The 57,671-nt window shown below is 58.8% G+C and carries 44 protein-coding genes and 13 pseudogenes (1 of these 57 running past the window's edge); 36 read left to right on the forward strand and 21 right to left on the reverse strand.

Going from position 1 to position 57,671, the window contains the following annotated elements:
- The 6 genes and pseudogenes from B4968_RS23430 to B4968_RS05035 form a co-directional block, all read left to right on the forward strand.
- A pseudogene (locus tag B4968_RS23430) lies at positions 1-568 on the forward strand (hypothetical protein); the annotation flags it as partial.
- 306 nt (positions 569-874) lie between these two features.
- Entirely contained in the window at positions 875-1,606 is a 732-nt protein-coding gene (locus tag B4968_RS24080; RefSeq protein ID WP_241525578.1) for a cytochrome c family protein, read from the forward strand.
- On the forward strand, positions 1,522-2,727 hold the full coding sequence (locus B4968_RS05025) for a cytochrome c3 family protein (RefSeq protein ID WP_241525579.1): 1,206 nt from the start codon (positions 1,522-1,524) through the stop codon (positions 2,725-2,727). The genes B4968_RS24080 and B4968_RS05025 overlap by 85 nt, the downstream gene beginning before the upstream one ends.
- A gap of 402 nt (positions 2,728-3,129) precedes the next feature.
- A complete protein-coding gene (locus B4968_RS25575; RefSeq protein ID WP_338153209.1) occupies positions 3,130-3,867 on the forward strand; it encodes a sulfatase-like hydrolase/transferase in 738 nt (245 codons plus the stop codon).
- Between the two features lie 26 nt (positions 3,868-3,893).
- Positions 3,894-4,658 (forward strand): sulfatase-like hydrolase/transferase, encoded by a 765-nt coding sequence (locus B4968_RS25580; RefSeq protein WP_338153210.1) that lies wholly within the window; start codon positions 3,894-3,896, stop codon positions 4,656-4,658.
- Between the two features lie 256 nt (positions 4,659-4,914).
- A pseudogene (locus B4968_RS05035) lies at positions 4,915-6,476 on the forward strand (alkaline phosphatase family protein).
- Positions 6,477-6,561: 85 nt separating this feature from the next.
- Here B4968_RS05035 and B4968_RS05040 read toward each other — a convergent pair.
- From B4968_RS05040 to B4968_RS05065, 6 genes and pseudogenes are all read right to left on the reverse strand, one after another.
- Positions 6,562-8,226, reverse strand: coding sequence for an ATP-binding protein (locus tag B4968_RS05040; protein WP_241525580.1), 1,665 nt, complete (start codon positions 8,224-8,226; stop codon positions 6,562-6,564).
- Positions 8,227-8,758: 532 nt separating this feature from the next.
- Positions 8,759-9,640 (reverse strand): VOC family protein, encoded by an 882-nt coding sequence (locus tag B4968_RS05045; protein WP_083097142.1) that lies wholly within the window; start codon positions 9,638-9,640, stop codon positions 8,759-8,761.
- On the reverse strand, positions 9,637-10,398 hold the full coding sequence (locus B4968_RS05050) for a serine O-acetyltransferase (protein WP_083097144.1): 762 nt from the start codon (positions 10,396-10,398) through the stop codon (positions 9,637-9,639). Before B4968_RS05050 ends, B4968_RS05045 begins: the two co-directional genes overlap by 4 nt.
- A gap of 11 nt (positions 10,399-10,409) precedes the next feature.
- A pseudogene (locus tag B4968_RS05055) lies at positions 10,410-11,917 on the reverse strand (aldehyde dehydrogenase family protein).
- Position 11,918: 1 nt separating this feature from the next.
- On the reverse strand, positions 11,919-12,779 hold the full coding sequence (locus B4968_RS05060; protein WP_083097146.1) for an NAD(P)-dependent oxidoreductase: 861 nt from the start codon (positions 12,777-12,779) through the stop codon (positions 11,919-11,921).
- A 143-nt stretch (positions 12,780-12,922) separates the two neighbouring features.
- Positions 12,923-13,846, reverse strand: coding sequence for a LysR family transcriptional regulator (locus B4968_RS05065; protein WP_139792573.1), 924 nt, complete (start codon positions 13,844-13,846; stop codon positions 12,923-12,925).
- Between the two features lie 388 nt (positions 13,847-14,234).
- Here B4968_RS05065 and dusA point away from each other — a divergent pair, with 388 nt between their 5' ends.
- Positions 14,235-15,254, forward strand: a complete 1,020-nt coding sequence (gene dusA, locus B4968_RS05070) for a tRNA dihydrouridine(20/20a) synthase DusA (protein WP_083097150.1) — start codon at positions 14,235-14,237, stop codon at positions 15,252-15,254.
- Between the two features lie 77 nt (positions 15,255-15,331).
- On the opposite strand, the gene B4968_RS05075 is transcribed toward dusA, so the two are convergent.
- From B4968_RS05075 to ccmI, 3 genes are read right to left on the reverse strand one after another with little or no spacing between them, the layout of a single operon-like run.
- Positions 15,332-15,574, reverse strand: coding sequence for a DUF1289 domain-containing protein (locus B4968_RS05075; protein WP_083097152.1), 243 nt, complete (start codon positions 15,572-15,574; stop codon positions 15,332-15,334).
- Positions 15,567-16,040 carry a Holliday junction resolvase RuvX gene (ruvX, locus tag B4968_RS05080; RefSeq protein ID WP_083097154.1) on the reverse strand — a complete coding sequence of 158 codons (474 nt, stop codon included), beginning with the start codon at positions 16,038-16,040 and terminating at the stop codon, positions 15,567-15,569. The genes B4968_RS05075 and ruvX overlap by 8 nt, the downstream gene beginning before the upstream one ends.
- A complete protein-coding gene (ccmI, locus tag B4968_RS05085) occupies positions 16,037-17,296 on the reverse strand; it encodes a c-type cytochrome biogenesis protein CcmI (RefSeq protein ID WP_083097157.1) in 1,260 nt (419 codons plus the stop codon). The genes ruvX and ccmI overlap by 4 nt, the downstream gene beginning before the upstream one ends.
- A 226-nt stretch (positions 17,297-17,522) precedes the next feature.
- Between ccmI and B4968_RS05090 the strand changes: the two are divergent.
- Positions 17,523-18,769 (forward strand): annotated as a pseudogene (locus B4968_RS05090) (sarcosine oxidase subunit beta family protein).
- On the opposite strand, the gene B4968_RS22955 reads toward B4968_RS05090, so the two are convergent.
- Positions 18,763-19,059 (reverse strand): hypothetical protein, encoded by a 297-nt coding sequence (locus tag B4968_RS22955; protein WP_139792574.1) that lies wholly within the window; start codon positions 19,057-19,059, stop codon positions 18,763-18,765. The pseudogene B4968_RS05090 and the gene B4968_RS22955 sit on opposite strands and share 7 nt — an antisense overlap.
- 143 nt (positions 19,060-19,202) lie before the next feature.
- Between B4968_RS22955 and B4968_RS05100 the strand changes: the two genes are divergently transcribed.
- The 3 genes from B4968_RS05100 to B4968_RS05110 are packed head-to-tail and all read left to right on the forward strand — an operon-like array spanning position 19,203 to position 23,182.
- Positions 19,203-19,544 (forward strand): sarcosine oxidase subunit delta, encoded by a 342-nt coding sequence (locus tag B4968_RS05100; protein WP_083097163.1) that lies wholly within the window; start codon positions 19,203-19,205, stop codon positions 19,542-19,544.
- A 46-nt stretch (positions 19,545-19,590) separates the two neighbouring features.
- On the forward strand, positions 19,591-22,623 hold the full coding sequence (locus tag B4968_RS05105) for a sarcosine oxidase subunit alpha family protein (protein WP_083097165.1): 3,033 nt from the start codon (positions 19,591-19,593) through the stop codon (positions 22,621-22,623).
- Positions 22,616-23,182, forward strand: a complete 567-nt coding sequence (locus B4968_RS05110) for a sarcosine oxidase subunit gamma (RefSeq protein ID WP_083097167.1) — start codon at positions 22,616-22,618, stop codon at positions 23,180-23,182. Before B4968_RS05105 ends, B4968_RS05110 begins: the two co-directional genes overlap by 8 nt.
- A gap of 304 nt (positions 23,183-23,486) precedes the next feature.
- Here B4968_RS05110 and B4968_RS05115 read toward each other — a convergent pair whose 3' ends face one another.
- A complete protein-coding gene (locus B4968_RS05115; RefSeq protein ID WP_083097169.1) occupies positions 23,487-23,765 on the reverse strand; it encodes a hypothetical protein in 279 nt (92 codons plus the stop codon).
- Here B4968_RS05115 and B4968_RS05120 point away from each other — a divergent pair.
- Positions 23,764-24,060 carry a hypothetical protein gene (locus tag B4968_RS05120; protein ID WP_083097172.1) on the forward strand — a complete coding sequence of 99 codons (297 nt, stop codon included), beginning with the start codon at positions 23,764-23,766 and terminating at the stop codon, positions 24,058-24,060. The two genes, B4968_RS05115 and B4968_RS05120, sit on opposite strands and share 2 nt — an antisense overlap.
- 284 nt (positions 24,061-24,344) lie before the next feature.
- Positions 24,345-24,755, forward strand: coding sequence for a hypothetical protein (locus B4968_RS05125; protein ID WP_083097175.1), 411 nt, complete (start codon positions 24,345-24,347; stop codon positions 24,753-24,755).
- Positions 24,756-24,858: 103 nt separating this feature from the next.
- On the opposite strand, the gene B4968_RS05130 is transcribed toward B4968_RS05125, so the two are convergent.
- A complete protein-coding gene (locus tag B4968_RS05130) occupies positions 24,859-25,545 on the reverse strand; it encodes an FkbM family methyltransferase (protein ID WP_241525582.1) in 687 nt (228 codons plus the stop codon).
- 123 nt (positions 25,546-25,668) lie between these two features.
- Here B4968_RS05130 and B4968_RS05135 point away from each other — a divergent pair, with 123 nt between their 5' ends.
- The 3 genes from B4968_RS05135 to B4968_RS25585 all read left to right on the forward strand — a co-directional run bounded on the left by B4968_RS05135 (position 25,669) and on the right by B4968_RS25585 (position 27,351).
- Positions 25,669-26,271, forward strand: coding sequence for a superoxide dismutase (locus B4968_RS05135; protein WP_083097178.1), 603 nt, complete (start codon positions 25,669-25,671; stop codon positions 26,269-26,271).
- Positions 26,272-26,473: 202 nt separating this feature from the next.
- Positions 26,474-27,103 (forward strand): EamA family transporter RarD, encoded by a 630-nt coding sequence (gene rarD, locus B4968_RS05140; protein WP_338153211.1) that lies wholly within the window; start codon positions 26,474-26,476, stop codon positions 27,101-27,103.
- Positions 27,103-27,351, forward strand: a complete 249-nt coding sequence (locus B4968_RS25585; protein WP_338153212.1) for an EamA family transporter — start codon at positions 27,103-27,105, stop codon at positions 27,349-27,351. Before rarD ends, B4968_RS25585 begins: the two co-directional genes overlap by 1 nt.
- A gap of 7 nt (positions 27,352-27,358) precedes the next feature.
- Here B4968_RS25585 and B4968_RS05145 read toward each other — a convergent pair whose 3' ends face one another.
- Positions 27,359-27,910: an LOG family protein gene (locus B4968_RS05145; protein WP_083097180.1), complete on the reverse strand. Its 552-nt coding sequence runs from the start codon at positions 27,908-27,910 to the stop codon at positions 27,359-27,361.
- Between the two features lie 142 nt (positions 27,911-28,052).
- On the opposite strand from B4968_RS05145, the gene B4968_RS05150 reads away from it, so the two are divergent.
- The 6 genes from B4968_RS05150 (at position 28,053) to B4968_RS05170 (ending at position 33,289) form a co-directional block, all read left to right on the forward strand.
- Positions 28,053-29,021 (forward strand): hypothetical protein, encoded by a 969-nt coding sequence (locus tag B4968_RS05150; protein WP_083097183.1) that lies wholly within the window; start codon positions 28,053-28,055, stop codon positions 29,019-29,021.
- Positions 29,018-29,200 (forward strand): hypothetical protein, encoded by a 183-nt coding sequence (locus B4968_RS05155; RefSeq protein WP_083097185.1) that lies wholly within the window; start codon positions 29,018-29,020, stop codon positions 29,198-29,200. The genes B4968_RS05150 and B4968_RS05155 overlap by 4 nt, the downstream gene beginning before the upstream one ends.
- 19 nt (positions 29,201-29,219) lie before the next feature.
- Positions 29,220-29,924 carry a hypothetical protein gene (locus B4968_RS23435; protein WP_161492546.1) on the forward strand — a complete coding sequence of 235 codons (705 nt, stop codon included), beginning with the start codon at positions 29,220-29,222 and terminating at the stop codon, positions 29,922-29,924.
- On the forward strand, positions 29,888-30,199 hold the full coding sequence (locus B4968_RS05160) for a LysM peptidoglycan-binding domain-containing protein (RefSeq protein ID WP_161492547.1): 312 nt from the start codon (positions 29,888-29,890) through the stop codon (positions 30,197-30,199). The genes B4968_RS23435 and B4968_RS05160 overlap by 37 nt, the downstream gene beginning before the upstream one ends.
- 141 nt (positions 30,200-30,340) lie before the next feature.
- Complete coding sequence (locus tag B4968_RS05165) at positions 30,341-32,149, forward strand: ABCB family ABC transporter ATP-binding protein/permease (protein ID WP_083097190.1); 1,809 nt, start codon at positions 30,341-30,343, stop codon at positions 32,147-32,149.
- Between the two features lie 48 nt (positions 32,150-32,197).
- A complete protein-coding gene (locus B4968_RS05170; RefSeq protein ID WP_241525583.1) occupies positions 32,198-33,289 on the forward strand; it encodes an endonuclease/exonuclease/phosphatase family protein in 1,092 nt (363 codons plus the stop codon).
- Between the two features lie 212 nt (positions 33,290-33,501).
- On the opposite strand, the gene B4968_RS05175 is transcribed toward B4968_RS05170, so the two are convergent.
- Both B4968_RS05175 and B4968_RS05180 read right to left on the reverse strand, forming a co-directional pair.
- The gene (locus tag B4968_RS05175) at positions 33,502-37,311 is read right to left on the reverse strand and encodes an efflux RND transporter permease subunit (RefSeq protein ID WP_083097196.1); all 3,810 of its coding nucleotides are present in this window, start codon (positions 37,309-37,311) and stop codon (positions 33,502-33,504) included.
- A pseudogene (locus B4968_RS05180) lies at positions 37,308-38,580 on the reverse strand (efflux RND transporter periplasmic adaptor subunit). Before B4968_RS05180 ends, B4968_RS05175 begins: the two are co-directional and overlap by 4 nt.
- A 301-nt stretch (positions 38,581-38,881) precedes the next feature.
- Between B4968_RS05180 and B4968_RS05185 the strand changes: the two are divergent.
- From B4968_RS05185 to B4968_RS05205, 5 genes and pseudogenes are all read left to right on the forward strand, one after another.
- Positions 38,882-39,552, forward strand: a pseudogene (locus tag B4968_RS05185) (hypothetical protein).
- A gap of 77 nt (positions 39,553-39,629) precedes the next feature.
- A pseudogene (locus B4968_RS05190) lies at positions 39,630-40,952 on the forward strand (PQQ-like beta-propeller repeat protein).
- A 73-nt stretch (positions 40,953-41,025) separates the two neighbouring features.
- The gene (gene der, locus B4968_RS05195) at positions 41,026-42,495 is read left to right on the forward strand and encodes a ribosome biogenesis GTPase Der (protein WP_083097198.1); all 1,470 of its coding nucleotides are present in this window, start codon (positions 41,026-41,028) and stop codon (positions 42,493-42,495) included.
- 297 nt (positions 42,496-42,792) lie between these two features.
- Entirely contained in the window at positions 42,793-43,746 is a 954-nt protein-coding gene (locus B4968_RS05200) for a fatty acid desaturase (RefSeq protein WP_083097201.1), read from the forward strand.
- A 122-nt stretch (positions 43,747-43,868) separates the two neighbouring features.
- Entirely contained in the window at positions 43,869-44,513 is a 645-nt protein-coding gene (locus tag B4968_RS05205) for a helix-hairpin-helix domain-containing protein (RefSeq protein ID WP_241525584.1), read from the forward strand.
- A gap of 171 nt (positions 44,514-44,684) precedes the next feature.
- On the opposite strand, the pseudogene serS reads toward B4968_RS05205, so the two are convergent.
- The 3 genes and pseudogenes from serS to B4968_RS05220 all read right to left on the reverse strand — a co-directional run bounded on the left by serS (position 44,685) and on the right by B4968_RS05220 (position 46,982).
- A pseudogene (serS, locus tag B4968_RS05210) lies at positions 44,685-45,978 on the reverse strand (serine--tRNA ligase).
- 173 nt (positions 45,979-46,151) lie between these two features.
- Positions 46,152-46,658 (reverse strand): hypothetical protein, encoded by a 507-nt coding sequence (locus B4968_RS05215; protein WP_083097205.1) that lies wholly within the window; start codon positions 46,656-46,658, stop codon positions 46,152-46,154.
- 51 nt (positions 46,659-46,709) lie between these two features.
- A complete protein-coding gene (locus B4968_RS05220; RefSeq protein WP_139792576.1) occupies positions 46,710-46,982 on the reverse strand; it encodes a hypothetical protein in 273 nt (90 codons plus the stop codon).
- A 407-nt stretch (positions 46,983-47,389) separates the two neighbouring features.
- Here B4968_RS05220 and yajC point away from each other — a divergent pair, with 407 nt between their 5' ends.
- The 9 genes and pseudogenes from yajC to B4968_RS05265 all read left to right on the forward strand — a co-directional run bounded on the left by yajC (position 47,390) and on the right by B4968_RS05265 (position 53,746).
- Positions 47,390-47,668, forward strand: coding sequence for a preprotein translocase subunit YajC (gene yajC, locus B4968_RS05225; protein ID WP_083097253.1), 279 nt, complete (start codon positions 47,390-47,392; stop codon positions 47,666-47,668).
- A gap of 34 nt (positions 47,669-47,702) precedes the next feature.
- Positions 47,703-49,364, forward strand: a pseudogene (secD, locus tag B4968_RS05230) (protein translocase subunit SecD).
- A 2-nt stretch (positions 49,365-49,366) separates the two neighbouring features.
- Positions 49,367-50,334, forward strand: a pseudogene (gene secF / locus B4968_RS05235) (protein translocase subunit SecF).
- Positions 50,335-50,508: 174 nt separating this feature from the next.
- A complete protein-coding gene (locus tag B4968_RS05240; protein ID WP_083097256.1) occupies positions 50,509-50,862 on the forward strand; it encodes an Mth938-like domain-containing protein in 354 nt (117 codons plus the stop codon).
- A gap of 154 nt (positions 50,863-51,016) precedes the next feature.
- Positions 51,017-51,630, forward strand: a pseudogene (ccmA, locus tag B4968_RS05245) (heme ABC exporter ATP-binding protein CcmA).
- Positions 51,627-52,283 carry a heme exporter protein CcmB gene (gene ccmB, locus B4968_RS05250; protein WP_083097210.1) on the forward strand — a complete coding sequence of 219 codons (657 nt, stop codon included), beginning with the start codon at positions 51,627-51,629 and terminating at the stop codon, positions 52,281-52,283. Before ccmA ends, ccmB begins: the two are co-directional and overlap by 4 nt.
- Positions 52,284-52,322: 39 nt before the next feature.
- Positions 52,323-53,060, forward strand: coding sequence for a heme ABC transporter permease (locus tag B4968_RS05255; RefSeq protein ID WP_083097212.1), 738 nt, complete (start codon positions 52,323-52,325; stop codon positions 53,058-53,060).
- The gene (ccmD, locus tag B4968_RS05260) at positions 53,057-53,215 is read left to right on the forward strand and encodes a heme exporter protein CcmD (RefSeq protein WP_173907531.1); all 159 of its coding nucleotides are present in this window, start codon (positions 53,057-53,059) and stop codon (positions 53,213-53,215) included. Before B4968_RS05255 ends, ccmD begins: the two co-directional genes overlap by 4 nt.
- Positions 53,208-53,746 (forward strand): annotated as a pseudogene (locus tag B4968_RS05265) (DsbE family thiol:disulfide interchange protein). Before ccmD ends, B4968_RS05265 begins: the two are co-directional and overlap by 8 nt.
- 19 nt (positions 53,747-53,765) lie before the next feature.
- Here the strand turns inward: B4968_RS05265 and B4968_RS05270 are convergent.
- From B4968_RS05270 to acnA, 3 genes and pseudogenes are all read right to left on the reverse strand, one after another.
- Entirely contained in the window at positions 53,766-54,104 is a 339-nt protein-coding gene (locus B4968_RS05270; protein ID WP_083097261.1) for a DOPA 4,5-dioxygenase family protein, read from the reverse strand.
- A 116-nt stretch (positions 54,105-54,220) separates the two neighbouring features.
- A complete protein-coding gene (locus B4968_RS05275) occupies positions 54,221-54,922 on the reverse strand; it encodes an SDR family NAD(P)-dependent oxidoreductase (RefSeq protein ID WP_083097214.1) in 702 nt (233 codons plus the stop codon).
- Between the two features lie 90 nt (positions 54,923-55,012).
- Positions 55,013-57,671 (reverse strand): annotated as a pseudogene (acnA, locus tag B4968_RS25590) (aconitate hydratase AcnA); it runs 24 nt beyond the window's last position.

The raw sequence follows: 57,671 nt of genomic DNA on the forward strand, positions 1-57,671 counted from the left end.
CTATATCGCGCAGAGCGGCGGTAGAGCCGATTTTCCTCAGATCGCGCTGCGTTGGTATAACCTCGACACGGAAGAAGTGGAGGTGATCACCCTGGAGGGGCGCGTGGTGTCCGTCGCCATGCCGCCACAGCTCAGAACACCTATGGACCGAAAGGCCGCGGCGCGTGTGGCGGTGTTGCTGGCGCTTGCCGCGGGGCTTTTGTGGTTGGGAAAGCGCTGGCTCTGGCCTGTTGTCCACCCAAGGCTGCGTCGCATGCGGCTGGCCTATGATGTCTCGGCGCATGCAGCGCATCGTGCTGCTGTGAAATCCGCCCAGGCGCGCGATCTTACGGGTTTCATAAACGCCCTTGCAGCGCGAAATTCCCGTGGATATCCGCCCTCAACAGAGCTGCTGGAAGCGGTCGAGGCCTTGACGCGCGCACGCTATAGCGACGCGCAGGCTGGGCCGCAGAGCCCGCGCCAATGGCAGAAGGTTTGCCAGCGATTGAGCCAGGACAGGCCAGCTGTGTTCTATAAGAAGCCGCGCGCACAGGCCGATGGGCTTGCGCCTTTGAATCCCTTTTTGTGACCTATGGGACTGGCATCATGGCAATTTCGTCACTCAAGCGCAGCCTGTGGAGTTTGCGGTTGTCACGAAAGGCCTGGTCTTTTAGCTCGGTTGAACCGTTTGCCGACTATCGACCCGTTTGCCCAAGTGCGAAAGTAAATTGTGCGATGACGCCATGACCTCCCGTTTCAGGCCCGTTTTTGTCAGGCCCGTTCTTGCCGCCGTGGCTTCACTGCTGATCAGCGGCGGCGCGCTTAGCGCTCGGAGGATGGCGCCACGCCCGCCTATGTTGGCACCCAGGCCTGCGCCGAGTGCCATGTCGAGGCCATGGAAGCCTGGCAAACATCGCACCACGCCAAAGCCTGGACCGAGAGCAAACCGGAAAATGTGCTGGGCGACTTTAATGATGCGACGTTCACGCACAACGGTATCACCTCGCGGTTCTTTCGTGACGGCGAGACCTATATGATCGAAACCGATGGGCCCACTGGTCGCCTGACGCGCTATCCGGTACACAGCGTGGTCGGGATCGAACCCCTGCAGCAATACCTGCTGGAAACAGAAGAGGGCAAGCTGCAATCGTTTGATGTGGTTTGGGACACGCAAGAGGCGCGTTGGTATCACCTGTATCCGGATCAGGAGCTCTATGCAGGCGATGGGTTGCACTGGACCGGGCCCTATAAAAACTGGAACGCCCGCTGCGCCGAATGCCACGCCACGGATTTCGACAAGAACTATTCGCCTGTTGATCGCAGCTATGCCAGCACGCAGTCAGAGATCGGCGTCGGCTGTGAGGCCTGCCACGGCCCCGGCGAAGCGCATCTTTCTTGGGCTGAAAAGCTGGAGGTGACGCAATCGCCATGGACCGGATCGACAGGCGCTGGTCAGACAGGAACTGGTCTGACTAACACCGGCCTGACTGAAACGGGGCTGACAATTGATATTGGCGCAGGCGGCGAAACCTATATTCAGCAATGGCCAGCTGCCACGCCCGCCGCGAGCCTTTTGAGGACGGCAATCCGCTGCCAGGCACACCGTTTCATGAGGCCTACCGCCTGAGCACGCTGCGGCAGGGAAGCTATCACGCCGACGGACAAATTCTTGATGAGGTCTATGTTTACGGCTCGTTCTTGCAGTCCAAAATGTATGCCAAAGGTGTCAGCTGCAACAACTGCCATGAGCCGCACTCTGCCGAGTTGCGCGCTGAAGGCAACACTCTGTGCACACAGTGCCATTCAGAGGCCGGCAACCCCGCATTTCCCACGCTGTTACAGAAACCCTATGACGAGGCGTCGCACCATTTTCACGCAGAGGGCAGTGAGGGCGCTCAGTGCAAGAGCTGTCACATGATCGAGCGCGACTACATGGGGGTCGACGGCCGCCGCGATCACTCGTTTCGTATCCCGCGCCCTGATTTGAGTTTGGAAACAGGCAGCCCGAATGCCTGTACTGACTGCCACGCTGACCAGACGGCTGCCTGGGCTGCGGGTGCGATCCAAGGCTGGTATCCCGAGAGCGAAAACCGCGGGCCGCATTATGGCCAGGTCATCGCGGCGGGCCGCCGGGACCCTGGCAACACTGTTGGTCAGCTGGCTGATCTGGCCGAATACACAGCGCTGCCGGGGATTGTCCGCGCCACGGCGCTTGAGATGCTGACACGTACCGCCACGCCTGAGCTGGCCACACGGCTTGCGCCGATGTTGCAGGACCCCGACCCATTGGTGCGCGCGGCGGCCGCAGGTTTGCAACGGGGCGCACCTGACACCGAACGCCCGGCACGGCTCGCGCCGCTGCTTGATGATCCCGTAAAGACGGTTCGCATTGCTGCCGCGCGTGAGTTTCTGAGCCTTCGCATCGCGCGGATGCCCGACCGCATCACGCGCAACCTCAACAGGGCGATGCAGGACTGGCAGGGGTCATTGCTGGCCAAGGCCGATTTTCCGGAAACCCAGATCGTGATGGCGGGGGTTGGCCTGACCACGCGCAGGATGGGGGCGGCGTTGCAGGCCTTTGGTGAGGCGGTCACGCTTGACCCACAACTGGAGCAGGCCTGGGTGATGATGATCCGCATCCATGCCGCAATGGGCGACGCTGGGGCGGCAAGGCAAACAGCGGACCGTGCGATCGCGCGCAATCCCGAAAGTATTGAACTGAACTTGATGCGCGCCGATCTGAACTGAGCTCAGCTCAGCTGATCTGACCTTTGGTAACGAGAATTTGTCGCGTAACTGTCGTCTGTCCTGTGCTAACATCATTTACATGAGACGGATCATACAGGGCACCATAGGCGGGGCGAGATAAGGGTGGAATGCTGCCAAAGCAGACGGGAGGATGGTTCCGGGGACCAAAATTTCCGCGTGATCTGTCCAGGTGATCTGCCAAGCGGATTTCGGCGTAAGGCGTTCCGAAGTCAGATCTTTCGGTAGACTCTGTGACGCATAGTGGCAATAAATGAACATCGCAGTATTGGGTAACGTAAGTATACTGAATTTCCGAATTAAAAGGGATGCGCTGTTTGTTTTCTACCCGTGCTCTGCCTGTGCGCCGCCCATGTGTGCTCGGAAAAATTAGGAGGATCACCTATGAAACTTAAATTCCTTTTTCTCGCAGCTCTTGCAATGGCTGGCCCAGCCTTTGCTCAGGATGCGGAGAAACCCAATATTCTTGTGATATGGGGGGATGATGTGGGCTGGATGAACACCAGCGCATATAGCCGTGGCATGATGGGGTACCGCACGCCGAACATCGACCGTATTGCCAACGAAGGTGCGCTGTTTACCGACTGGTATGGCCAGCAAAGCTGCACCGCCGGGCGCGCCGCGTTTATCACCGGGCAAAGCCCGTTTCGCACGGGTTTGCTGAAAGTGGGTTTGCCGGGCGCCGATGAGGGTCTTTCAGAGCTTGACCCGACGATCGCTGGTTTGTTGAAAAACCATGACTACATGACGGGTCAGTATGGCAAGAACCACCTTGGTGATCAGGATGTACACCTGCCCACCAACCACGGTTTTGACGAATTCTTTGGCAATCTGTACCACCTGAACGCTGAAGAAGAGCCCGAAAACCCTGACTACCCACAGTCGGCTGAATTTCGTGAGCAGTTTGGTCCGCGCGGTGTGATCCGGTCGACATCGGATGGTGAGCTGGAAGACACCGGACCGCTGACGAAAAAGCGCATGGAGACCGTGGACGAGGAAATCCTCACTGGTGCCATCGATTTCCTTGATCGCGCAGCGCAGGACGACCGCCCCTTTTTCTTGTGGTTCAACACCACGCGGATGCACGTCCACACCCGCCTCAAACCTGAATCCGAAGGGTAACCGGCCTTGGCATCTATGCCGACGGTATGGTCGAGCATGACAAGCACGTGGGGCAGTTGCTCGACAAGCTGGATGAGCTTGGCATGGCGGACAACACGATCATTATGTATTCGTCCGACAATGGGGCCGAGACCTTTACCTGGCCGGATGGTGGCACAACACCGTTCCGCAACGAGAAGAACTCTAACTGGGAAGGTGGCTACCGCGTCCCGACCATGATCAAATGGCCGGGCGTGATTGAGCCGGGCACGGTCTATAACGACGTCTTCAGTCATGAAGACATGCTGCCGACCCTGCTGGCCGCCGCAGGCGAGCCAGACGTGTCGGAAAAGCTGATGGCAGGTCATTCGGCCATTGGTCGTGACTACAAGGTGCACATCGACGGCTACAACCTGATGCCCTATTTTAAGGGCGACGTTGATGAAGGCCCGCGCAAGGAGTTCTTTTACTGGACCGATGACGGTGAGCTTGCCAACCTGCGCTATGGTCGCTGGCAGATGGTGTTCATGGAACAGCGTGTCACGGGCTTTGGTGTATGGGAAGAGCCGATGGTGACCCTGCGTCTGCCCAAGCTGTTCGATTTGATCGGGGATCCGTTCCAGCGGGCCGATTTTGAATCCTCTTACTACGATATGTGGCGCTTTGACCGGGCGTTCCTGATCCTGCCAGCGGTGAACTATGTCGCCCAGCATCTGGCGACCTACCGGGAGTTTCCACCGCGTCAGGAAGCGGGCAGTTTCAACCTGAATGCCGTGCTTGAAACGCTGCAGAGCAACCCAAGCTCGAACTAAGTAAGCTGTGAAAAGACCCGCTGGCGCTATGCTGGCGGGTCTTTTCCGGGCTGGTATACCGGTTTTACATTCCAGCCGAAACTTGGCCAAAACTTAGCCAAAGATCTGTATTTTAACTTGGGGAAAGATCATGCTCCGCATCCTTGCCGCCGCTGGCGTCACAATTTTTTCAGCTGGACCGTTACTCGCACAGCAGGCGGCCTCTCCGCCCAAACTGGTGCTGCAAATTACGGTTGATCAGTTGCTTGGCGATCTGATGCATCGCTTTGGCGCCGGGTTTGGGGAAGGTGGGTTCAACGCCCTTCTGAACAATGGGCTGCACTATGCCAACGCACATCATCGTCACGCCAATAATGAAACCATCGTCGGGCATACGACGCTGTCGACCGGAACGGATCCGGGCATCCACGGCATGGTGGCAAATCTGTGGTTCGACCGCGATAGCGGGACGACGTTTTACAATGTGAAGGACCCGGATAATCCGCTTGTTGGTGCCGCCGGTATCGACGAGAGCACCGAGATCGACCCGACGCAGCGGGCTGCCACCACGGACGGCCGGTCGCCGCGTAACATCCTGACCTCGACGATTGGCGATGAGATCAAATTGCATTACGGGCCAGAGGTGAAAGTGTTTGGTGTCTCCGTCAAAGACCGCGGCGCGATTTCCTTCGCGGGTCATTCCGGTCAGGCCTATTGGTTTTCCAAGGCTGAAGGCCGTTTTGTGACCAGCACGTTTTACCGCGAGGACTATCCGGCATGGATGCGCGCATGGGCTCAGAAAGGCGTGGTGGAAAGCTATGCCAATACCGACTGGACTCTCATGCTGCCGCCAGAGACGTATTCTTTTGCCGATCGCGATGATCAGGCGTGGGAAACCGATTTTCCTGGATGGGGTCAGACCTTTCCGCATAGTTACGGTCCGGTCGATGCCAAATATTACACCACGCTTTTGACGCTCAGCCCGGCAGGCGATGAAATTACGGTTGATTTTGCCAAGGCGCTGATTGACGCGGAAGGCATCGGTCAGGATGAGGTGCCGGATTTCCTGTCGGTCAGCCTGTCCTCTACCGACTATGTGGGACATCTCTTTGCCCCTCCAGCTTTGAGTCGGAGGATAACCTGAAACGGCTAGATGCCGCCCTGGCGGATTTGCTTGGCTTTGTTGATGAAACCGTCGGACTTGAAAACACGCTGGTGGTGCTGTCGGCCGATCATGGAGCCCCCGAGGCTCCGGGATACCTGGCGACGCTTGGAATAGAGGCGGAGACCTTCAGCTTTCAGGAGGTCGATACTACGTCGGGCTTTGCGCGCCTCGGGCGTGAATTCGGGCTGAGTAATGAGCTGATTGAGAGTTTCACCAATCCCTATCTCTATCTTAATTACGGCGCGATTGCCGCGGCTGGCCTGAATGTGGCCGAGGTTGAGGCTGCGGTGGCACAAGAGTTGCAGAAGCTGCCTGGCATTGCGCTGGCTATCGGGAGCTCGGCATTGCGGGCAGGTGCGGCCCCCGACACGGCTGTCGGCAAGGCGGTGATGGCCAACTTTCACCCTGACCGGTCGGGCGACATTTATGTAGTCTTTGAGCCGCATTGGTTCGTCGCGGATTTTGACGGTTTGCACGTGGCCTCGGCGCATGGTTCACCCTGGACCTACGACAGCCATGTGCCGGTCATCCTGTCAGGAGCAGGGGTGCGCTCCGGTGTTGTCCATCGGCGGGTGGAAACGGTTGATGTCGCAGCAACCATCGCGGCGAAAATGCGGGCTAAAATGCCCAGCGGTGCAGTCGGCGTGCCGCTTGCAGAAGCGGTTGAGCAATAACGGCTGAGGCCAGTGCTACGGCTGGGGCGCAAGCATTTTGTAGATGCCCGAAAAGAAGAAGAGCCAAGGGAGGGGCTGTCCAGCCCTAGGTCTCTTTAGCAGCGCTGCCAGTGGAAGTCGTGCCAGTGGAAGTCGTGCCAGTGGGAGCCGTACCAGTTGCAACCTTGCGGATTTCGGACAGTAACACGGACTTTTTGACTGGCTTGGCGATGTAGCCGGCAATGCCAAGCGCGAGATATCGCGCCCGATCCTCTGGTGCTGCGTTTGCTGTGAGCATGATCACGGGCGTGGCCGCGATCCGACCGCCGCGCCGCGCCATTTCCGCCAGGGTTTCTTGGCCGTCCATCACGGGCATTTTCATGTCCAGCAGCACGAGGTCTACGGGCTTTTCCTCGAGGCACGCCAGGGCTTCGGCTCCGTTGCAGGCTTCTGTGATCTCATAGTTGCCGTGTTTGAGAAAAGCACGCACCACCGTTCGGTTTGATTTGGTATCATCAACGAGCAGAATTGATTTAACCCCCAGACCCGAAGGAACGCCTGCGTGGAGCTGAGGCTGGGTTGCTACGGAAAGGGTGGGATCTTCGCTGACTTCGAGGACTTTTACCGGACAGGTGAAGGTAAAACAGCTCCCCTGCGCAGGGGTCGAAACGACGGTGATATTGCCCCCCATCATGCGCGCAAAACGACGTGCGATCGACAGCCCAAGGCCGGTACCCGGGACGGTTGGGGCGTTCTTGTCTTCGACCCGGTAGAAGTCGGTGAACAATTGCGACGTCTGATTTTTGGTCATACCGCGCCCGGTGTCAGTCACCTCGATGGTGAGGGTAGACAGAGCGCCATTCTGCGTGCCGCGTGCCTTGACCAGGACTTGCCCTGACTCGGTGTATTTAATGGCATTTGAGACAAGGTTCCCAATCACCTGACGCAGCCGCAATGCGTCAAACTCTGCGTAGGTCGGGATGCCTTCACCCATGGTCAGGTCGAGCTGCAGACCCTTTTTGTCGGCTGAGGTCCTGAACATCTCCACGGCGCTGGAGATCTCCAGCGAGGGTGCTGCCGTGGCAGCGCTCAGCGTGATATGACCAGCCTCGGCCTTTGCGTGGTCGAGGACATCGTCCAAAATACCCGTAAGCGCCTGGGCCGACTTGCGCAGCAACAAGGTCCGCTCGCGCAGCGTTTCCGTGTCGGTGTCTTCCTCGTCGATCAGTTCCGACATGCCGCAAATCGCGTTAAGAGGCGTGCGTATTTCGTGGCTCATGGCGGCAAGAAAGCGGCTCTTTGCGCGACTGTCTGATTCTGCGGCGCTCAGCGCTTCGCGCAACTCGTCCGTGAGAATGTTAAGAGCCCACATGCTATGCGCCACATAGCCTGCGCCAAGAACGATAACGATCACCGCTATGACGCTTTCTGCCGGGCTAGCAATTGGCGCAAGAACACTGACAACCATGTAGCCCACAACGCAGATAATGGGCACTGCAGTGAGAATGCCAAAAAACATCCAGGCAGAGCGCGCGACCACGCAGTGATTGAGGGCGATAATCAAAAGCATCGTTCCCATCAGCTTTGGAAACGGCTCTGGCTGCAAAAAGAGCAGCAAGGGGATCAGATTGAACACCCAAATCCCGATAAATGCAGAGGTGGTGAGCAGGAGGATCCCGCCCAGCGTCACGCCGCGCTTTAGTTTTCTATGCGTATAGATGCCGACAGCCTCAACCAGAGCGTAAGCAAAGTAGACGGTTGCAACCGTCACTAGAGGCAGGTAGTATAGCGAAAGGAGAGAGACGAGCGTTATCGAGGCAACCCTGGAGGGAAGGTCTTGTCGGACCAATTCATTCTGAGCGGCAACGGAGTTTGTGAGTTCTTGCGATAAAATTGGCATGCGCATCCAGGTTCCAGTGTCCGTCATGTCGTTTCTTACCATGGCGGCCTAACGCCAAAGCTTACCACTGGCCGTATTAATGGACAGTAGACTCCTCTTTATTCTTTGAAATTGCGGCTAAAAAATGACGTTTTACTTCGCGTGGCCAGGTTTCGCCACTGCGTATAGATCATGCAACAGCCATCCGAATCAATCGAATCTGCGTCACTCGAATCTGTATGGTGTAGGAGACGCTTGGCACTGCAATGTGCATATCCTTTACGTCCTCCGGCGTCGATGACCCTGTGACCCCTGTGACCCTGTGATCTTTTGTGCATGGGGGAAAAGAGCTGCGAGAGACGGGCGAGGTCGCAGTCACCAATTTGACTGCTCCAGCCAGACCCAAGTCTTGTGACATGTGTTTTTACCGGCTAAAAAATCGCAGGAGCGTATTGGCCGTCAGGGATGGATTTAGCAGCGTAATCCCGGTTTCGGTGCTGCGAGACCTCATGTCAGAGCTGTCGATAAAGCCCTTTAAGATATTCATATCACCCGTTGTAAGGTCCATTCCCGCGATGCTTGGTGTGTCTTCAACGGCTATGGCCTCCGCCAGCGGGCCAATCGTGCGCTCAAATGCAGGCGCGGTCAGAACCCTCAAGGTGCCATTGGCCGTTTGGTACTGAAAGCCGCCCTCCAGCGCCTCAAACCCGTTATACAACCCGTCAAACCGCAATCTGAGCTCTGCGTGGTGGGGCTCTCTGGCCACGATATTGACGCCACAAATACCGTTGACGGTATTGGGATGCTCTAACCAGTCTGGCACGTAGATCAGCTCGGGGCGGTGTTGCTGACACAAAAAGAAGGACAAGCGGGGAAACTGCGCGTCCGGCAGCAGAGCAAGCGTGGTTTTGGTAACGCCCGCGGTGCCATCAGGCAGGGTCACGTCGCGCCCGAACTCCAAATGCCCCGCCACACAGAAGCCTGCAGATTTGGCGCGGTTTGCGTCCGCTACAGAATTGGTGCTGTGTAGGGCCGAGAGTGCGACGCCCTCGCGCTCTTGCAAATGCGCATGGATATGGCGTCCAAACCGAAAGTCCCCGGCGGGCACCTCGTCCAGCAAAGTCTCATCGTAGATGCCCATGATTTCCAGCAGGCAGCCATCAAACATCGCAAGACTGGTGCTGGTTCCCCAGGGATGTTTGCCAATCTCTGTCATGTTGAACCCCAGCGATATGAGCCGGCTGCGCAGTGCTGTGATGTCACGCGTGGCCAAAAGGGGGTGATCTATGCCAAAGGACGCGTTCATGTCTGAGTACCTTTTATCGGTGTGAAGCTCACGCCTGCCGGGCCGCGGAGTGTTGCCTTTGCACCCGCAGCGACCCTACCATCTGGTATGTCTTCGACAACAATCGCGCCGGCAGCGATGTTGGCGCCAGCCCCTATCGTGATACCGCCCAGCAGGATTGCACCGGCGCCAATGACAGTACCGGCGCCGATATGCGGGTGTCTGTGCGGGCCACTGTCATTGAGCGTGCTGCCAAGGGTGACGTTGTGCCAGATTGAGACATCTTCGGCGATGACGCATGTTTCGCCCACAACAAACCCAAGACCGTGATCAAGCCAAAGCCCCGCGCCCATCTGTGCTGCGGGGTGAATGTCGGTGGCAAAGGCGCGGCCGCTGGCCGCTTTTATCGCAAGCGACAAAGAGGTGTCTCCGGCGACCCATAGCTGATGCGCCACACGGTGCGCCATAATGGCCTGAACGCCGCGCGAAAACAGCAGCGTTGCCGCTTCTCCGCCCGGCTCAAAGTTGCGGCGCGCGGTCTCGGCGATATCATAGAGGGTCATCTCGACAAGCTGCGCCTCAGAGGCATAGACCCTGTGTACGATATCGCCGATGGCGTCGCTGAGGCACAGCTGACTGAACAAGGCCCCCGCCAGTTGCGGAAAACCGTCAAAAGGTTGCAGGCTCCCAAAGTTCTGGCCCCCAAGATTCAGGCCCAGAACCTGTGCCACCTGCGGCGCGTCCTCCAGCAGGGCCTGCACATCTTTAACAAGCGTCATCAGCTTTCCCTTTAAGATACATAGCCGAAAGCGATGCGTGGTTTAGGCGCGCTGTCAAGCCAGATGCTCTTGGCGCTGGTGTATTCCATCAGGGCATCCGTGCCGCTGGAGCGTCCAAAACCAGAGCTGAGGGAGCCGCCAAAGGGCGAGGATACATGGATTGCTTTGTAGCTGTTGATCCAGAAGGTGCCTGCGCGAACGGCCTCTGCCATGCGGTGCGCGCGGCCGACCTCTGCTGTCCAAACCGCCCCGGCCAGACCAAAATCGGTGGCATTGGCCAGGGCTACGGCTTCGGCTTCATCCTCAAAGGGTATTGCGGTCACGACGGGTCCAAAGATCTCTGATTGTGCGGGGTGCGCGGCGTTGGCAAGCCGTTCAAAATTGTGGGCGCCACAAAATAGCCCTGCGTCGGGACCGCTTCGCGCGTGAGGACCGTGGCACCTGCCTCTTTGGCCTGGGTCACCATGCCTGTGACATGGGCGAATTGACGGGGGTTGCTGATCGGCCCAACTTCTGTCGCCTCATCCAGGGGGTCGCCCAGTTTAATGTTGTTCATCCCGCGCGCCAGCATATCGACCAGCTCTGCGTGGATAGATTTATGAACCAGCAGGCGTGATCCCGCGACACAGCTTTGCCCCGCGCCTGAGAAAATCGCCGCCTGCGCCCCCAGGCAGGCCTGCGCAAGGTTGGCATCCTCAAAGACGATATTTGCCGACTTGCCACCCAGCTCCAGCACCGCAGGTTTCAGCGCTGCAGCAGCCGCCATCGCAACCCGGCGGCCTGTTTCAGGTGAGCCGACAAACACGACCTTTCGCACCGCAGGATGCGCGATGGCGGCTTGCCCAGATGTTGGCCCCAGGCCACAAAGAACATTCACCAGCCCCTCTGGCAGACCGGCGCCTTCGGCGAGCTTGACCAGAGCAACCGAGGTAATCGGTGTCAGCTCACTGGGTTTGAGGACCACAGCATTGCCGGTGGCAATGGCGGGGGCGATCTGCCAGCCGGCGGTGAAGATCGGCGCCTTTCAGGGGGGAATCTGAAACACCACCCCAAGCGGCTCTCGCCAAGTGTAGTTGAGATGCCCCGAGGGGACCGGAATGACCTCACCATGCAGTTTGTCGGCCCAGCCGGCATAATAGGCGAACATCTCGGCCACCTTGGCGACCTCTATGCGGCAATCACGGATCGGTTTACCTGCAACGATGGCCTCGACCGTGGCGAGCGGCTCTAGGTGTGCAAGAACGGCACGGCTGATTTCTTGCATGACCTGCCCGCGTGCTGCCGCAGAGAAGTCATGGACCCAGGCGCGCTGTGCGGTCTGTGCGGCCGCGCAGGCACGTTCAGCCAGCGCCTCATCGGCATCGGGGTAGCGCAGCAGCTCCTCTTCGGTGAAGGGGTCAACCAATGTGATCGCAGCACCCGCTCCTTCCGTTAAGGTGCCGTTGATCAGGCTTTGGGGCTGCGTGCCCAGCCCAAGTGCGCCCATTGCATTGAGCAGCGTTTGTTTCCGGTTTGTCATCTCAAACTGCCTTTGGAGTATGTTTAACAATTGCGTTGAAATCAGCGCTGTCGGCAATTTCAGCTGAGGTGTTCAGCCAAATATCAGCGATCTGCGAAAAGCCATGCAGCGCAACGCCTGACCCTTTGGCGAGATCCAGCGCCAGGCCTACGTCCTTCCGCATGAGCCCCATGGTAAAGCCTGAATCAAAGGCCTCATTGAGGATCCATTTGGGAAAATTGACCTCACTCACGCCGCTCCGGCCAGAGCCTGCGTTGATCCCTTCGAGCAGATCTTGCGGGCGTACACCTGCGGCCTGACCCAGCCGAAGCGCCTCGCCGACCAGCACAAGGTTTGCGGCACAGAGCATGTTATTGGCGATCTTGGCCGCATGGCCCGCACCAGAGCCGCCGACAGTGACCGTTTTTGCCGTCAGTATATTCAGCAGGGGGCGGAGCGTTGCAATCGCTGCGGCGTCGCCCCCCAACAGCATCGTCATGGTCCCTGCATGCGCGGCAGCGGGTCCGCCGCTGACAGGTGCGTCGACAAAGGCAAACCCGTGCAGCTCCCCCTTGGCACTGAGGGCTTGTGAGGTCTCTGGCTCAGAGGTTGAGGTGTCCAGAATGATCGTGCCGCTCTGAATATCAGGCAAAATCTCGTGCATCACCGCCGCAACCACCGCGGCCTTTGGCAGGGATAGGATGATAACATCGCAGACCCGGGCCAAGGCCGCTGCTGACGGAGATATCACCGCCCCGAGGCTTGCCATTTTGGCGCTGTTGTCTGGACTGGGGTCAAAGCAGGTGAGCTCAATTCCACTTTTGATAAGCGGGGTGGCCATGCCACCGCCCATATTGCCGCATCCGATGATCCCAAGCCGCATAGCCACGCTCCCTTTGTCCGAGTTTCTCAGGAGTATGCAGTAGACGTGTGGCGCGAAAATAGCGCCAATTAGATAAATTCGTTGCGCCAAGCGCAACACTGGGGGCAGGGGGGCACGCACCATAGGGGGGCAGACCTGTTGCGCTATGAAAACGCCGACATCGATTTAAGATGTTTGATCAGAAGCTGGGCAGCCTGCGGCAGCTTGCGACCCTCCTTGCGGATAAGGGAGGACTGACCGTCTGGGAATATCTCGGTAGGGATAGCGCGCGCGACCAGGGTGCCTGCCGACAATTCGCTCTCGACCACAAACCTTGGCAAGATGGTATAGCCCATATCGTTGCGCACAAAAGCCTTGAGCGCAGAGATTGATCCGGTCTCAATCACAGCCCGAAACCTGACGCCCTGCTGTGCCTCAACAGTTGCGAGCAGTGCGCCAATGCCAAAGCTTTGAGGCGGGATCGCACAGCGCATCTCTGCCAGCTCATCCAGGGCGAGCGGCTGCGCTATGTCATAAATGCCCTGTCGTTTGACCAAAGCCACAAGCGGTTGCGTTGAAGTCGCGTGCACTCTGATCTGCGGCGTATTTGGGACATTATAGGCTAGGCCTAAATGCGCCTGCTCTGAGGTCACCTGATACAGGACATCTTCGGTTGACCCAACGGTCAGTGCAAATGTGATGTCCGGATATGTTGATGAAAACGCTGCCAGAGCATTGTCAAAAAAATCCCCGATAAACCCCTCGCCAACGGCGATAGAGACCTTGCCACGCTTCATATTTGCCAGTGCGTCGAATTCAGATTGCAAAAGATCCAGCGCCCCTTGCTGCTGTGACAAAAACGCGACCAACAAGGTACCGGCCTCAGTTGCGCGAACCCCAAGGCGCCCGCGTTCGATCAATGTGGTGGCCAGGACCTTTTCAAGCGCGGCAATATTGCGGCTGATTGTCGAGGGCTCCAATGCAAGCTGTTCGGCGGCTGCCCGAACGGTTCCGCGTTGAACGGCGGTCAAAAAGCAAGAGGTTTGTCTGGGATCAAGGTTTTGCATGCCTTGCTTGTAGCGCAGCAACACAGCGATTTCCAAGCATACCAACCCTGCAGCCCCAACCCTGCAGCCCCAACCCAGCAGCGCATACCCAGTAGCCCAAACAGGCAAGCCAGTGTTCGCGTTGAATTTGTCTGCACTATAGCGGTCTGTTCTGGGCAATAGAGAGCCAGCTTTGCTGTTGATGATTGCCAGATCATGGCCCGCGGCAATGTTTTCAATCGTTTTGTCTGAGCAAGGCTCCCGCAGGCGCGCGTGTTAAAGGATCGCGACACGTGGTGGCCCATTTGTCATTTCGTCCGGTGTTTATCTGTGCGACATATGCGCCAAGGCCTGCTTTGTGGTGTTCAGGCAGCATCAGGCGGGCAAAAAGGTATGCAAAATATGCAGCTGCAAAATCTAAGTTGAGGGCATGAGGGTGAGCAAAGACTATACTAATACAAAGGCTTATCGGTCTGCCCGTCTCTCCGTAGCCCCCATGATGGAATGGACCGATCGCCATTGTCGGTATTTGCATCGTTTGCTCAGCCATGACGCCTTGCTTTATACTGAGATGGTGACCTCTCCGGCGCTGGTGCGTGGAGGCGCTTTGCATTTGTTGGATTTCAGTCCGCAAGAGCATCCCGTTGCCCTGCAACTTGGCGGATCCGCCCCTGAGGAGCTGAGCCGTGCGGCGCAGCTGGGGGCGCAGGCTGGTTATGACGAGATCAATATCAACTGTGGCTGTCCAAGTGATCGGGTGCAATCGGGGGCCTTTGGCGCGATCCTGATGCAAAGCCCTGATTTGGTTGCGGAATGTGTGGCCGAGATGCGGGCCAGGGTGGAAGTGGAGGTCACCGTGAAATGCCGCATTGGCGTCGATGAACAGGAACCGCGTGAGATTTTACCGCTGTTTCTCGAAAAAATTCGCGCAGCTGGTTGTCAACGTGTCACGATCCATGCCCGCAAGGCCTGGCTCAAGGGGTTGTCACCAAAAGAAAACCGGGACATCCCGCCGCTGGACTACGAGCTGGTTCACGAGATGAAAGCCGCCTTTTCAGACATGCATATCTCGCTGAATGGCGGCATTGCCACGCTGGACGCAGCGGTCGAACATCTGGACCGGGGTCTTGATGGGGTGATGGTGGGGCGTGCGGCCTATCACCAGCCGACAGATATCCTTGCCGCCGCTGATCTGCGGGTCTTTGGCACAGGTGCAGTTCGCGACCCGTTTGAGGTGGTGCTGGAGATGTTGCCCTATATCGAACAGCAGCTGTCAGACGGCGCCAGGTTGCATCAGATCACCCGCCATATGCTGGGTCTTTTTGCCGGTCGCCCCGGGGCGCGTGCCTGGCGGCGCAGGTTGTCCGAAGAGGCAAATCGCCCGGGCTCCGGACCAGAACTGGTGCAGCAGGCTTTGGATCTGGTGGCAAACCCGCCGGTTGCGGTGTGAGACAGCGGCCCTAAGGGCCGCAGGTGGCAAGACGCAGGCATGCCCTGGCGACGCGTTGCCGTTGCCGCGCCGTGGCCTTATCGTTTGATGCGGGCCGCGCGGCCGCCGCGCCGTTTGGTCAACCCGGCAGCCCGGTCCGGAAGGGCCGCCATGACCTCGGCGCGTGCGTCATTGGAAAGCTTGGACCATTTGGTGATCTCTTCGATTGAGCGATAACAGCCGGTGCAGATGCGCGCCTCGGGATGGACGACGCAGATGTTGATGCAGGGCGACTGAACCTCGTCGCGTTGCCAGACCTCTTTTCCATCGCTCTTAGTCATTTTTTATATGCCTCATGCGGTCCAGTGCGCCCTGCAGAATATACGATGCGGCCACGTGGTCGATCAGCTCTGCGCGACGTTTGCGGGAGGTATCCGCCTCTAGCAGCGCCCGTTCCGCTGCGACAGTGCTGAGGCGTTCGTCCCAGAACCCGATGGGCAACTCGCTCAGCCGCGACAGGTTGCGGGCAAAGGCGCGGGTCTTTTGACAGCGCGGCCCTTCAGAGCCATCCATATTGCGCGGCAGACCCAGCACAAGCCCGCCGATTTCGCGTTTCTTGACGATCTCAAACAGATGCTCTGCGTCCTGCGTGCACTTTTTGCGCCGAATGGTTTCCAGCGGCGTCGCCACCGTGCCCATACGGTCCGAGATGGCGACGCCGACGGTTTTGTCGCCAAAATCCAAACCCGCAAGAGAAGTGAATGCAGGAATGGCCGCGGCGAAGTCTTCAAAGGTATCATAGATCATGGGGTCAGACCTGCCTGCTGGGCTGCGGCTTTGATCCGGCCCATCGCGGCGGCATCTCCGGCAAATCGGTCTTTTGCCTCAGAGTAGATGGCTTCGGCGCGGGTTTTGTCGCCCAAAACGCCAAGGGCGCCAATGAGTTGTGCCCATTCAGCAGCACTTCCTCCCTCGGTGGCCAAACGCTCAGACAGGCGGGACACCATTCCCCGGGTCATCTCCTGGCGCTCCTCCATGCTCATGTCCTGGGCGGCCGACAGATCCTCGGCGCTGGGACCGGCCAGTTCTGGCGGGCCAGGTGCTGGAGTGCCGGGCGCAGGCGCGGGTGGCGCGATAGGGCTGTATTCAACACCGGCCCGAAGAGCCATGTCTTCAATCTGAGATTCGATGCCAGCGATCCAGGGCGCGCCTTTGGGGCCCATGCGCAGGGTGTCAGCCCAGACCTGATAGGCGATATCAGGACGGTTGAGCTGGCCCTGCATCAGACCATAGTAATAGCGGGCGGGGCCGTTTGCGCCATCCAGCTGCAGCGTGCCATCCAGCAGGTCTTCGGCCTCGGGAGAGACATAGCCTCCGGCGGCCATGATCATCAGCTCTGCCAGCTCACCGTAGTCCTGCGCCACCAGATCGCCGCTCATGATCTCGATGTAATTTTGCTTTGCCTTATAGGCTGCGACAAAATTACCAAGGTTTGCCTCGTGTTGCGCCAACAAAGCCTGTCCCTGGGCGTCGTTCGGGCGCTCGCCCGCCGTCTTGCGCAGCTGCTCTACCAGATCGGTATAGCCGGGCTCGACGTCGAGCGCGGGCAGGGCGGGCAGTTTGCTCTCTGCCTCTGCCTGACTGGGACGCGTCTGGGCATAGTCTTTGGCGTCGGCAATGCGACTGGCCAATCCCATGTCGCCATAACCGGGGGCGCCAAGGCGCGTATAGAGCGCAAGCGTGCCTGCAATAAGAAACACCGAAGCCAATGCCACCGTTACACGGCTAAAGGTCTTGGGCTGGCTGCTGCCGGTGCTTTGCTGCTGCAACTGCGCGTCCGCGGCCAGAATGCGCCGTGACACCTCGGTGCGGATCCGCTGGGCATCCGATTGATTGATGACGCCGCGCACCAGATCCTTGTCCACATCGCTCAATTGTTGGCGGTAGACTCGCAGATCATAGGCGGCAGGGGGCTCGCCCTGGGAATGGGCCTGCAGCAGCACAAGCCCCAAAAGAGCAGTCATCGCCAGAGCGACAAAGGAAATCAGGATCCAAAATACCATAGTCACTCCGCTGATGGTCTCGTCGTAGGGGTCTTGCAGTCAGTCTTTCCCATCTATAGGCGCAGGCACCGGGAAAAAAGACCTAACTGCTCAGGTGCGCGCTCCTGTCCGAATTGGTATAGAGGAAGGGCATGTCGCATGTATGCAAAAATGCGACGATAAACGGCGTGGGGATTGCCAGCCTCTGGGGCATACCTGTGCTCAGTCTCGAACCATCGGATTCGCCATGAAACGCTATTCAGCCTTTGCCGTCGCGCGGGAAGCCCTGCGCTATCACACCGGATGGGAGCGCGCCTGGCGCTCACCAGAGCCAAAACGTCACTATGATGTTGTTATCGTGGGGGCTGGCGGACATGGTTTGGCCACCGCCTACTATCTGGGTAAGAACTTTGGCATCACCAATGTGGCGGTGATTGAAAAAGGCTGGCTGGGCGGCGGCAATACCGGCCGCAACACCACCATTATCCGCTCAAACTACCTGCAGGACCCGTCGGCGGCGATCTATGAGAAAGCCCGCAGCCTTTATGAGACGATGTCGCAGGATCTCAACTATAATGTGATGTTCAGCCCGCGCGGCGTCATGATGCTGGCCCAGACCGAGCACGAGATTCGTGGCTATAAACGCACCGCCCATGCCAATGCGCTGCAGGGGGTTCAGACCGAGTGGATCGAGCCTGCACGCGTCAAAGAGCTGGTGCCCATCATCAATCTGCACGGCCCGCGCTATCCGGTTCTGGGAGCCCTCTGGCAGGAACGCGGCGGCACCGCGCGCCACGATGCGGTGGCCTGGGGCTATGCCCGCGCCTGTTCCGACATGGGCATGGATATCATCCAGCAATGCGAAGTGACCGGTGTGCGCGTCGAAGGCGGTCGCATCGCAGGGGTCGATACCTCAAAGGGCGCAATTGAGTGCGACAAGATCGGTATGGTCGTGGCCGGCAATGCCTCGGTGCTGTCCGAGATGGCGGGCTTTCGGTTGCCCATGGAGTCTGTGGCGCTGCAGGCGCTGGTGTCAGAGCCGATCAAACCCTGCATGGATGTGGTGGTGATGGCCAATACGGTGCACGGCTACATGTCACAGTCCGACAAGGGCGAGATGGTCATCGGCGGCGGCACCGACGCCTATAACAACTACACCCAGCGGGGATCGTTTCATCACATCGAGGAAACCGTGCGCGCCCTGGTCGAGACCTTCCCGATGGTGTCCCGTCTCAAGATGCTGCGCCAGTGGGGCGGCATTGTCGATGTGACCGGTGATCGCTCGCCACTGATCTCAAAAACCCCGGTAGGCAACTGCTTTGTGAATTGTGGCTGGGGCACCGGCGGGTTCAAATCGATCCCCCGGATCCGGCTGGGCCCCTGGCCGAGCTGATGGCCACAGGTCATTCGCCTTTGAGTGAAGAGTTCACCATGAACCGCTTTAAAGAAGGCAAATTCATCGACGAGAGCGTTGCAGCAGGGGTGGCTCACTGATGAGACGACCTGCCTTCAAAGTCCTCACCAAATCTGAAGAGTTCATCTTCAATTTCGCCGCGCTCGGAACGGATATGAGAAACTTTTTTGTGGGTAGTTCGAAAGCTCTCCCTGGTAGTAGCCTCGGCTTGATCGGCGGCGTTATTGGGCGTTTCTATAAAGCTTTCGGCGACAGAAAACGCTCTTTTCCAGGTGCTTTCGTCTTGCGAAGCTACTTTTTGAGCTGCGCGTTCTTTGTCACTGAGGTGGTTAAGTTCGTGCTCCAGGTGATTTCTGTAGTTGCTGCGCAATCTAATTCTCCCATTTCGAATGATCCCTTTTTGTTCTCACCTACACTACGCCGGAACGCCCGGTTGTGTCCATCTGTAAATGCTGTGGAAAAATCCTTCTTCTTCCAATCGGGTATTTTTCACAGTCAAATTTGGATGAAACAATGCTGATCCTTGAATGCCCCTATTGCGGTGTCAAAGCCGAAGAAACTGAACTCTCCGCAGGTGGTGAGGCGCATCTGACGCGCTTTGGCCCGGGCTCGGATGACGATCAGTTCCACGACTATCTGTTCATGCGCGAAAACCCAAAAGGCGTGCATTTTGAGCGCTGGCGCCATGCCAATGGCTGCGGCAAGTGGTTCCATGCCGCCCGCTGCACTACTTCGCTTGAGGTTTTTGGCACCTATGCGGCCCAGACAACTGAGCCGCCGCAAGAGATCAAAGACAAGATCACCGCCAAGCGCCCCGGCTGGAGCTGGCGCGAATTTTCGGATGCCTCCGAATGATCCGCCCTGCTGAAACACATGGCTTTATGTTGAAAGGTCAGACCACATGAGCACGCGTCTCGCCAAACAGGGCCGGTTGATTGACCGCTCCAAACAGATCGACTTCACCTTTAACGTCAAGCGCATGACCGGCTTTGCCGGCGACAGCCTTGCCTCGGCGCTGCTGGCCAATGACCAGATGATGATGGGGCGCTCGTTCAAATATCACCGCCCGCGCGGCGTGGTGGCCTCGGGCGCGGAAGAGCCCAATGCCCTGATGCAGCTGGGAACGGGCGATCGGTACGAGCCGAACCAGCGCGCCACCACCACCGAGCTGTTCTCGGGGCTGACTGCGGCGTCGCAAAACCACTGGCCCAGCCTTGAATTTGACGTGCTGGCCATCAACAACAAGCTCACCCGGTTTTTGACTGCGGGCTTCTACTACAAGATGTTCATTCATCCGCGCCCCTTCTGGAAACACGTCTACGAGCCGATCATTCGCAAATCTGCGGGTCTTGGTGCGGCACCTGATGCAGAGCTGAAAGACGCGGATACTTACGAGCATTTCTATTTCTTTGCCGATGTGCTGGTTGTGGGCGGCGGTGTGGCCGGTCTGCAGGCCGCAAAGGCAGCCGCCGCAAGTGGTGCCAAGGTTCTGGTGCTGGAGCAAAACGCCCATTGGGGCGGCCGCGCGCCGGTTGATGGCGGCACTATTGACGGCGACACGCCAGAGGCCTGGGTGCAAAACACCCTGGCAGAGCTGCGCGGCATGGACAATGTCACCCTGCGGGATCGCTGCATGGGGGCAGGCGTTTATGATCACGGCTATGCACTAGGATATGAGCGACTGACAGATCATGCTCCGGGGCAGGGTGGTCCACGCCATCGCCTCTGGCGGATCCGGGCCAAACAGATCGTCACGGCCACTGGCGCGATTGAACGGCCACTGTCCTTTGCTGGCAATGATGTGCCGGGCGTGATGCTGGCTGCGGCGATGCGCGACTATGTGGTGAACTGGGGCGTGACCCCGGGCCAAAAGGTCGTGGTTGCCACCAATAACGACGATGCCTATCGCACCGCACTGGCGCTGCATGACGCAGGCGTCGAGGTGGTGCGCGTGGTCGATGCCCGCGACACGGGTGGCGGTCCCCTTATGGAGATGGTGCGCGAAAAAGGTATCCGGGTCGAGCTGGGCCGCGCCATTGCCCGCGTCAAGGATGGCCCGCGTGTCACCCGGGTTGCGATCTGCGCCCAAAACGGCGAAGGCGGCGCGCAGGAAGAGATCGAGGCCGACGCGGTTGCCATGTCGGGGGGCTGGTCTCCGGTTGTGCACCTGTGGTCTCATTGTGGCGGCAAACTCATCTGGGACAAGGATCACGCTTTTTTCCGGCCTGATGCGCCCCGCCCGCCACTGGGCGACACCGGCGAAGGTTTTGTGATCGCGGCAGGCGCTGCCAATGGTCCCCTGGGGCTGGGGGCTGTGCTGCAGGATGCCGCCGCCGCAGGAACTCGCGCCGCTGAGGCCGCAGGCTTTGCGCCCCAAACCGTGGCTGCGTCTGCAGGCGTTGCTGAGGACGAAAGTCCGATGCAGCCGGTCTGGCTGATGCCTGCCAAGGCAGATATCACGCTGCGGATGAAAACCTGGCTCGATTATCAGAACGACGTCAAGGTCTCTGATGTGCAACAGGCTGCCCGCGAAGGGTTTGAAAGTGTGGAGCACACCAAGCGATATACCACGCTTGGCATGGCGACGGATCAGGGGAAGCTAAGCAATATCAACGGTCTGGCGATCCTTGCTGACAGCCTCGGGGCTGAGATCCCGCAGGTCGGCACCACCACGTTCCGCCCGCCCTATCATCCCATCTCGATGGGGGCGATTGGCGGTGAGGCCCGGGGCGAGATCTTCCAGCCGGTGCGAAAGACGCCGATTTATGACTGGAACGACGCCAATGGCGCCGATTGGGAACCCGTAGGCCAGTGGCGCCGTCCCTTTGCCTATCTGCGCAGTGGTGAAAGCCGTCATGAGGCGGTGAGTCGCGAAGTCAAAAACACCCGCGAAAATCTCGGGGTGCTGGATGCCTCAACTCTGGGCAAGATTATCGTCAAGGGACCCGACGCGGGCCGCTTTCTGGACATGATGTACACCAACATGATGTCGACGCTGAAGGTCGGCAAATGCCGTTATGGCCTGATGTGTTCTGAGAACGGGTTTTTGATGGATGACGGCGTTGTCGCCCGCATTGATGACGACACCTGGCTGTGCCACACCACCACCGGCGGCGCCGAGCGCATTCATGGCCATATGGAAGAGTGGCTGCAGTGCGAGTGGTGGGACTGGAAAGTCTACGTGGCCAATGTCACCGAGCAATATGCCCAGATCGCGGGTGTGGGCCCCAATGCCCGCAAAGTTCTGGAAAAGCTCAATACGCAGGCGGGTGGTGGCATGGATCTCAGCAAAGAGGCGCTGCCGTTCATGGACTGGCGCGCGGGCCAGATCGGCGGCTTTGACGCACGTGCCTTTCGGATCTCATTTTCCGGAGAGCTGTCCTACGAGATCGCCGTTGCGGCCTCAGAAGGTCAGGCTTTTTGGGACGCTTTGATGGCCGCGGGCCAGGAGTTTGGCGTCATGCCCTATGGCACAGAGACGCTGCATATCTTGCGGGCCGAAAAGGGATTTATCATGATCGGCGACGAGACCGACGGCACCGTCATTCCGCAGGATCTCGGGCTGAACTGGGCACTGTCGAAAAAGAAAGACGACTACCTGGGCAAGCGGGCGCATCTGCGCTCACATATGGCGGATCCCGATCGCTGGCAGCTGGTGGGTCTGGAAACCACCGATGGCTCGGTTCTGCCGGATGGCGCCTATGCGCTGGGAAATGGCATCAATGCCAATGGGCAAAAGAACATGATTGGCCGGGTGACCTCGACCTATTATTCCGCCACGCTGGAGCGCGGCATTGCCATGGGACTGGTGAAACATGGCCCCAAACGCATGGGCGAGGTGCTCGAGTTTCCGGGCACCGATGGCAAGGTCTATACCGCCAGGATCATCGATGCGGTGGTCTATGACAAAGAAGGGGAAAAGCAGAATGTCTAATCCTGTGACAGCCATCAATGGCGCCCAGTTTGCGGGCATGGCCACGGTCAAAGACGCAGGCCTGCAGGGGATGATCACGCTGCGCGGCGATCTTGGCTCAAAGCCCCTGATGGCGGCCGTGAAGGCAGCCACGGGCGCTGATGTTCCCGACCGGGGCCGGATCTCGCGCGTCGCAGACGGTGCTGTCGCCTGGATGTCGCCGGACGAGCTGATGCTGCTGGTGCCCTATGAGGTCGCGCAGATCAAAACTGCCGAGCTGGCTCAGGCCCTGAAAGGGGAGCACGCGCTGGCGGCCAATGTCTCGGACGCGCGCGCCTTTTTCTCTGTTTCAGGGCACGGCGCGCGCGAGGTGCTTGCCAAGATCGCCCCTGTGGATTTTTCTTGCGAGAATTTTGCGGCAGGTGACTTTCGCCGCAGCAGGACAGCGCAGGTGGCTGCGGCCTTTTGGCTAGAGGAAGATGACAGCTTTCGGCTGGTTTGGTTCCGCTCCGTTGGCGCCTATATGTTTGGGCTTTTGTCGGCCGCAGCGCACCCGAAATCGCAGGTGGGTGTCTACTGAAAACCAGTTCAGTTTTAGGTTGAGTTTTTACAAATTGAAATCTAGGGTGCTCCCAATTGGTTTTGGGGGCGCTTTTTTTGCGAAAACTTTCTGCTGCGTTCACTGGTTTTGCAGGCTCCCACGTCGCTCAACCCCCTGTGTTGGATGATAGATGAGCCGGGACATATTTCGTCGGCCGATCGTCTTGCGCTGTGGGGCAGCCGGGGCGCCTGCCGATATGGCGCAGTAGGGGTTTGAGACGTGAGCACCCCAAATTGGTATCTGATATGAGGCTTTTTTCAGATGCCTGGAACGGGCGTAAGTCTCATGTTTTTCTTTGGTGCGCAAAGAAGTCGTGATATTTGTGTTTAGTAGGTGTCGTATGTTTTTTCTCGTTCTCCCAAGCGTCCTCGTTCGTCATGTGTATGTCGAAAAATGACGCCCCAATATGAGTTTTTCCTGAGGGTATGATGGCAGGGTCACTGATAAAATTTTTTCTATTGCTCGCACCTCTATTTGGCAGCCAAGCATTTGCATCCGAAACTTTTGTCTGCTCGTTCCACGCACTCAGCAAGGCCTCATGGATTCCTCCAAGGGTGGCCATGCAGTTTTCAGAGCATCGCGAAACGGCACGGATTTGGGCTTCAAACGAAGGAACGCCGATTTCTGCCGTTTTGCAAAAACGTAGCGATAGTTCCTATCTTTTGGACTGGACCGTGCCGCGCACTGCCGTGGCAAAGGCAACCAGTCTGAGCGCTGACCGCTATCGGGTCATCCTGAATGTGGACAACCTGAAGGTCTCGCTTCAGGTGCTGGCAAAGAAATCTGCGGTAGCGCCGTCATCGCGTGGGGTTGGATCCTGTATCATGGTGGAGGATCTTACCAAATATGGGGAATAGATGAGCGATTCAATCGTTGGTAGGCATGGCCGTTGGAACGCTGGTCTGACTGAACACTGGCCCGTCGGAACCCTGGCCCGCTGGTAGGCATGGCCATTGGAACGCTGGTCTGACTGAACGCTGGCCTGACAGAATACTGAGCTGATTGTATGATGGTGAAAATGAGACTTCTCTGGGTTGCATGCGGCCTGCATTCAGAAGATGTACGATACATCACCCAAGAGCGGGGCATCAGACCGGTGTCCGGCTTTGCAACATAAGTTTCACTCACTAAAGGGAAATGGATGAAGAACTTTTTGGCAGGCACGCTTTTGGTGCTCTCAACACTGCCCGCGATGGCAGCTCCCACAGCGTATCAATGTCATTATGAGGGTCACACAGGTCGCAATGGTCTGCAGAAAAAAGCGGTCTATGTGATTGACCCAGAGGCCGGCACAGCAATGGCCTATGATGGCTACATTCATCACACCAACAAAGCGCCAATGCCCACCAGCTTTAAAGAGCTGCAGCCTGGAAAATACCTGTTGAAGTGGAAGCTGGACAATATTCCCAGCAAACGGGGGAACACCAGCTTGACCGCGACGTTCTCTGCCAGGGTCAATACTGGGAAGAGGTCCTCTACCATCAGTGTTCGGATTCATGGGGCAGACAATGATATCCGCGGATCGGGTCCCTGCACCGCTGTCAGGCAGTAAGGCGCCTTTTGGCTGTGCTAGCCGTGAAACAGGAAGGTGGGAAACTGTTCCAGTGCCCTGGGCGCGGTTAGCGCGGCAAATCCTTTGCCGCTTTGTCTGTCATCTATGCAACTCCCGTAAAAGGACAACTGCTCTGCCAGTTTCTGCATCCGCTCATGGCGGGTCTCAGCGCCCAGAAAGGGCGCATGGGTTGACAGGTAAAGGGCGGGTCGCTGCTGTTTAAGCCAGGGCAGCAATGTGGCAGCACATCGAATTCGGCCCCCTCAATGTCCATCTTCACCAGTGAGACGCGGCTCAGATCCGCAGAGGATGCGAAATCCTCCCAGCCCAGAGTGATCACATCAGATCCGTGCTCGCCATCATTCAGCAGGCTGGTCATACTGTCGCCGGCCTCGCCGCCAAACGAGGCCATGCGGGCAATGCCAACGCCCTGGCTTAGCGCGGCCGAAAAGGCCGAGACATTCGCCACTTTGTTAAGTTCCAGATTCCAGGCGAGATAGCGAAAGGCGACGGGGTCCGGCTCAAAACAATAGACCCGGCGGGCACGGGCGGCACCATAGAGCACTGTGGGGCCGATCCATGCGCCAATGTCGAGATAGTCGTGGGATTTGTCCAGATGCGCGTCCAGCACGGCAAAGGTCTCGGGCTCCCAGGAGCCGCTTGCGGCCTTGCGCCAAAATTTGGAATGATAGGGATCAAGACGAAAGGGGTGGCCGTTCAGGCTGCCCGCATAGTAACCTCTTGCGCGGTAAAACATCTTGCGCGCTGCGGTCCAGGTCTTGGCTATCATCCCGAGTTCCCTCATATTTGCACATGGCACATGCGCGGTTTTATTGTCTTGGCTCTTGACCTGCCTTGGCGCGCACCGCATGTATCTGCTCAGGAATGCAACATTAATTGACAGGGGGCCAATATGGCTTTTGAACTTCCCGATCTTCCTTATGCACATGACGCGCTGGCCGCCAAGGGCATGTCGGCAGAAACCCTGGAATATCACCACGATCTGCACCACAAGGCCTATGTCGACAACGGCAACAAGCTGATCGCCGGCACCGAGTGGGATGGCAAGTCGCTGGAAGAGATCATTTCCGGCACCTATGACGCATCCTCGGTGGCGCAAAGCGGTATCTTCAACAACATCTCCCAGCTGTGGAACCACAATCAGTTCTGGGAAATGATGGGCCCCGGCGCCAGCGCCATGCCAGGCGATCTGGAAAAGGCTCTGGTTGAGAGCTTTGGCTCGGTTGACGAGTTCAAATCGCAGTTTTCTGCGGCCGGTGCTGGCCAGTTTGGCTCTGGCTGGGCCTGGCTTGTGAAAAACGCCGATGGCTCTTTGGCTGTGACCAAGACCGAAAACGGCGTGAACCCTCTGTGCTTTAACCAGACTGCACTGTTGGGCTGTGATGTATGGGAGCACTCCTATTACATTGATTTCCGCAACAAGCGTCCGGCTTACCTGTCGAACTTCCTCGACAATCTGGTGAACTGGGAAAACGTCGCCTCGCGCCTCGGCTAAGGCTGACGGATCAGACAAACTGTTTTTGCAACGCCCGGTCCTTGGCCGGGCGTTGATCATTTCAGAACCCGGGCTTTTCTCTGATACGGCCTTTCTTTGACAGGGCTTTCTCAGATACGGCCCGTCTGTGACACGACCTGTCGCTGACACGACCCGTCTTTCAGCGAATGGCGGTCTCCACAAAAAAGCCAAAGGGGCTACAATGACTGATGCGGCAAAAGGCGTCTGTGCGATGATTGTCGCCTGTACAATGTGGGGGCTGACGGGGCTTTTTTACAAGCTGCTGACGCATATCCCGCCGATGCAGGTTTTGTCCCACCGGATTTTGTGGTCAGCGGTTTTTTTCACCTGTGTACTGGCCCTGCAGGGCCGGTTCAATCTGTTGGCCGGAGTGCTGAGGGACTGGAAACAGGTTCGGGTGCTGGCTTTGGCGACCGCGATGATCTCGGTGAACTGGTTTCTCTTTATCACCTCGGTGCAGATCGAGCGCGCCACCGAGGCCTCGCTGGGGTACTATATCTTTCCTCTGGTCAGCGTGGTTCTGGGGCGGATCTTTTTTGCCGAGCAGCTCAGCCGTGCACAGGGCCTCGCCATTGCGCTGGCTGCGACGGCTGTGGTTGTGCTCACCTGGGGGCTGGGGGTGGCGCCGTGGATATCGCTGGTGCTGGCCTTTAGTTTTGCCTTCTACGGCGTGGTCAAAAAGCGACTTGATCTGGGGCCGGTGGTCTCGGTCACCGCCGAGGTTTTGCTGCTGGCGCCACTTGCCTTGATCGTGGTCGCCAGCACCGGGTTCAGCGGCTTTCAGGATGTGGGCGCGACATGGGGTTGCTGATGCTGGCAGGTCCGCTGACCGGTGCGCCACTGATCCTGTTCAGCTATGCAGCCCGCCGGGTTGCCCTGGGCAGTGTCGGGGTGCTTCAGTACATCAACCCAACACTGCAAGCCCTTGTTGCAACGCTGGTTTTTGGTGAGATCTTTACCCCCTGGCACAGTGCTGCCTTTGTCTTGATCTGGGCCGCCGTGATCGTATTTTCTGTCGGTGCTTGGCGCAAATCACGCCACGAACCCGGCAAGACCTAGCACCGCTTTAGCCGGGTTGGTGGCCAAGGGCCCTCAGTGCCGCCTCGGGGGTGTCGACCCATGTGATGAAACTCTCAAGCGAGGCGTCGGCAAAGCCCTGCGCCAACATGTGCTGGATGAGGTCGCGCAGCTTGTCCCAGTATCCTTCGACGTTCAGCACGACGATGGGCTTGGCGTGCAGCCCCAGCTGGCGCCAGGTCAGGGCCTCAAACAGCTCGTCCAGGGAGCCGGGGCCGCCGGGCAGCACAACCACGGCATCCGCATTATAGAGCATCACCTTCTTGCGCTCGTGCATGGTCTCGGTGATCACATAGGTGTTGAGATCGCTCTTGCCCACTTCGCGCCTGACCAGATGTTCCGGTATAACCCCAAAGGTTTCGCCTCCGGCCTCTTGCGTGGCGCGCGCGACGACCCCCATGAGGCCAACATCTCCGGCGCCATAGACCAGCCGCAGCCCGCGTGCTGCGAGCATCACTCCGAGGCTTTTGGCGGCGCTTTCATAGGCGGGCATTGCCCCAGACCGGGATCCGCAATACACACAGACGGATTTTATGCTCATGAGGGGGCCTTTCATAGAAATATCAAGGGGAAACACAACTGGTGTTTTGACCCTTGATAGCGCGATTGATAGGCTGCCTCAACCAGGCGCATAGTGGGATTCCGATGCGGAACCAGATGGCGCGCTGAAGGGAAGGACGAAGATGGCTGCAACAGGTGGAACAGGCGGGCTTGGGGCTTTGCCGCTGGCAGGTGTTGGAGCGGCAGTTGTCGTGGTTGGTGGTGCTGTGATGGCCTGGCTGGGCGTTTTCGACAGTGACGATGTGCGCCGGATTGTCGACCGGGAGAGTTCAGAAGAAAGCACGGTTGTGATTTCTCCGTCAGCGACGAACCCGGTGATCACCGAGGGTCTGTCGCTACAGCCCGACCCGGATGCCAGCGACCCTGCTGACACGAGTGTTACCAGTGACACGGCCAGTGATCCCGCCAGTGACCCGGCCAGTGATCAGCTCGCGGAGCAAGCCAGTGATGTCGCTGTGACACAGATCCAGCCAGGAGGCGAAACACAGGACGACCAACCGCCTGCACCGGTGGCGACACCGCAGGTCGCCGCACCACTTGGGCAGGCCGCGGACTCTCAGTCCGCCGAAAACACCGCTGCGGCTGAGGCAAATGCCGACACCGGTGCAGCTGTGATCGCCACACCAGAGGCAGAAGCGCCCAGTGTTGCGCCGTCTCCAGCTGTGGTGCCTGTCTCGCCCGTTGAACCTGCAGTGACAGATCAACAGGTAGCTGCGGCAGATCCGACTGCTGCTCCCGCGACTGGTGATCTGGCGCAGGTCAAAACGGATGACACCAATGCCAGCGTCGAACCTGCCGACACTCAAACCGCCCAGGCCCAGGATGCCCTGCAGAACGCGCAAGGCCTTGACGCCCCCAGTGCTGCAGAGCCTCGTGTTGCAGAGCCAGCTGTTGCGAAGCCAGCGCCTGAGACGACAGTGGTTGAGGCCCCAGTTCTTGAGGCTCCAAGGCTTGATCTGGTGCGGGTCGATCCAACCGGACAGACGGTTATTGCCGGACGTGCGGCGCAGGGTGTGCAGGTTTCCATCCTGCTGGATGGGGAGTTCTGGAAAAGGTCGACGTTCAGCCCGGCGGCGATTTTGTCGCTTTGACCTCGATCCGCCCCAGTGCCACGGCACGGGTGATCTCGTTGCGGGCCGAGGCCGATGGGCAGCAAAGCCTGTCCGAGAGCAGTTTTATCCTGGCACCCGCGAGCCCGGTGCCCGCGATGGCCAAGGTGGGAGAGAACCGAGCCACCCGCGAGGCTGGCAGCAGATGCTCTGGCCAGTAATGAGGTCGCCAGTGAAGAGGTGACCGGTAATGAGGTTTCCAGTGACCCGGTGGGCAGCGCTGCGCAAACCGCGGATGCAGCGCCCAGCAATGATGCACCCCCTGCTGACACCTCTCAGGCCCCCGTTGCAAACACCGCAGCAGAGATTGCGGCGGCAAACACCACAACAGCCACAGTCACAGCTGAGGAGCTGGCTCAATCTGCCCCTGCTGCTGCAGAGCAAAGCTCTGATGCACCGTCAGATTCTGCGCCTGTTGCCAGCGTTGCCCCTGCGGGTGTCGCCACAGCGTCGCCAAAGGCGACTGCGCCGACGGATGTGGTGCAGGAACCTGATACAAATCTGCGTACTGCTGAGACAACCGACCTGTCCCAGCCGGATGCGACCTTAGCGGGCAGCACTGAGGAGGAGGCCGAGGCGGAGCAGCAACCGGCGCCCCGGCCAGAGGCCACGCAGGTTGCGGTTTTGCGCGCCGATGCGGATGGCGTGGTGCTGGTGCAGCCCGTCGCCCAACAGCCTCAGGGCAAGGTGGTGCTGGACACCATCAGCTATATTCTGACAGTGGTGAGGTACAGCTGGCAGGGCGTGCCCGGGCTGATGCACGCGTTTTGGTCTATCTCGACAACGCCGCAGCCGGGCAGTTTGTTGCCGCAGCCAACGGCAGCTGGAGCGGCGGACTGGAGGCTGTGGTGCCCGGTGTCTACACGCTGCGCCTTGATGAGGTGAACGCCGAAGGCAAGGTTCTGAGCCGTCTTGAGACACCGTTCAAGCGCGAAGCCCCCGAAGTCCTGCGTCCGCCGGTCACGGATGTGGCCGGGCAGGAGGCCGCCGCGCCTCTGGTGCGGGCGGTGACGGTGCAAAAGGGCGACACGCTGTGGGCGATCTCGCAAGAGCGCTACGGCAGCGGATTTCTCTATGTCCGGGTCTTTGCCGCCAATCAGGATGCCATTCGCAATCCGGATCTGATCTACCCCGGTCAGGTCTTTACCATCCCTGAATAATCTTGCCAGAATAATCTTGCCGGAAGAATTCCGAGGACCAGACGGCAGACGCGCCCTTTGCGGCGCGTTTTGCCTTTGGCCACTGGTGTTCATCGCATCAGAGGCCTATCTCTCTATTCCTGAGCCAGGAAAGCGCGCGCTATGACCCAACCAGAGACTTCTATTGCCAGCGACGAACGTCGCTCTGGCCTGCGCACCCTGCGCCGGATGGGGCCCTATCTGTGGCCTAGCAAACATCTCTGGGTCAAACAACGTGTGGTGCTGGCCATTGCGGTGCTGGTTTTGGCCAAGCTGATCGCGGTCTATACGCCTATGCTCTATAAGGGCGCGGTAGACAGCCTTGCTGCCGAAGGCGTGCCGCCCCTGGCCCTGGGCGCGGTTGGGCTCACTGTGGCCTACGGGGTGGCGCGGATCTTTACCACCGGGTTCCAGCAGCTACGCGATGTTATTTTTGCACCCGTTGGGCAGCGCGCACTACGGCATTTGGCGCTTGAGACCTTTACCCATATTCACCGCCTCTCGATGCGCTATCACATCACCCGCAAAACCGGCGGGCTGTCGCGGATCATTGAGCGCGGCGTTAAAGGCGTCGAGTTTCTCCTACGCTTTATGCTGTTTTCCATCGGGCCTCTGGTGCTGGAACTGGTGCTTGTCGCTATCATCCTGACGGTGCTTTTTGACGCCTGGTATCTGGCAGCTGTTGGCATCACCATCGGGCTCTATGTCTGGTTCACCTTTGCCATCACCGAATGGCGGGTAAAGCTGCGCCGCGAGATGAACAAGCAAGACACCGATGCCAACCAAAAAGCCATCGACAGCCTGCTCAATTTTGAGACGGTGAAATATTTTTGCGCCGAGGCGCGGGAAGCCGCGCGCTATGATGGTGCCATGCGGGCCTATGCCAAAGCGGCGCTTAAGACTGCGTATTCGCTGGCTTTTTTAAATTTTGGCCAGAGCCTTTTTATCACCACGGGACTGGTGGCCGTTATGGTCATGGCCGCAATGGGTGTCCAAAACGGCGAGTTGACAGTGGGCGATTTTGTCATGGTCAACGCCTATATGATCCAGATCACCGTGCCTTTGAACTTTCTTGGCACCGTGTACCGCGAGATCCGTCAAAGCCTGGTGGACATGGGGGAGATGTTCGATCTTTTGGAACAGCCAGCCGATGTGAGCGACGCCAAGGGCGCCAAGGTTTTGCAGGTCACCGGCGGAGAGGTCCGGCTGCAGGATGTGCGATTTGGCTATGAGAGCGATCGTGAAATTCTAAAGGGCGTGTCAGTGCAGGCCGGTGCCGGGCAAACGCTGGCCATTGTGGGCTCTACCGGGTCGGGGAAATCGACCATTGGGCGGCTGTTGTTTCGGTTTTACGACGTGACCGGCGGCAGTCTGACCATTGATGGTCAGGATGTGCGCGAGGTGACGCAAGAGAGCCTGCACGCAGCCATTGGCGTGGTGCCGCAAGATACGGTGCTGTTCAACGATACCATTGGCTACAACATTGGCTATGGCAAAGCCGAGGCCAGCCAGGAGGAGATCGCGCAGGCGGCGCGGGATGCGCAGATCCACGATTTCATCATCAGCCTGCCACAGGGCTATGACACCCAGGTCGGCGAACGTGGACTGAAACTCTCTGGTGGTGAAAAGCAGCGGGTGGGGATTGCCCGGACCCTGCTGAAAAATCCGCCAATCCTGCTGCTGGATGAGGCAACCTCGGCGCTGGATACTGACACCGAACAAGAGATCAAGGATGCGCTGGAGCGCGCCAGCGAGGGCCGCACCGTGCTGACAATTGCGCATCGGCTCTCTACCGTTGCAGAGGCTGACCTCATTGTGGTGCTGGAACAGGGCGAAGTGGTGGAGCAGGGCAGCCATGAGGCGCTGCTGGCCCGTGACGGGCGCTATGCGCATCTGTGGCAGCGCCAGCAATCGGATCAGGCTGTTGCCTGAGGCTAGTTTTCCACAGGAAAAACCCACTGATAAGTGAGGATACAGAGCGTGCTGCATTACTTGGCTGTGTTTTTCTTTGTCTGTTTTGTGCCGCTTTTAACGCTGCTGCCATTGCTCCGAAATGAGTCCTGGTGGGTACGTGGGCTGGAGTTTCCGGCGCTGCAGATCGCCGGTCTGACCTGTGTGGTGCTGCTGGCCTATCCGGTGGTTTTTGGCTGGCAGGGGGCATGGAATACCGCCGCCATCGGGCTATTGAGCGGCTGCAGTGTTCTGCAACTAAGTCGAGTTATCCGCTACACGCCCTTGTTTCCAAAGCAGATCCAGACAGCGCGCCAGCTGCGGCCGGACGACCAACTCAGCGTTCTTGTCGTCAATGTCTTGACGCCCAACAGGACAGCACAGCCCCTGCTTGACCTGATCCGCGCGCGCAAGCCTGACATTGTTCTGGCGGTTGAAACAGATGACTGGTGGCAAACGCAGCTGGACAGCATTGGGCCTGAATACGCCTGCCGGGTGAAGCAGCCGCTGGATAACCTCTATGGCATGTCGCTTTTCTCCCGCTTTGAACTGATCGACCCCCGGATTGCGTATCTGGTCGAGCGGGCGGTGCCCTCGATCCACACCGGGGTGCTATTGCCCTCGGGACACCGGGTTGAGCTGCATTGCCTGCATCCGGCCCCACCCAGCCCGACCGAGAATGCGACCTCGGCCGAACGGGACGGTGAGCTGTTGCTGGTGGCGAAAACTCTGGATCCGCAAGCGCAACCCACAGTGGTGATGGGGGATTTGAATGATGTGCCCTGGTCAGCAACACTTCAGTTGTTTCAAAAGGTTAGCGGGCTGCTTGATCCCCGCATCGGGCGCGGCCTCTACAGCACTTTTCATGCAGGATATGCGATGCTGCGCTGGCCGCTGGACCATGTGTTCTGTTCTGGCGATTTCACTTTGGTTTCGCTTGACCGGCTTGACCATATTGGCTCGGATCACTTTCCCATTCTGGCGGTTCTTCAGCATACGCCGCGGGCGCAAAACCTGCACCGGGAACCCCGGGGGCGAGCGAGGGGGGGGCAGGGGTGGCGCTGGTTAAAATCGCCAAGGTTGGCGCCGACGAAGACGCGCTTTTGTAACACGGGTTCGTAACACAGGCGCACTTGATCTCACCGTGAAGACGGTCTGCAAGGCCAGGACCATAAGGCCAGGTCATGAACTCAGTCTTTGCAGGTAGTCTTTGCAGGCAGTCTTTCAGGGCAGAGTGCTGTACTCCCCAATGGTCCCCAATGTTCCCTAGTGGCCCCTGAATGTAAAAAAGGCCCCGCCTGCGCGGAGCCTTTTTCTTTTTGATATCAACAGCATTACTCGGCTGCGCGCAGCGATCTGTTACCCTGATTGCTCCGGGAGCTTGCTGAGTTTTTCGCAGGGCTTGCAGTATTTTCACTGTCCAATTCATCCCAGAGGATTTCACTGGTGGGGAGCCGGCGCGCCTTTTTGGCAAGGCGCATGTCCTGGGCAATCCGGCTGGAGCGTCCGCCTGTAATGCGCGCCAGCAGCCGTCCCATCCAGCTCAGATAGGTCGAGAGCAAAACCCGGATCGACAAAAGCGAGGGCGTCCCCCCCAGGGTGAGGACGGTTGCAATGCCCAGGCCAAAGACCACGGCGGTTGCCAATTGCTTCCACCAGAGCGCGGTCGGGCTGTCGATGGAGTAGCCACCGCCGATGAAGTCCAGGCTGATGCCGAACATCATAGGTGCCAGGCCGGCCATCGTCGTGACAGTGGTGAGCAAGACCGGACGGATCCGGGCCTCGGCGGTGCGAATGATGGCCTCGATCCGGGGCATATGCTGACTGAATTCCTGATAGGTATCAATCAGAACAATGTTGTTGTTCACCACAATCCCCGCCAGAGCCACGATGCCGGTCCCGGTCATGATGATCGAAAACGGCTGTTGCATCACCATCATCCCAATCAGCACGCCCGTGGTGGACAGCACCACCGCAAGCAGCACCAGAACCGCATTGTAAAATGAGTTGAACTGCGCCAGCAGGATCACAAACATCAGCGCCAGTGCCCCGGCAAAGGCCTTGGACAGGAAGGCTCCGGATTCAGCCTGTTCATCCTGATCGCCGGTCCATTCCCAAGCGACAGCCCGGTTCAGTGGCTCGGTCTCCAGCCATTTTGTGATCTCTCCAATGCGCTCGTTGGCATTGACAGGCGAGATTTTTGCCCCGCTTGCAAGAGCATCCTGCACGGCTTTTGGGGTCTCGGCCTCGACCAGCTGATACAGGGTGTAGTCCACGCCGTTGGCGCCGCTAAAGAAGATCTCTTGTGTCGGGGTCAGCCCCTCGGGAACCGCCTTGAGGAAGGCCAGTGTCACCTCATCCTCAGCAGTCGAGCCCGCCTGCACAATCCGGTGAAGGCCGGGTTCCACATCGGCCTTGACGTCATAGTAGCGTTCCTGGTCGACACGGCTGATTTGCGCCAGTTTCGGCACGGGCTTGCGCGTGATAAAGTTGGACAAGGGCACCAGCCCATCCGAGGTACGAACCTTGAGCGTGTCCAGCGTGGCCAGCACCCGGTCCTCATTTGGCAGGCGCACCCGGATTTCGATCTCTTCGTCAGAGCTGTCGACGCGCATGGTGTCGAGCAAAATACCACGGGTCACCAGCTGTACCATCGCTCCAACCGTCGCGACATCGGCGCCGTAACGGCCTGCTTTTTCCACATCGACGTCGATCTGCCAGTCAATGCCGGGCAGTGGCAGGCTGTCTTCGATCAGAGTGAGGCCGGGGGTTACGTCGAACCTGGCGCGGGCGGTCAGAGTGGCCTCTGTGAGGGCCTCCCAGCTGTCGCCGCGAATGCGCAGGTGGATGGGTTTGCCGGAGCCGGGTCCCTGTTCCAGCGCGTTGATCTCAACAAAGAATCCGGGGATTTTTGCCAGTTCAGTATTGATCTCTTCGATCACTGTATTGCCGTCGAACTTTGTCGCGGTGATTTCGCGGCTCAGGAGGCCAAAGAACCAGGTCTCGGTCTGGGTCGGGCGATCCTCCCAGGGGATGATTTCAAACTGAACCTGTCCCACGGTATCGGCGGGCGACTGGGTGTTGCTTGGGCCTCCGGTATCAAGCCCGCCTTCGCCGGCAAAGGAAAACACGTTGATCACCGCAGGATGCGCCAGAATAACCTGTTCGGCCTGTTGCACCATCAGATCCTGTTCCGTGAGGCTGAGGTTGCCGCGGGCGCGCACATAGGCGGTTGCCTGTTCAGGTTCGGATTCAACAAAAAATTCAACACCATAGTTGTTATCGCCAAACATGGTAAAGACCGTGCTGATGCCAATGGCAACGGCGGCCAGAGTGACGATCGGCATGTCCGGGTTTCCGGCGATGAATTTGATCACATAGCCAAAGGCGGTGTGATGATAGCCCGCCTCGACGCTGCGTTCTTTGCGGGTGAATTTGGTCGCGCCTAGGGTGATCGAGGCGGCAAAGGCCGAAGCAATGAAGACCAAGCCGCCGAAAGCCAGGCCAACCTGCGGCGCTGTGCCGTCGGGCAGCAGGTAGCCCGCGTTGAGCATCTGCATGGCCCCTGCAAACATGCCCCAGAGGGACGGCGGCACCAGCAGGGCCCGCAGCCACCAGGGCGCAATCGCGCGCAGCCCGTCAGAGGTATGTTCAAACACCCGGCTGATACGGCCAGACAGGCCACCCATGACCGGCAGGTAGATCAGCGCCACAACTAGCGAGGCGGACAGCACAAAGATCAGCGTGACAGGCAGCATGCCCATGAATTGGCCGGGAACACCTGGCCAGAACAGCATGGGCAAAAAGGCACAAAGAGTTGTCGCGGTGGACGACACAATCGGCCAGAACATTCGCTGGGCCGCCTCAACATAGGCATGCATCGGGCCTGTGCCCTCACTGATGCGTTTATCGGCGTATTCCACCACCACGATGGCGCCATCCACCAGCATGCCGACCGCCAGGATCAGGCCGAACATCACGATGTTCGAGATCGAAACACCCAGCAGGGCCAGGAACGCAAAGCACAGCAAAAATGAGGTCGGAATGGCAAACCCCACCAACAGGGCGGCACGACTGCCCAGCGAGGCCAGAACCACGATCATCACCAGCGCCACGGCCGTCAGCACAGAGCCCTCAAGCTGACCCACCATCGAGCCGACAACCCGGCTCTGGTCGTTGGAGGTGCCCAGCGTGACCGAGGCCTGCAGTTCAGCGGGCCATTTGGCCTTGGCCTCCTCAAGCGTCTCTTTGACCAGATCTACCGTGTCGATCAGGTTGAAACCCTTGCGTTTTACCACCTGCAGAGCAACCGTGTCAGCGCCATCAAACCGGGCGGTTCCAGCGCGGTCTTCAAAGGTGAAGTTGATGGTGGCCAGCTCACCCAGCGTGACAATACGGTCGCCGTTTGTTTTCACGGGCAGCCCGTAGATGTCTTGTACGTCGTTAAACGAGGACGGGATTTTGACCGAGAATGTGCCCTGTTCCGTTTCCACTTCGCCCGCAGCAATCAGCTGATTGTTGTTTTGCACAACATTGATCAGTTCAACCGCGGTGATGTTGTAGGATTCCAGACGCAGCGGGTCGATCACCACCTCGACCATCTCATCACGGTTGCCGGCAATGCCAGCCTCAAGAACGGCATCAAGCGATTCGATATCGTCCTGCAACTCCTTGGCAATGCGGGCCATGGTGCGTTCCGGCACAGCCCCCGTCAGGTTGACGATGACGATTGGAAATTCGGAGAAATTGATCTCGTTCAGCGAATAGGTTTCCGCCCCATCGGGGAAGCTGGCCTCGGCCCGGTCCATAGCATCGCGAACATCCGCCATCACAGCGGTCTTGTCCCAGCCAAAGTCGAATTCAAGCGCGACGCCGGCATAGTTTTCAGCGGCCGTCGCGCTCATCTTGTCGAGCCCGTCCAGATCGGCCAACTCGGTTTCCATCACCTTGACCAGCAGGCTCTCAGAGTCCTCGGCCGAGATGCCCGGGAAAGGCACCGAGATGAAGAGGGCCGGAATTTCGATATCCGGCTCGCCTTCTTTTGGCAGGCTGGAATAAGCAAAGCCGCCAACCAGAATAGAGATCAGAATGAAGGCAATGACCATACGGGCCCGATTGGCGGCCCAGGCGACGACACCGGTCATTGTGCGGCCTCGCGGTAAGTGGCGGCCACAGCAACACCTGAGACAACAAAGTCCTGGCCCATGATGATCACATCCGCCTTATCGGGCAGGCCGCCGACCCAGATCCCGTCCGCCTCATCGCGCAGCAGCTCTACGGCGACAGATCCGGCTGTCTGATCTTCGCGGACAATCCGGACGCCCAATTGCCCGTCATTGTTCAGGGTCAGGGCAATTGCGGCAGCTTATGCGCGTTGGCGCCCTGTGCTGAGATGGCAATATCCGCCGTTTGGCCATCTCGAATTGCCAGGTCCGGATTGGCGACAGAGATTTCAACTTCAAAGGTGCGCGTTGCCTGATCCGCTGAGCGGCTGACAAATGTGACCCGGCCCTGCACCCGCGCGCCAGTGGCCAGTTCGGCCCCGGCCATGGCGCCCAATGCGACTCGATTGACCTGGGTTTCCGGCACAAACCCCACCACTTTGATAGTGTCGAGCTGGATCACTGTGGCACAGTGATCTCCGGGTAGCATCAGGCTGCCCAGCTCGGCAGTGTCGCTTTCGAGCAGGCCGTCAAAGGGTGCGGAAATGGTCAGACGCTCGAGTTCCTTATGGGCAGCGCCCACAGCGGCAATTGCGGATTCAATTCCGGCGCGTGCCGTTTCCAACCCGCCTTTGGCGCTGGCAACCCCCGCCACGGCGGCGCGTTCAGCGGCCTTGGATCCGGCAAGTTTGGTCTCTGAGGTGTAGCCGCCTTCAGATAGCTTCTGGGCAGCGGTCAGGTTTATCTTGGCTTCGCTCAGTTTGGCGTTGGCCTCGTCCAGGCGCGCTTCTGAGACGGGCATGTTTGCACGCGCTTCTGTCAGACGGGCCTGGGCTTCCAGCAGGGCAGCAGGGCGGGTGCCTGGATCCAGTTTGCACAGCACATCGCCGGCGGAGACCTGTTTGCCCTTGCGGAGGGGTTCGGAAATCACTGTCGAGGAGGTCTCGGCGCGCAGATCCACCTGACGCACCGCTTGGGTCATGCCGCGCAGGATCACAGCGCTGTCAAAGGGCTGGGCCTGACTGTGCAGCGCAACAACGCCGATGCGGTTTTCTGCTAGCTGCTTAGCCTGGGCTGCGGTCATGGCGGCAGCGCCCTGGCCTGCGGCGTCACCTGCGTCAACAGAGACTGACCTGGATGTGGGTTCAGAATCTTCACACGGGCAAAGGCCAGCAGGGTCTCTCTCTGGATGACCAGAAAATACAGGCCAAGGGATACCAAAATGGCAGTAATAAGGGGGATCAGTCTCATCTCGGGCCTTTCAAAACAATCTCTCGTCGTCTCAATTTGGTAATCAATGGTGACCAAACACACCGGAGATCCCGCCAGATCTGATGTGAACTGATAGTGGTGATCTATGTATTGTCCATACTAAACGGAACAGTTCAGATAACATTTCTTGCGAAAATCTTGCGAAAATGTGGCTCCGTGCGCAGATTCTGCCCGCAATCGGGCACTTGGCTTGATGCAACAGGCAGGATATGAGAGGCAAAAGAGGAATAATTTCTGGCTCCGGTTTCGGCAGCAGGATGGCACTTCAGGGACATATACCATGAGCGACACTGACAGCTTTATCGATGAAGTGACCGAAGAGGTCCGGCGCGATCGTTTGTTCGTGATGCTAAAACGCTATGGCTGGATTGGCGGGCTTGCGGTTGTGCTGATCGTTGGCGGCGCGGCCTACCGCGAGTATAGCAACGCACAGGACATGGCGGCATCTCAGGCGCTTGGCGATGGCATTGTTGCTGCTTTGGCAGCCGATGACCCAGCGGCGCGGGCTGCGGGCCTGGACGCGGTTACGGCTGAAACACCCGGTGGGGCTGCGATTCTGGCCATGCTGCAGGCGGGGGCTCTGTCCAATACCGACCAGATCGAGGCGGCCGTGGCGCGCCTTGAGCTTTCGCCCTCAACACCGAGCTGCCCCTGATCTATCGTCACATTGCCAGTTTCAAGGCGCTGGGGCTGCAACAGCAGAGCCTGAGCAGTGCCGAGCGTCGTTTGCAGTTTGAAGCGCTGGCGCAACCGGGGGCGCCGCTGGCGCTGCTCGCATCAGAACAGGTCGCGCTGATTGATATCGAAGGGGGCACCCCGGAGGCGGCGATTGCGCGCCTGCAGATGATTGTCGAAGACGCAGGCGTGACTGCGGACTTGAAAGAACGGGCCACGCAAGTGATTGTGGCTCTGGGTGGCGTGCCGGATCAGGCTGCGACTTCCGAAGGATAAAGAAAACCGCCAGCAAAACCGCGGTGTCAACTTGCGGCAAAGACAAGCGGCAAAAACTATGAGTACGGGGCAGGGTAATGACGGCAGCTAACTCCTTTTCTTTGGTTCGGGTCCTGCTATGCAGCAGCGCCCTGGCGCTGGGGCTTTCCGCCTGCACCGAGCCCGAAGTGATCTTGCCGGGCAAGCGCGAAGCGATCCGGCCTGACGTAGATCTCGACGTGCTGAACCAGTCAGTGGCCATATCGCTGCCAAGGCAGGTGTCCAACGCCTCCTGGGCGCAGGGCCATGGTGACCCGAAACACCGCACCTCACATCCCGCCCTGAGCCCATCGCCGCGACTGGCCTGGGCGGGGCGGATTGGTGCCGGAGACAGTCGCAGGCAGCGCATTACCGCGAGTCCCGTGGTGGCTGCAGGACGGATTTACACCATGGACAGCGCGGCGCGGGTCTCTGCTGTGTCTCCTGCTGGCCAGGTTCTTTGGCAGAGCGATCTGCTGCCGGCGCGCGACGATGAAGGTCAGGCCACCGGCGGCGGTATGGCCTATGAGGATGGCGTTCTCTACGTGTCCTCTGGCTACGGTGTCTTGACGGCGCTGGAGGCGGCAACCGGCAAACAGGTTTGGCGCCAAGAGCTTGACGCGACCGGCTCTGGCGAGCCGACCGTGCGCGACGGACTGGTCTATCTGGTCGCGGGTGACGATACCGGCTGGGCGGTGAATGCGCGTGATGGCCGGATTGCCTGGCAGATCGAAGGCACACCAAGCCCGTCAAATGTGCTGGGAGCACCCGCACCGGTTGTGACCAAGGATCTGGCGATCTTTGCCTTTGGCTCGGGCGATCTGGTGGCCACGTTCCGGCGTGGTGGGCTGCGACGCTGGAGTGCGTCTGTGTCAGGACAGCGTACAGGATCAACCCTGGCGCGGATCAGCGATGTGACCGGCTCTCCTGTGCTTGTTGGCCAGCGCGCCTATGTCGGCAATCACTCTGGTCGCACCGTTGCCTTTGATGTCGCCAGTGGCGACCGGCTCTGGACCGCGCAAGAAGGGGCTCTTGGCCCGGTCTGGCCCGCAGGCGACAGCCTGTTCCAGATCAGTGACCGAAATCAGCTGCTGAGGCTGAAGGCGGACAGCGGCGAAATCCTCTGGGGCCGTCGATCTGCCCGGATATCTCAAAGACAAGCCCGGTAAGCGTGGGGCCATTGTCGCCCATTATGGCCCAGTTCTGGCGGGCGGGCAGCTTGTGGTGGCCTCTAACGATGGGCAGCTGCGCTTCTTTGATCCCCGTGACGGCAGCCTTGCGCAGAGCATCAGGTGCCCGGTGGGGCAAGCTCCGCTCCGGTGGTTGCTGGCAGTACTCTTGATGTGGTGTCGAGCAAGGGGAACCTGCTCGACACCCGCTAATGCGCAATCGGCTCTGGCCGTGGACGCCGAGATGCGCTATTGGGCGCGTCTCAAACGCTGAAAGTTGGGTCCGATGTCTTTTACCCTCGCTATTGTGGGCCGTCCAAATGTGGGCAAGTCCACCCTGTTCAATCGCCTTGTGGGCAAAAAGCTGGCGCTGGTCGATGACCAGCCCGGCGTGACGCGTGATCTGCGCGAAGGCGAAGCCCGTCTGGGCGATCTTCGCTTTACGGTGATTGATACCGCGGGTCTGGAAGGCGTCACGGACAACTCGCTGGAAGGGCGCATGCGGCGCCTCACCGAGCGGGCGGTGGACATGGCTGATATCTGCCTCTTCATGATTGATGCCCGCACGGGCGTGACCCCGGTGGACGAGATGTTTGCCGAGATCCTGCGTCGCAAGTCAGCGCATGTCATTCTTGCCGCCAACAAGGCCGAAGGCAATGCCGCCGAGGCAGGTGTGCTTGAAGCCTATGGTTTGGGTCTGGGCGAGCCGCTGCGTCTCTCGGGCGAACACGGCGAAGGCATGACCGATCTCTATTCAGAGCTGGTGCCGCTGGCAGACCAGTTCGAGGCCGATGCGGTGGATCATTCTCCTGTGGTTGATGTGGAACTGGATGAGGACGAAGACTGGGACGCAGACACGGCACCGCCAGCGCCTGTGCCCACACGTGAAAAACCGCTGCAGGTGGCTGTTGTGGGTCGGCCCAACGCGGGCAAATCCACCCTGATCAACAAGATCCTTGGCGAAGACCGTCTGCTGACCGGCCCCGAGGCGGGGATTACCCGCGATGCGATCTCGCTGCAGATCGACTGGGCCTGCACGCCGATGCGCATCTTTGATACAGCAGGCATGCGCAAAAAGGCCAAGGTGCAGGAAAAGCTGGAAAAACTATCGGTCTCTGATGGTCTGCGCGCGGTCAAATTTGCCGAGGTGGTGGTGATCCTTCTTGATGCCGAGATTCCGTTTGAGCAGCAGGACCTCAGGATTGCTGACCTGGCCGAACGTGAGGGCCGCGCTGTGGTTGTTGCGGTGAACAAATGGGATATTGAAGACAATAAACAAGAAAAGCTGAGCGCGCTGAAAGAGAGCTTTACCCGGCTGTTGCCACAGCTGCGCGGCGCACCTCTGGTGCCGGTTTCGGCCAAAACCGGCAAGGGGCTTGATCGTCTGCATGCGGCCGTCATGCGCGCCTATGATGTCTGGAACCGACGTGTCCCAACGGCTGCGCTGAACCGCTGGCTGACGGGCATGCTGGAGCAGCATCCGCCCCCCGCACCACAGGGCAAACGGATCAAACTGCGCTATATGACCCAGGCAAAGACCCGACCACCGGGATTTGTGGTGATGTGTTCCCACCCTGACAAGATTCCTGCAAGCTACACCCGGCATCTGGTCAATGGGTTGCGTCAGGATTTTGACATGCAGGGCTCCCCCAGCCGCCTGACGATGCGCGGGCAGAGCGACAAGAACCCCTTTAAAGGGCGCAAAAAGGCGCCTCCGTCCAAGCTGCGGAAACATCTTTCCGGGCGACGCGACTAGACCACTGCGCCCGGCGGTTTTCAAAAATCATCCAACAACACTCCGGAGCTGGCGTTTCGGGGTGTTTTTTTTGCAGCTCTACCTTATGGGGAGGTGAGTTGCACTAATCCCCCTGTGATTGATTGAAGTTTTGCAATGTTTTGCTAAATTAACTTTCAGCAACTCTGGTGGCCTGTCCTGCCATTTGGGCTGGCTTGCGGGGCTGTGACGATGCCCGTTGGTCGCCCGAGAGTGTCAAGCAGGTGTTACACCGCCTATTTAGTCTGTGAATTTAATCTGTGTGTTTAAGGGGATGCAATGGACCTGAGAAGCTACACGCGCAAATTTGCCCAGCAAGACAACAGACTGGCTGCGGCCAGCTTTTTTGGGACATTTATCGTCTACTTCAGCGCTCTTGCTCTGGCGATTTCTTTTCGCGAAACATGGTATGTGTTGCTGCCTGCCGGGGTCATCTTTGCCTTTGCCTCTGTGCGGCTTTACGTTTTGCAGCACGACACCGGCCATCATTCGTTGTTTGAGAGCCGTGGCCAGAATGAACTGGCAGGACATGTGCTGTCGCCTTTTACCTTTGCACCTTTTGAGGTGATGAAGCAGAACCACAATCTGCACCACGCCAATATTGGCAATCTTGAACATCGCGAAACCGGTGAAATTCATACCATGACCCTGCGGGAGTGGCGCGAGTCCGGACCCTGGCAGCGGCTTTACTACCGATTGTACCGCAATCCGTTGATTATGGTGCCGGCTGGCGCGGTCTTCACCTATTTCATCCGCTATCGCTGGCCCAAGAACAGCAGCCGCTTCGGCGCCCTTGGGGTTGTGTTGCACAATCTGGTGATCCTGGCGCTGCTTTGGCTCTTGTACCGGGTTGCGGGCGGGCAGGGGCTGTTGATCTGGTTTGTCTTCTCACTGCTGGGTGGCATGATCGGCGTGTTTCTCGTCTACCTGCAGCATAATTTTGAGGACACCTATTGGGACCGCCGCCCGGATCTGAACCCGGCCGAGGCAGCGCTACAGGGGTCTTCCTGCCTGGATTTTGGCTGGTTTTTTGATTTTGCGGTGGCCAATATCACCCTGCATGACATCCACCATTTCAACGCCCGCATTCCCAGCTATCGGTTGCGCCAATGCCACTACAGCCTTCCGTCAGAATATGCCCTGCGGCGCATAAAATTTGGCGAGGCGATCCGCGCGCTGTCGCTAAAGCTTTGGGATGAAGACAATAAGCGACTTGTGCCCTTTCCCGCCTAAGCCTTGTTGTGCAATGATCGGTTGCAAGGATTGACGCGCGGCAGGGAATTTTTTTAGGAGTACGTGTGGAATGACCGATATCACCAAATTGACTGGGCGTAGGGCCGGCACTGGCCAAAGTTTTGCAGACGCATGGTCTGAAAACGGGCGAGGCCATCGCAATGACCTCCCTTGAGGATCTGAAGGCCATTCCTGGTATCGGTGCGGCGCGTGCTGCGCGACTGAAACAGGCCGCCGCAGGCCTGGGCGCGCCTGCAGCGAAACCGGCGGCTCCGACCACCACAAAGAGAGCAGCCAGACCTGCTGTGAAGCCCAAAGGCAAAGTACCGGCAAAAACTGCCGGGGCGCGATCTAAACCCAAGGAGGCTGCAAAGACCCCGGCCAAACCCCAGCAGTCTGCAACACATCTGGCAGCAAAACTGTCGGAGGCTGAGAAGACCCTGGTGTCGGAGGCCGAAGAGGCGCTGAGCGCAGCCCTGGCGGCCGCGGAAGCCGCACGGGCCGCGGCCGAACAAAAGGCAGCCAAGGCCAAGGCCAAGGCAAAGAAGGCCGCGCGCAAGGCAGAAAGCCTGATGGAGGAGTTTTCCAAAGCCAAGGAACAAGCCCGGGCCAAAGCGAAGAAAATGAAGGCCGAAGCGCGCCGAGCGATTGAGCGCGAAAAGGCCAAAGCCAAGGCCATTCTCGAAAGCCTGGAGCAGGGCAGCGAGCCTGCGAAAAAACCCAAGTCAAAATCAAAGGCCGATAAGAAAAACAAAGCCGCAAAATAGCCGCGTCCCCTGTCCCCGATTAGTCGTCCCAAAGACGTCACACTGGGCCTTAGAACAACACTGGCCTGGGAATAGCACTGGGCCTGATAATATGACAAAAGCCGGCGATCTCCTTCGAGACGCCGGCTTTTGTCATATTATCACAGGCATTTTTCCTTGTGCGGTGGCAGGTTAGACCAGCTCACCACTGGCCGTCAGGGTCAGTTTGTTTTTGAGATAGGGCGCCAGCACCTCGGGCAGTTTCACCGAGCCGTCCTGTTGTTGGCCGGTTTTCCAACACGGCGATCAGGCAACGCCCGACAGCCAGACCAGAGCCATTCAGGCTGTGGACGAAGTCTGGCTTGCCGCCCTCCGCAGGGCGAAAGCGGGCGTTCATGCGGCGGGCCTGAAACGCGCCGGTTGTGGAGACAGAAGAGATCTCGCGGTAGGCATCCTGCCCGGGCAGCCAGGCCTCGATGTCATAGGTGCGGCGGGCGCCGAACCCCATTTCACCGGTGCAGAGCACCACGGTACGGTAGGGCACGCCCAGCTTCTCCAGCAGACCCTCAGCGCAGCGCAGCATGCGCTTTTGCTCGGCATCCCACTCGTCCGGGGGGGTGATCGAGACCATCTCGACCTTTTCAAACTGGTGTTGACGCAGCATCCCCGAGGTATCACGCCCCGCGCTGCCAGCTTCAGAGCGGAAACACTGGGTATGCGCCGTCATGCGGATTGGCAGGTCGCTGGCCTCTAGCACATCCCCGGCGACGGAATAGGTCAGCGTTACCTCTGAGGTGGGCACCAGCCACCAGCCATTGGTGGTCTGATAGCTGTCTTCGCCAAATTTGGGCAGCTTATCTGTGCCATACATGGCTTCATCGCGTACCAGAACCGGGGTCTGGACCTCGGTGAGGCCATTCTCATCGACATGGGTGTCGACCATGAACTGGGCCAGCGCGCGGTGGATCCGGGCAACACCGCCCTTAAGAAAGACAAAACGGGCGCCACTGGTCTTGGCGGCGGTTTCAAAATCCATGCTGGCAGAGACGCCGGCGATCTCAAAATGCTCTTTCGCGGCAAAACCCAGCGTGGGCGGGGTGCCCCAGCGGTTTACCTCGACATTGTCATCCTCGTCAGCGCCATCTGGCACATCATCGGCCGGCAGGTTGGCAATGCGGGCCAGAATGTCGGTCTGCTTGGCGTCAAGCTCTTTGGCTTCAACCTGCAGCGCGGCCACTTCGGCCTTTTTGGCAGCCACCTCGCCGCGCAGGCGCTCAAAGGTCTCAGTGTCGCCCTTGGCTTTGGCGGCACCAATTTCTTTGGCGGCTTTGTTCTGTGCGGCCTGCGCCGCCTCAGATTCCTGAATTTTGGCGCGGCGCGCTTCGTCCAGCGCCAGAATCTCTGACGACCCGGCCGCATCCCCACGCCGCGCCAGAGCGGCATCAAAAGCGGCTGGGTTTTCGCGGATTGCGCGGATGTCATGCATTGGTCTGCTCCTGTCGTGCCGTTTGAATCAATCACGTCAGCTATGCCCGACAGGCGACGGAAGGGAAAGGGGATGATTACCGAATAGAAGTTGTTGTTGCAGCGGCGCGGAAAGCATCGCTCATGCCGGGCAAAAAACTGCGCGTAGCATTTGACCAAGGCCCCCGCTTAGGGCTATTTTTTCGCCTTTTTACTCGCCTCAATGGCCTTATTGATTTTCTCAAAGGCCTGGATAAGTTTTGCAAACTTCGGATCCAAGGTCTTTTCGACCGTTTCGAGTTTGTCCGCGACGGGTTGCAGCTTGCTCACCTTGGCTATGGTCTTTTCCAGTTTAGCGGCTTCGGCCTTGTCCTTGGTCAGAAGGGCAGAGATCTCCGCCTCGACCTTTTTCAGCTCGCTTTTTCCCTTCATCAGCTTGACGACGCTGACACAGTCATCGCGCTGTCCCTTGGCCTCAATTTTCTTGAGCAGGTCGAGAACTTTCTTATCGGCTTTGGCATCGGTGGCGGCTTTCAGCCAGCCTTTTTTCTTGAAGTCCGGCGAGAAGGGCTTGGCGGATGTCAGAGAACTTTGCAGTTTGCTGATTTCCGCAAGGGTTTTTTTCGCCAGGGAGTCGAAAGCCTTGTAATCGGAGGCCCCCTTGTTGATGAGTGCTTTTAGCTGTGCGTCGCTATTGGACATGGCGTTTCCCGTCCTCCGAAATGAGCAGGTTGAAATTCAGACAGTTCAAATTCAGATCGGTAGCAACTGTGCTTGTCGAACCGCGCCACCTGCACCGCCAACCTGGTCTTTTTTGGCTTGCTCGGCTTTCAGAAGCGTCGCCATGAGCTTATTCGTCTCTTCGATGGCTTTGATGGTGGCGGCAAATAAGGTGAGGTAATTTTGCGGAATTTCGCTGACGCCGGCTGTCAGTCCTGTGTAGCCGGACTGGGCTAGAGCTGCCAGTTCTAGCGCCGCGCGGGGCCGTTCCATGGCTTGCCAGCCCTTATTGATACGGTTGTACATGTCAAGCAACCTTCGCAGGAGCGCTATCAACTGTTGTCTCGCTGTTTCTGCCAGCCATCCCATAATCAAAACTCCAAATTTTAACTACAATCAATGGGAGAGTATGTGGAGCATTCCCTTGCGTCAAGCTGCGTGTCACCGGCAACGGAGCCGGGTCCGCTTGAGGAAAATCTGGCGCCAATCTGCGGCGCACAAGAGTAGCTCGATGCTGTATGAATTCGGGCTTGCAATCAGTATATGTGGCCCGCTGTTGCGCTGGATTAGACGTGCCACCGCGCCAGAGTAAAAGTCTTCTTCTGTGTAACGCGGTCCCTGCCTTGCAATGTCCCGGTTCACCGCATAGGTTCCCGGCCAAATAGGGGCCTGAAACAGAGCTCCCGCCAGACAGAAGGAAGACCCCCGTGGATATGAACCAAATCGGCCAGTTTCTCCCCCTCATCCTGATCTTTGCGATCATGTATTTCCTGCTGATCCGCCCGCAGCAGAAAAAGATGAAAGAACACACGCAGATGGTTGCCAATGTGCGCCGCGGCGACCAGGTGGTGACCCAGGGTGGTCTCATCGGTAAGATTGCTAAGGTCAAAGACGATAATGAGGTCGAAGTTGAACTGGCCGAAGGCGTTAAGGTGCGTGTGGTGAAATCCACCATCGCACAGGTGCTGAGCAAGACCGAGCCGGCAGCTTAAGAAGCCCGTCATAACACATTGAAAAGGCAGGGCAATGCTTCAAATTGATCTCTGGAAAAGGGTCGTAATTTGGCTGGTTTGTGTGACCGGCCTTTTGCTTGCCCTGCCAAACGGTTTTTATACCCGCGTTGAGCAGTCAAACGACGCCGCCGCGGAAATCATCGCCATGGGCGACACGGCTGAACGTCAGGCACTGGTGGAACAATGGCCGTCTTTTCTGCCATCGTCTCTGGTCAATCTGGGTTTGGATCTGCGCGGTGGTGCGCATCTTTTGGCCGAAGTGAAGGTCGAAGATGTCTATGCCGCCCGCATGGATGCGCTCTGGCCCGAAGTGCGCGATGCACTGCGTCCTGAACGTGCGGCCGTTGGCAGCTTTCGGCGTCAGCAGGCCCCCGAGGGCCAGATTCGCCTCAAGATCACCAAGCCGGAAGGCATGGCACGCGCGCTGGACGTGGTGCGTGGGCTGGCCAATCCGATTACCAGCCTGACTGGGGCCGGGGCCTCGGATATCACGGTGTCCGGTGCCGGTGACATTATCACGATTGAGCTGAGCGAGGCCGAACGTCTTGCCTCTGATGACCGCACCGTGCGCCAGTCGCTGGAAATCGTGCGCCGCCGTATCGACGAGGTTGGCACCCGCGAGCCGACCATCCAGCGCCAGGGAGCCGACCGGATCCTTATTCAGGTGCCGGGCATTGGCTCAGCCTCCGAGCTGAAAGCCATCATTGGCACCACGGCACAGCTGACCTTTAGCCCTGTTGTCGGGCGTGGCTCTGACCCGGACGCGCCTGCCGGTGTTGGCAACAAAGTCATCCCTTCGGTTGATGAGCCGGGCGCGTATTATACGGTTGAGGCGGCCCCGGTGGTCACCGGCGAGGAGCTGGTGGATGCACAGCCGACCTTTGATCAAAACGGCAGCCCGGCGGGGAATTTCCGCTTTAACACCTCCGGTGCGCGCAAATTTGGCGACTACACCGCTGAAAACATTGGCTCTCCCTTTGCCATTGTGCTGGATGACGAGGTCGTCTCGGCGCCGGTGATCCAATCTCATATCCCAGGTGGCTCCGGTATTATCACCGGGAACTTCACCATCGAGGAAAGCACCCATCTGGCGATCCTGTTGCGGGCGGGTGCCCTGCCTGCCGGGCTGGAATTCCTCGAAGAGCGCACCATCGGGCCAGAGCTGGGCCAGGACAGTATTGATGCCGGCAAGGTTGCCACCATCGTGGCCTTTGTTGCCGTGCTGGTCTTTATGGCGCTGAGCTATGGTCTGTTCGGCCTCTTTGCCAATGTGGCGCTGATCCTGAACGTGGCACTGATCTTTGGCATTCTCAGCCTCATTGGCGCGACGCTGACCCTGCCGGGTATCGCTGGTATCGTGCTGACGGTTGGTATGGCGGTTGGCGCCAACGTGCTGATCTTTTAGCGTATTCGCGAAGAGCTGGAAGCGGGCCGGGGGCCGGCACGTGCCATCGACGAGGGCTACTCCAAGGCGCTGAGCGCCATTCTTGATGCCAATATCACCACCTTCATCACCGCCGTTATCCTGTTTGCCATGGGCTCTGGTCCGGTGCGGGGCTTTGCGATCACGCTGGGGCTGGGGATTATGACCGCGGTCTTTACCGCGATCTTTGTCACCCGGCTTATCATTGTGATGTGGTTTGAACGTCGCCGTCCCAAACAGATTGAGGTGTAATCATGCGGCTTAGACTTGTTCCCAAGGAAACCTCATTCGATTTCTTCAGCAAGTGGAAGATCTGGCTGAGTATTTCCGCTCTTATGATGGTTGTGGGGCTGGTGTCCTTTGGCCTGCAGGGGCTGAATTTTGGTCTCGATTTTCGCGGTGGCACCACGGTTCGGACCGAAAGCACCACGGCGATTGACGTCAAGGTCTACCGCGACGCCATAGCGCCGCTTGAGCTGGGCGATATTTCAAACACCGAGGTGTTTGATCCTACTTTTGAAGACGACCAGCACGTCGCGATGATCCGCATCCAGGCCCAGGCCGACGGTGAGGCCATTTCCGGCGAGGTGATCGAAATTCTCAAAGGCGCACTGGACGCGGTGGCGCCGGGCATCAAGTTTGTTTCGGTCGAATCCGTGGGACTCAAGGTCTCAGGCGAGCTGGTGCAGACGGCGGTTCTGGCCGTGATGCTGGCGATTGGCGCGGTGCTTGTCTATATCTGGCTGCGGTTTGAATGGCAGTTTGCCCTGGGCGCGGTTGTTGCACTGGTGCATGACGTGGTCCTGACCATCGGCATTTTCTCAGAGTTGCAGATCAAATTCGACCTGGCGATCATTGCGGCCCTGCTCACCATTGTGGGCTATTCGCTGAACGATACGGTGGTGGTGTTTGACCGGGTGCGCGAAAACCTGCCCGCTATAAGAAAAAGGATCTGGCCGAGGTTTTGAACCTGTCGATCAACGAAACCCTCAGCCGTACCATGATGACCTCGGTCACAACCCTGTTGGCGCTGATATCGCTCTATGTGCTCGGCGGTGATGTGATCCGTGGCTTTGTCTTTGCGATGATCTGGGGCGTTATTGTCGGGACGTATTCGTCGTTCTTTGTCGCCTCGACCATTTTGCTTTGGCTCGGTGTCAAACGCGACTGGAGCAAGCCGAGCAATACATCTGGCAACCAGTTTGCCAATGTGGATGCCTGACGCGCGGGCTTTTGCAGCTGAGCAGACCTTGCCTTTGCCGGGTCGGGTTGGGATGATACTATCTAACGGAGCCGTGGGAATTTCCTGCGGCTCCAATTGTTTTCAGCCTGCGATTTTGGCACCGCAAGTCTCTGTCCAAGGCAGTGCGCAACAGATCTGAGAAAGGACATGCCGATGCAACTCAATGAAGTCACGTTTACCGAGGCAAGGCCGGTCGATGGCTATGGTCCCGGATTTTTTCGCATTGCAGGTCAGGTGCATCAGGGGGCGGTATTGGCCAGCGCGACCGGAGTTGTCTCCTGGCAGGGCTACGCCGACGATGCGGCGCTTTTGGCGCTGGCGGGCACGGTGGATGTTTTGTTCATCGGCACTGGCGCTGAGATTGCCCATATCCCGGCGGATCTGCGGCAAAAGCTTGAGGAAGCCGGGCTTGGGCATGAGGTGATGAACTCTCCTGCGGCCTGCCGGACCTATAATGTGCTGCTCTCTGAGGGGCGGCGCATCGCTCTGGCTGTTCTGCCTGTTTGAGATTGGGCCAGTCTGAGATGGCCCTTAACTTCGGGGAGCTCACGAGTGAGTTTCTCTGTTTCAGCCGCTCCAGCCTGGGATTTGATCTGCCACAAGGTCTTTGCCGGTGCTTTGTGACTTTTGTGCAGCCAAGCAATGAGATAAGCCTGTATTCATGACACTGAATGTATCAAATCTGCGCATCGCCCGTGGCGGGATCCCGGTGCTCGACGGGATCAGTTTTGCGCTGAAGCCCGGGCAGGCTTTGATTCTGCGTGGGCCAAACGGGATCGGCAAAACCACCTTGTTGCGCAGCATTGCCGGGCTGCAGCCGCCGCTGGCCGGAACAGTGACAGGTGGCGAAGATCAAATCGCCTATGCCGCCCATTCTGATGGGTTGAAACCCGCCCTGACGGTTGCTGAGAACCTCAGCTTCTGGGCCAGCGTTTTTGGCACCCGCTCCATTGAGGCAGCCCTTGAGGCCTATAACCTCACGGCGTTGCGCAACCGCCCGGCCGGTGCGCTGTCAGCGGGGCAAAAACGTCGGTTGGGCCTGTCGCGGATGCTGGTCACGGGGCGCGCAATCTGGGTGATGGATGAGCCAACCGTGAGCCTCGATCAGGCCTCTGTCGCACTGTTTGCCACGGCGGTGCGCCACCACCTTGCGGCGCAGGGATCGGCCCTGATAGCCACCCATATCGACCTGGGGCTGGATGCGGCGGTGTGGATGTCGGCCCCTATAAGGCCAAACCGGTGGGGCTGGGTGATTTTGACGGGGCGTTCTTGTGAGAGCGCTCTTGGTGCGGGATCTGGGCCTGGGAGTGCGGGCGGGTGGGGGTTTTGGCCTGGGACTGGCGTTTTTCCTGATTGTCACCGTGGTGGTGCCGTTTTCTGTTGGGCCTGAATCCGATCTTTTGGCGCGGATCTCCCCCGGTGTTTTGTGGCTGGGCGCGCTGTTGTCTTGCCTGTTGTCGCTGGATCGCCTGCTGGCGCTTGACTGGGAAGATGGCTCGCTCGACCTGCTGGCCACGGCTCCCTTGCCGCTGGAGGCGGTTGTCAGCATCAAAGCCCTGGCCCATTGGATCACCACCGGGTTGCCGCTGGTGCTGGCCGCACCTCTGTTGGGGGTGCTGCTGAACCTGCCGCCTGAGGGCTATATTTGGGTGGTGATTTCACTGCTTTTGGGCACACCGGCCCTGTCGGTGATTGGCACCTTTGGCGCCGCCCTCACGGTGGGGCTGAAACGCGGCGGGCTGTTGCTGTCGCTTTTGGTGATGCCGCTCTATGTGCCAACGCTGATCTTTGGCGCCGAGGCCGCGCGGCGCGGTGCTTTGGGCATGGGGGTCGAGACGCCCTTGCTGATGCTGGCCGGAATTTCCGCAGCAGTTATTGCATTGATGCCCTTTGCCAGCGCCGCTGTCTTGCGTATCAATCTTCGCTAGCTATGTAGTTAACCAAACCACGGGAACGAGAGAGCCACTATGTCGATCTGGGAATATGCCAACCCGCGAAAATTCCTGCGGACCTCGGAACGGGTTATGCCTGCTCTCTGGGTCAGCTCAGCTCTTTTGATGGCTGTGGGGCTGGTCTGGGGGTTCTTTTTCACCCCGGATGACTTCCGGCAGGGATCAACCGTCAAGATTATTTTTCTGCATGTGCCTGCGGCCCTTATGGCGATCAACGCCTGGTTTATGATGCTGGTGGCCTCGCTGATCTGGGTGATCCGCCGCCACCACGTCAGTGCGCTGGCCGCCAGGGCCGCAGCACCTGTGGGGATCGTGATGACGCTGATTGCGCTGGCGACGGGCGCCATCTGGGGCCAGCCGATGTGGGGCACCTGGTGGGCCTGGGATCCGCGTCTGACCTCGTTTCTGGTGCTGTTTTTGTTCTACCTGGGCTATATCGCCCTGTGGGAAGCCATTGATGACCCGGATACAGCCGCCGACCTTACCGCGATCCTGTGTCTGGTGGGGACGGTTTTTGCCGTGCTCAGCCGCTATGCGGTGAATTTCTGGAACCAGGGGCTGCATCAGGGGGCCTCGCTGTCGCTGGATAAAAAAGAGAACGTGGCCGATGCCTTTTCCAACCCGCTCTATATCTGCATGATTGGCTTTGGGTTGTTTTTCATCGCCATGGTGTTTTACCGCACCGGCACAGAGATCCGGGCCCGGCGGATAAAGGCGCTTTTGGCGCGTGAGCGGCAGGGAGAGTCAGCATGATGCCAGATCTTGGAAAATACAGCGACACCGTGCTTGCGGCCTATGGGGCGTCAATCATCCTGCTTGCACTGCTGGTGGGGATGACCCTGTGGCGCGGTCGGCGGGTGCGCCGCGAGATGGATGCGCTGGAACAAAGGATGCGCCGCGATGGCTAAAGTCGCTCCATTGATGGTTCTGCCCATTGTGGTTTTGCCAGCTGTGTCGGGCTTGCGCTGACAGGCATGTACCGGGATGACCCCGAAAGCCTGCCTTCGGCGCGCGAAGGCCAGCTGGCACCAAAGGTGGAGCTGAGCGCGTTGCCCGGCAAACTCCCCTTTGATGATGCGACCCTGCGCGATGGCGAAGTAAAGCTGGTCAACTACTGGGCCAGCTGGTGTGCGCCCTGTCGCGTGGAACACCCAAATCTGGAGGCTCTGAAACAAGAGGGCATCAAGATCTACGGGGTGAACTACAAGGACCAGCTGGAGAATGCTGCGTCTTTCCTGGCGGAACTGGGCGACCCCTACGCCGCCATTGGTCGCGATGATAAGGGCCGTATGGCGCTGGACTGGGGCGTTTACGGTGTTCCGGAAACCTATGTGATTGATGGATCCGGCAAAATCATCCTGCGGTTTGCCGGGCCTTTGACCACGCGCGCAATCGAAAGCACATTGCGTCCCGCACTGGAAAAAGCGCGCGGCGAATAGCTGCGCGCAACAAAAGTCTTCAGCCAAACACCGTCAGATCAAGCGCCAGACCTGTGCCCAGCCAGATGCCGTGATCTCGGTGGTCTTCCAGCTCATTGCCCGTTTCGGGATGGGCAAAGACCACGAGATCCTGCCGGTTCAGGGCCAGCCAGGGCAGCAGCTGCGCGAACTGATCCGGGGTGGCACCCAGTTGGCAGGACCACATAGGGTGCGGCCCGACGGCTTTTTCATGCACCCGTCCCATTTTTACACCAAAGAGTTCAGCGGCTCTTTGGCAAAGGCTGCGTGCGAGCTCAAGGCCGTCGGCATCGAAGTACACATGGGCATGGTAGCCCGTGATAGAGTTGATCTGTTTCATGCCTGCAGTCTTGCTGTTTTTACCGGTGCAAACAATAGCGTAGCGCTCCACAGTTGATGTGCACAGGGCCTGACAACGCGCTACAGGTCGCGCTACAGGTCGCGCTACAGGCCGCGCTACAGGCGGTAGCCGCCGGAGACGCCGAGGATCTCGCCGGTGATGCTGCGGGCGGCTGATGATGCGAGAAAGCGGACCGCCTGGGCAACGTCATCGGCCTCGGCCAGCCGTCCCAGTGCGGTGTCTTTGACAAACAGCTCTGTCAGCTCCGCGTCGCGCGGCTTTTCTGCCACGGTCACAGCCCCGGGGGCGACGGCGCTGACGCGGATGCCGCGCGGCCCAAGCTCTTTTGCCATGCCACGGGTCCACAGATTGAGCCCTGCCTTGCTGGCGCCATACGCCACGGCACCTTTGGGCGGCAGTGCTGCGTTAACAGACGAGAGGCTGACGATAGCTGCTCCTGGCTGCAGATGCGGCAAGGCGGCGGACAACAGCGCCGCAGGCGCCAGAAGATTGATATCCAGAATATCGCGATAGGCGGCGGCGTCAAAGTGATCAAGCGGTGTTGCGGCGGCGCCATCTGCATTGTTGACGATGACATCGAGGCGGCCGAACCGGGCGATCGCCCCATCGACAACCTGCTGTGCCGCGCCGTCCGTGGTGAGGTCGGATTTGAGCGCGAGGATGTCAGGGGCCTCTTTAAGCAGAGCCTGCGGCGCGGTGTTGTGCCAGGTGATGGCGACATGGTGGTCGGGCACAAAGGCTCGGGCGATGGCGCGGCCAATGCCATATGCGCCGCCTGTGATAAGAACCGTCTTCATGCGCAACCTCCGTGTAGATAAATCCCATGGCCTGTAAACACAGAAGGGCGCCCCAAGGGGCGCCCGTCAAGAGTGAGATGTCAGATTGATTTATGACTTGGCAAGGTTGCGCAGCACGTAATGCAGCACACCGACATTTTCGATGTATTCAATCTCGGGTGCCGTATCGATACCGCACTTCAGGGTGATCTCTTTGACAGAGCCATCGCCCATTGTGATGGTGCAGGGCACCTCTTGCAGCGGCTTGATGGTGTCGAGGCCAGAGATGGACACGGTTTCGTCTCCGGTCAGGCCCAGGGACTTGCGGCTGTCGTCACCGGTGAACTCGAACGGGATAACACCCATACCAACCAGGTTGGAACGGTGGATCCGCTCAAAGCTCTCGGCGATCACGGCCTTGACGCCCAGCAGGGCTGTGCCCTTGGCAGCCCAGTCCCGCGAGGAGCCGGCGCCATACTGTTCACCACCAAAGATCACCAGCGGCGTGCCGGCGTCCTGATAGGCCATCGAGGCGTCATAGATCGCCATCTGGCTGCCATCGGGGCCTTTGGTATAGCCGCCTTCAACCCCGTCAAGCATCTCGTTCTTGATGCGGATATTGGCGAATGTGCCGCGCATCATGATCTGGTGATTGCCCCGGCGTGAGCCATAGGAGTTGAATTCACGGGGCTGCACCTGACGCTCGGTCAGATATTTGCCCGCAGGTGTGGTGGTGGCAAAGCTGCCGGCCGGAGAGATGTGGTCGGTGGTGGCCATATCGCCCAGAATTGCCAGAACCTTGGCGCCTGTCACGTTGGAGATGGTGCCGGGCTCGCTGCTCATACCCTGGAAGTAAGGTGGGTTCTGGATATAGGTCGAGGCGGAGGGCCAATCGTATGTTTCCTGATCCGGAACATCGACAGCCTGCCACTTTTCGTCGCCTTTGAAGACGTCGGCATATTTCGACAAGAAGGCCTCACGGGTGACAGTCGCCTGCACCAGATCTGCAACTTCCTGCGTGCTGGGCCAGATGTCTTTCAGGTAGACGTCATTGCCGTCACGGTCCTGACCGATCACATCGGTTGCGAGGTTGATGTCCAGCGTGCCGGCCAGCGCATAGGCCACAACCAGCGGCGGTGAGGCCAGGTAGTTGGCGCGCACATCAGGGCTGATACGGCCTTCAAAGTTGCGGTTGCCCGACAGAACAGAGGTCGCAACCAGATCGCCTTCGGCAATGGCTTCGGAGATTTCCGACTGGATTGGGCCCGAGTTACCAATACATGTGGTGCAGCCATAGCCAACAAGGTTAAAGCCAACCGCATCGAGGTCTTTTTGCAGATCAGCCGCTTCGAGATAGGCCGAAACAACCTGCGAGCCGGGGGCCAGCGAGGTTTTAACCCAGGGTTTTCGATCCATGCCCAGAGCGGCGGCTTTGCGGGCAACAAGACCGGCGCCGATCATCACATAGGGGTTCGACGTGTTGGTACAGGAGGTGATCGAGGCGATCACGACCTTGCCGCTTTCCATGGTGTAGTCTTCGCCTTTGACAGCGACTTCTTTGCCCATGGGACGCTTAAAGGTCTCTTCCATCTCGCGACGGAAGGCGGTCTGGCCGTGGTCAGCGCAACATAGTCCTGCGGACGTTTCGGACCCGAGATGGCGGGAACGATGCTGCCCATGCGAGATGCATGGTGTCGGTGTAGATCGGAGCATAGTCCGCATCACGCCAGAAACCGTTTGCCTTGGCATAGGCCTCAACAAGGGCAATACGATCCTTATCGCGGCCGGTGTTTTCCAGATAGCGGATGGTTTCCGCATCAATCGGGAAGAAGCCACAGGTGGCACCGTACTCAGGCGCCATATTGGCGATTGTCGCCCGGTCGGCCAGCGGCAGACGATCAAGACCGGCACCGTAGAATTCGACGAACTTGCCAACAACGCCCTTGGCGCGCAGCATTTCGACAACTTTCAGCACGAGGTCAGTCCCGGTGGTGCCTTCGACCATGGCGCCTGTCAGCTCAAATCCGACAACTTCGGGGATCAGCATCGAGATTGGCTGGCCCAGCATGGCAGCTTCGGCCTCAATACCGCCAACACCCCAGCCCAGAACGGCGGCGCCGTTGACCATGGTGGTGTGGCTGTCGGGGCCCACCAGCGTATCAGGGTAGGCGACTTCATTGCCGTCCTGGTCCGTGTCGGTCCAGACTGTCTGTGCCAGATATTCCAGGTTCACCTGGTGGCAGATACCGGTTCCGGGGGGGACCACGCGGAAGTTGTTAAAGGCGGTTTGGCCCCATTTCAGGAAGGTATAGCGCTCCATGTTGCGCTCATTTTCACGGTCAACGTTCATCTGGAACGCGGTGGGTTGCCGAACTCGTCGATCATCACCGAGTGGTCAATCACCAGATCAACCGGCACCAGCGGGTTGATCTTGGTGGCGTCACCGCCCAGCGATTTGATGCCGTCGCGCATGGCTGCAAGATCCACAACGGCGGGAACCGGTGAAATCCTGCATCAGAACGCGGGCAGGGCGATAGGCGATTTCGCGGGGGTTCTTGCCACCATTGGCACCCCATTCGGCAAAGGCTTTGATATCCTCTACCGAGACCGAAAAGCCGCCGTCCTCAAAACGCAGCATGTTTTCCAGCACAACCTTCAGGGCTGCCGGCAGTTTCGAAAAGTCTCCGAGACCCGCTTCGGTTGCGGCGGGGATCGAGAAAAATGAGATTGATTTGCCACCTGCGCTCAAGCTGCGGCGCGGTTTTGCATT

The organism is Pseudophaeobacter leonis (assembly GCF_002087335.1).
GTDB lineage: Bacteria > Pseudomonadota > Alphaproteobacteria > Rhodobacterales > Rhodobacteraceae > Pseudophaeobacter > Pseudophaeobacter leonis.

What these genes read in the sequence shown, in the direction of transcription:
- B4968_RS05270 (WP_083097261.1), bottom strand. Translation starts at nt 54,104, where the DNA reads ATGAAACAGATCAACTCTATCACGGGCTACCATGCCCATGTGTACTTC.
- B4968_RS05100 (WP_083097163.1), top strand. Translation starts at nt 19,203, where the DNA reads ATGCTGATCCTTGAATGCCCCTATTGCGGTGTCAAAGCCGAAGAAACT.
- B4968_RS05105 (WP_083097165.1), top strand. Translation starts at nt 19,591, where the DNA reads ATGAGCACGCGTCTCGCCAAACAGGGCCGGTTGATTGACCGCTCCAAA.
- B4968_RS05115 (WP_083097169.1), bottom strand. Translation starts at nt 23,765, where the DNA reads ATGGCCACCCTTGGAGGAATCCATGAGGCCTTGCTGAGTGCGTGGAAC.
- B4968_RS05220 (WP_139792576.1), bottom strand. Translation starts at nt 46,982, where the DNA reads ATGTACAACCGTATCAATAAGGGCTGGCAAGCCATGGAACGGCCCCGC.
- B4968_RS05135 (WP_083097178.1), top strand. Translation starts at nt 25,669, where the DNA reads ATGGCTTTTGAACTTCCCGATCTTCCTTATGCACATGACGCGCTGGCC.
- B4968_RS05125 (WP_083097175.1), top strand. Translation starts at nt 24,345, where the DNA reads ATGAAGAACTTTTTGGCAGGCACGCTTTTGGTGCTCTCAACACTGCCC.
- B4968_RS05110 (WP_083097167.1), top strand. Translation starts at nt 22,616, where the DNA reads ATGTCTAATCCTGTGACAGCCATCAATGGCGCCCAGTTTGCGGGCATG.
- B4968_RS05215 (WP_083097205.1), bottom strand. Translation starts at nt 46,658, where the DNA reads ATGTCCAATAGCGACGCACAGCTAAAAGCACTCATCAACAAGGGGGCC.
- B4968_RS05025 (WP_241525579.1), top strand. Translation starts at nt 1,522, where the DNA reads ATGGCCAGCTGCCACGCCCGCCGCGAGCCTTTTGAGGACGGCAATCCG.
- B4968_RS05120 (WP_083097172.1), top strand. Translation starts at nt 23,764, where the DNA reads ATGCAGTTTTCAGAGCATCGCGAAACGGCACGGATTTGGGCTTCAAAC.
- B4968_RS05130 (WP_241525582.1), bottom strand. Translation starts at nt 25,545, where the DNA reads ATGATAGCCAAGACCTGGACCGCAGCGCGCAAGATGTTTTACCGCGCA.
- B4968_RS05045 (WP_083097142.1), bottom strand. Translation starts at nt 9,640, where the DNA reads ATGAACGCGTCCTTTGGCATAGATCACCCCCTTTTGGCCACGCGTGAC.
- B4968_RS25585 (WP_338153212.1), top strand. Translation starts at nt 27,103, where the DNA reads ATGCTGGCAGGTCCGCTGACCGGTGCGCCACTGATCCTGTTCAGCTAT.
- rarD (WP_338153211.1), top strand. Translation starts at nt 26,474, where the DNA reads ATGACTGATGCGGCAAAAGGCGTCTGTGCGATGATTGTCGCCTGTACA.
- B4968_RS05165 (WP_083097190.1), top strand. Translation starts at nt 30,341, where the DNA reads ATGACCCAACCAGAGACTTCTATTGCCAGCGACGAACGTCGCTCTGGC.
- ccmI (WP_083097157.1), bottom strand. Translation starts at nt 17,296, where the DNA reads ATGGTATTTTGGATCCTGATTTCCTTTGTCGCTCTGGCGATGACTGCT.
- B4968_RS25580 (WP_338153210.1), top strand. Translation starts at nt 3,894, where the DNA reads ATGGTCGAGCATGACAAGCACGTGGGGCAGTTGCTCGACAAGCTGGAT.
- B4968_RS05255 (WP_083097212.1), top strand. Translation starts at nt 52,323, where the DNA reads ATGTCGATCTGGGAATATGCCAACCCGCGAAAATTCCTGCGGACCTCG.
- B4968_RS05200 (WP_083097201.1), top strand. Translation starts at nt 42,793, where the DNA reads ATGGACCTGAGAAGCTACACGCGCAAATTTGCCCAGCAAGACAACAGA.
- B4968_RS24080 (WP_241525578.1), top strand. Translation starts at nt 875, where the DNA reads ATGGAAGCCTGGCAAACATCGCACCACGCCAAAGCCTGGACCGAGAGC.
- der (WP_083097198.1), top strand. Translation starts at nt 41,026, where the DNA reads ATGTCTTTTACCCTCGCTATTGTGGGCCGTCCAAATGTGGGCAAGTCC.
- B4968_RS05145 (WP_083097180.1), bottom strand. Translation starts at nt 27,910, where the DNA reads ATGAGCATAAAATCCGTCTGTGTGTATTGCGGATCCCGGTCTGGGGCA.
- B4968_RS05175 (WP_083097196.1), bottom strand. Translation starts at nt 37,311, where the DNA reads ATGACCGGTGTCGTCGCCTGGGCCGCCAATCGGGCCCGTATGGTCATT.
- dusA (WP_083097150.1), top strand. Translation starts at nt 14,235, where the DNA reads ATGAGGGTGAGCAAAGACTATACTAATACAAAGGCTTATCGGTCTGCC.
- B4968_RS25575 (WP_338153209.1), top strand. Translation starts at nt 3,130, where the DNA reads ATGAAACTTAAATTCCTTTTTCTCGCAGCTCTTGCAATGGCTGGCCCA.
- ccmD (WP_173907531.1), top strand. Translation starts at nt 53,057, where the DNA reads ATGATGCCAGATCTTGGAAAATACAGCGACACCGTGCTTGCGGCCTAT.
- B4968_RS05275 (WP_083097214.1), bottom strand. Translation starts at nt 54,922, where the DNA reads ATGAAGACGGTTCTTATCACAGGCGGCGCATATGGCATTGGCCGCGCC.
- B4968_RS05075 (WP_083097152.1), bottom strand. Translation starts at nt 15,574, where the DNA reads ATGACTAAGAGCGATGGAAAAGAGGTCTGGCAACGCGACGAGGTTCAG.
- ruvX (WP_083097154.1), bottom strand. Translation starts at nt 16,040, where the DNA reads ATGATCTATGATACCTTTGAAGACTTCGCCGCGGCCATTCCTGCATTC.
- B4968_RS05060 (WP_083097146.1), bottom strand. Translation starts at nt 12,779, where the DNA reads ATGCGGCTTGGGATCATCGGATGCGGCAATATGGGCGGTGGCATGGCC.
- B4968_RS05150 (WP_083097183.1), top strand. Translation starts at nt 28,053, where the DNA reads ATGGCTGCAACAGGTGGAACAGGCGGGCTTGGGGCTTTGCCGCTGGCA.
- B4968_RS05050 (WP_083097144.1), bottom strand. Translation starts at nt 10,398, where the DNA reads ATGACGCTTGTTAAAGATGTGCAGGCCCTGCTGGAGGACGCGCCGCAG.
- B4968_RS05240 (WP_083097256.1), top strand. Translation starts at nt 50,509, where the DNA reads ATGCAACTCAATGAAGTCACGTTTACCGAGGCAAGGCCGGTCGATGGC.
- yajC (WP_083097253.1), top strand. Translation starts at nt 47,390, where the DNA reads ATGAACCAAATCGGCCAGTTTCTCCCCCTCATCCTGATCTTTGCGATC.